Annotated in this window: 53 protein-coding genes (2 of these 53 cut by a window edge); 10 read left to right on the top strand and 43 right to left on the bottom strand. The window is 59.4% G+C overall.

The window, feature by feature from the left end:
• From CAF63_RS14835 to tssA, 30 genes are all read right to left on the bottom strand, one after another.
• Positions 1-182: the 5' portion of a hypothetical protein gene (locus CAF63_RS14835; protein WP_085685918.1), read on the bottom strand. It extends 244 nt beyond the left edge of the window; the window shows 182 of its 426 coding nt (coding positions 1-182); it begins with the start codon at positions 180-182; its stop codon lies off the left edge, out of view.
• Between the two features lie 22 nt (positions 183-204).
• The gene (locus CAF63_RS14840; RefSeq protein WP_085685921.1) at positions 205-804 is read right to left on the bottom strand and encodes a lysozyme inhibitor LprI family protein; all 600 of its coding nucleotides are present in this window, start codon (positions 802-804) and stop codon (positions 205-207) included.
• Positions 801-1610, bottom strand: coding sequence for a lysozyme inhibitor LprI family protein (locus CAF63_RS14845; protein WP_085685923.1), 810 nt, complete (start codon positions 1608-1610; stop codon positions 801-803). The genes CAF63_RS14840 and CAF63_RS14845 overlap by 4 nt, the downstream gene beginning before the upstream one ends.
• Before the next feature lie 2 nt (positions 1611-1612).
• Positions 1613-2461, bottom strand: coding sequence for a type IV pilus biogenesis/stability protein PilW (locus CAF63_RS14850; RefSeq protein WP_085685925.1), 849 nt, complete (start codon positions 2459-2461; stop codon positions 1613-1615).
• Positions 2448-2993: a hypothetical protein gene (locus tag CAF63_RS14855; protein WP_085685927.1), complete on the bottom strand. Its 546-nt coding sequence runs from the start codon at positions 2991-2993 to the stop codon at positions 2448-2450. Before CAF63_RS14855 ends, CAF63_RS14850 begins: the two co-directional genes overlap by 14 nt.
• Before the next feature lie 28 nt (positions 2994-3021).
• Positions 3022-3504, bottom strand: a complete 483-nt coding sequence (locus CAF63_RS14860; RefSeq protein WP_085686186.1) for a hypothetical protein — start codon at positions 3502-3504, stop codon at positions 3022-3024.
• A 28-nt stretch (positions 3505-3532) separates the two neighbouring features.
• Positions 3533-4327 carry a hypothetical protein gene (locus CAF63_RS14865; RefSeq protein ID WP_256574518.1) on the bottom strand — a complete coding sequence of 265 codons (795 nt, stop codon included), beginning with the start codon at positions 4325-4327 and terminating at the stop codon, positions 3533-3535.
• Between the two features lie 16 nt (positions 4328-4343).
• The gene (locus tag CAF63_RS14870; RefSeq protein ID WP_085685929.1) at positions 4344-5708 is read right to left on the bottom strand and encodes a lysozyme inhibitor LprI family protein; all 1365 of its coding nucleotides are present in this window, start codon (positions 5706-5708) and stop codon (positions 4344-4346) included.
• Positions 5709-5728: 20 nt separating this feature from the next.
• Positions 5729-6190, bottom strand: coding sequence for a hypothetical protein (locus tag CAF63_RS14875; protein ID WP_085685931.1), 462 nt, complete (start codon positions 6188-6190; stop codon positions 5729-5731).
• Positions 6191-6227: 37 nt separating this feature from the next.
• The gene (locus tag CAF63_RS14880) at positions 6228-7160 is read right to left on the bottom strand and encodes a type IV pilus biogenesis/stability protein PilW (protein WP_178081292.1); all 933 of its coding nucleotides are present in this window, start codon (positions 7158-7160) and stop codon (positions 6228-6230) included.
• Positions 7157-9958: a hypothetical protein gene (locus tag CAF63_RS14885; RefSeq protein WP_085685933.1), complete on the bottom strand. Its 2802-nt coding sequence runs from the start codon at positions 9956-9958 to the stop codon at positions 7157-7159. Before CAF63_RS14885 ends, CAF63_RS14880 begins: the two co-directional genes overlap by 4 nt.
• 50 nt (positions 9959-10008) lie before the next feature.
• Positions 10009-12051, bottom strand: a complete 2043-nt coding sequence (locus CAF63_RS14890; RefSeq protein WP_085685935.1) for a type VI secretion system tip protein VgrG — start codon at positions 12049-12051, stop codon at positions 10009-10011.
• Between the two features lie 28 nt (positions 12052-12079).
• Entirely contained in the window at positions 12080-13081 is a 1002-nt protein-coding gene (locus CAF63_RS14895; protein ID WP_085685937.1) for a serine/threonine-protein kinase, read from the bottom strand.
• Positions 13078-13806, bottom strand: coding sequence for a PP2C family serine/threonine-protein phosphatase (locus tag CAF63_RS14900; protein WP_085685940.1), 729 nt, complete (start codon positions 13804-13806; stop codon positions 13078-13080). The genes CAF63_RS14895 and CAF63_RS14900 overlap by 4 nt, the downstream gene beginning before the upstream one ends.
• The gene (gene tssM / locus CAF63_RS14905) at positions 13806-17345 is read right to left on the bottom strand and encodes a type VI secretion system membrane subunit TssM (RefSeq protein ID WP_085685942.1); all 3540 of its coding nucleotides are present in this window, start codon (positions 17343-17345) and stop codon (positions 13806-13808) included. Before tssM ends, CAF63_RS14900 begins: the two co-directional genes overlap by 1 nt.
• Before the next feature lie 13 nt (positions 17346-17358).
• Positions 17359-18234, bottom strand: coding sequence for a type IVB secretion system protein IcmH/DotU (icmH, locus tag CAF63_RS14910; protein WP_011336585.1), 876 nt, complete (start codon positions 18232-18234; stop codon positions 17359-17361).
• 5 nt (positions 18235-18239) lie between these two features.
• Entirely contained in the window at positions 18240-19571 is a 1332-nt protein-coding gene (gene tssK, locus CAF63_RS14915) for a type VI secretion system baseplate subunit TssK (RefSeq protein ID WP_085685944.1), read from the bottom strand.
• Positions 19572-19573: 2 nt separating this feature from the next.
• Complete coding sequence (tssJ, locus tag CAF63_RS14920; RefSeq protein WP_085685946.1) at positions 19574-20074, bottom strand: type VI secretion system lipoprotein TssJ; 501 nt, start codon at positions 20072-20074, stop codon at positions 19574-19576.
• Positions 20075-20079: 5 nt separating this feature from the next.
• The gene (gene tagH / locus CAF63_RS14925) at positions 20080-21273 is read right to left on the bottom strand and encodes a type VI secretion system-associated FHA domain protein TagH (protein ID WP_085685948.1); all 1194 of its coding nucleotides are present in this window, start codon (positions 21271-21273) and stop codon (positions 20080-20082) included.
• An 18-nt stretch (positions 21274-21291) separates the two neighbouring features.
• Positions 21292-21432 carry a hypothetical protein gene (locus CAF63_RS14930; protein ID WP_003229566.1) on the bottom strand — a complete coding sequence of 47 codons (141 nt, stop codon included), beginning with the start codon at positions 21430-21432 and terminating at the stop codon, positions 21292-21294.
• Between the two features lie 93 nt (positions 21433-21525).
• Positions 21526-23046 (bottom strand): sigma-54-dependent Fis family transcriptional regulator, encoded by a 1521-nt coding sequence (locus CAF63_RS14935; RefSeq protein ID WP_085685951.1) that lies wholly within the window; start codon positions 23044-23046, stop codon positions 21526-21528.
• A 10-nt stretch (positions 23047-23056) separates the two neighbouring features.
• Positions 23057-25714, bottom strand: a complete 2658-nt coding sequence (gene tssH, locus CAF63_RS14940; RefSeq protein WP_085685953.1) for a type VI secretion system ATPase TssH — start codon at positions 25712-25714, stop codon at positions 23057-23059.
• An 11-nt stretch (positions 25715-25725) separates the two neighbouring features.
• Positions 25726-26733, bottom strand: a complete 1008-nt coding sequence (gene tssG / locus CAF63_RS14945) for a type VI secretion system baseplate subunit TssG (RefSeq protein ID WP_085685955.1) — start codon at positions 26731-26733, stop codon at positions 25726-25728.
• Positions 26697-28484 carry a type VI secretion system baseplate subunit TssF gene (gene tssF, locus CAF63_RS14950; protein WP_085685957.1) on the bottom strand — a complete coding sequence of 596 codons (1788 nt, stop codon included), beginning with the start codon at positions 28482-28484 and terminating at the stop codon, positions 26697-26699. Before tssF ends, tssG begins: the two co-directional genes overlap by 37 nt.
• 341 nt (positions 28485-28825) lie before the next feature.
• Positions 28826-29629: a hypothetical protein gene (locus CAF63_RS14960; protein ID WP_085685961.1), complete on the bottom strand. Its 804-nt coding sequence runs from the start codon at positions 29627-29629 to the stop codon at positions 28826-28828.
• Positions 29626-30138 carry a PAAR domain-containing protein gene (locus tag CAF63_RS14965; protein ID WP_085685963.1) on the bottom strand — a complete coding sequence of 171 codons (513 nt, stop codon included), beginning with the start codon at positions 30136-30138 and terminating at the stop codon, positions 29626-29628. The genes CAF63_RS14960 and CAF63_RS14965 overlap by 4 nt, the downstream gene beginning before the upstream one ends.
• Before the next feature lie 11 nt (positions 30139-30149).
• The gene (tssE, locus tag CAF63_RS14970; protein WP_085685965.1) at positions 30150-30557 is read right to left on the bottom strand and encodes a type VI secretion system baseplate subunit TssE; all 408 of its coding nucleotides are present in this window, start codon (positions 30555-30557) and stop codon (positions 30150-30152) included.
• 9 nt (positions 30558-30566) lie between these two features.
• A complete protein-coding gene (tssC, locus tag CAF63_RS14975) occupies positions 30567-32042 on the bottom strand; it encodes a type VI secretion system contractile sheath large subunit (protein WP_085685967.1) in 1476 nt (491 codons plus the stop codon).
• Positions 32043-32070: 28 nt separating this feature from the next.
• Positions 32071-32574, bottom strand: coding sequence for a type VI secretion system contractile sheath small subunit (gene tssB / locus CAF63_RS14980; protein ID WP_003229587.1), 504 nt, complete (start codon positions 32572-32574; stop codon positions 32071-32073).
• A 32-nt stretch (positions 32575-32606) separates the two neighbouring features.
• Entirely contained in the window at positions 32607-34169 is a 1563-nt protein-coding gene (gene tssA / locus CAF63_RS14985; protein WP_085685970.1) for a type VI secretion system protein TssA, read from the bottom strand.
• A gap of 1090 nt (positions 34170-35259) precedes the next feature.
• Here tssA and CAF63_RS14990 point away from each other — a divergent pair.
• Entirely contained in the window at positions 35260-35613 is a 354-nt protein-coding gene (locus CAF63_RS14990) for a hypothetical protein (protein WP_085685973.1), read from the top strand.
• A gap of 87 nt (positions 35614-35700) precedes the next feature.
• Here the strand turns inward: CAF63_RS14990 and CAF63_RS14995 are convergent, their stop codons facing one another.
• From CAF63_RS14995 to CAF63_RS15005, 3 genes are all read right to left on the bottom strand, one after another.
• Positions 35701-35976, bottom strand: a complete 276-nt coding sequence (locus tag CAF63_RS14995; RefSeq protein ID WP_003213368.1) for an HU family DNA-binding protein — start codon at positions 35974-35976, stop codon at positions 35701-35703.
• Positions 35977-36166: 190 nt separating this feature from the next.
• On the bottom strand, positions 36167-37315 hold the full coding sequence (locus CAF63_RS15000; protein ID WP_085685975.1) for an NAD(P)/FAD-dependent oxidoreductase: 1149 nt from the start codon (positions 37313-37315) through the stop codon (positions 36167-36169).
• Positions 37316-37336: 21 nt separating this feature from the next.
• The gene (locus CAF63_RS15005; RefSeq protein WP_007954349.1) at positions 37337-37504 is read right to left on the bottom strand and encodes a rubredoxin; all 168 of its coding nucleotides are present in this window, start codon (positions 37502-37504) and stop codon (positions 37337-37339) included.
• Between the two features lie 199 nt (positions 37505-37703).
• Between CAF63_RS15005 and CAF63_RS15010 the strand changes: the two genes are divergently transcribed.
• Both CAF63_RS15010 and ubiA read left to right on the top strand, forming a co-directional pair.
• Positions 37704-38255: a chorismate lyase gene (locus CAF63_RS15010; RefSeq protein ID WP_085685977.1), complete on the top strand. Its 552-nt coding sequence runs from the start codon at positions 37704-37706 to the stop codon at positions 38253-38255.
• On the top strand, positions 38255-39145 hold the full coding sequence (gene ubiA / locus CAF63_RS15015) for a 4-hydroxybenzoate octaprenyltransferase (protein WP_085685979.1): 891 nt from the start codon (positions 38255-38257) through the stop codon (positions 39143-39145). The genes CAF63_RS15010 and ubiA overlap by 1 nt, the downstream gene beginning before the upstream one ends.
• Positions 39146-39272: 127 nt before the next feature.
• Here ubiA and CAF63_RS15020 read toward each other — a convergent pair whose 3' ends face one another.
• Entirely contained in the window at positions 39273-39656 is a 384-nt protein-coding gene (locus tag CAF63_RS15020) for a hypothetical protein (protein ID WP_085685981.1), read from the bottom strand.
• A 151-nt stretch (positions 39657-39807) separates the two neighbouring features.
• On the opposite strand from CAF63_RS15020, the gene phoB reads away from it, so the two are divergent.
• The 3 genes from phoB (at position 39808) to CAF63_RS15035 (ending at position 43310) form a co-directional block, all read left to right on the top strand.
• On the top strand, positions 39808-40497 hold the full coding sequence (gene phoB, locus CAF63_RS15025) for a phosphate regulon transcriptional regulator PhoB (RefSeq protein WP_003229608.1): 690 nt from the start codon (positions 39808-39810) through the stop codon (positions 40495-40497).
• A gap of 74 nt (positions 40498-40571) precedes the next feature.
• Entirely contained in the window at positions 40572-41858 is a 1287-nt protein-coding gene (phoR, locus tag CAF63_RS15030) for a phosphate regulon sensor histidine kinase PhoR (RefSeq protein ID WP_256574522.1), read from the top strand.
• Positions 41859-41969: 111 nt separating this feature from the next.
• On the top strand, positions 41970-43310 hold the full coding sequence (locus CAF63_RS15035; RefSeq protein WP_007954342.1) for a hemolysin family protein: 1341 nt from the start codon (positions 41970-41972) through the stop codon (positions 43308-43310).
• Positions 43311-43437: 127 nt separating this feature from the next.
• Here the strand turns inward: CAF63_RS15035 and CAF63_RS15040 are convergent, their stop codons facing one another.
• The 7 genes from CAF63_RS15040 to CAF63_RS15070 form a co-directional block, all read right to left on the bottom strand.
• On the bottom strand, positions 43438-44334 hold the full coding sequence (locus tag CAF63_RS15040; protein WP_085685985.1) for a M23 family metallopeptidase: 897 nt from the start codon (positions 44332-44334) through the stop codon (positions 43438-43440).
• A 208-nt stretch (positions 44335-44542) separates the two neighbouring features.
• Positions 44543-45499, bottom strand: coding sequence for a response regulator (locus tag CAF63_RS15045; RefSeq protein ID WP_085685987.1), 957 nt, complete (start codon positions 45497-45499; stop codon positions 44543-44545).
• 189 nt (positions 45500-45688) lie between these two features.
• A complete protein-coding gene (phoU, locus tag CAF63_RS15050; RefSeq protein ID WP_007954334.1) occupies positions 45689-46450 on the bottom strand; it encodes a phosphate signaling complex protein PhoU in 762 nt (253 codons plus the stop codon).
• 71 nt (positions 46451-46521) lie between these two features.
• Entirely contained in the window at positions 46522-47355 is an 834-nt protein-coding gene (gene pstB, locus CAF63_RS15055; protein WP_065258233.1) for a phosphate ABC transporter ATP-binding protein PstB, read from the bottom strand.
• 142 nt (positions 47356-47497) lie between these two features.
• Positions 47498-49168: a phosphate ABC transporter permease PstA gene (gene pstA / locus CAF63_RS15060; protein WP_064600499.1), complete on the bottom strand. Its 1671-nt coding sequence runs from the start codon at positions 49166-49168 to the stop codon at positions 47498-47500.
• 16 nt (positions 49169-49184) lie between these two features.
• A complete protein-coding gene (locus tag CAF63_RS15065; RefSeq protein ID WP_178081294.1) occupies positions 49185-51218 on the bottom strand; it encodes an ABC transporter permease subunit in 2034 nt (677 codons plus the stop codon).
• 476 nt (positions 51219-51694) lie between these two features.
• The gene (locus CAF63_RS15070) at positions 51695-52696 is read right to left on the bottom strand and encodes a phosphate ABC transporter substrate-binding protein PstS (RefSeq protein WP_085685992.1); all 1002 of its coding nucleotides are present in this window, start codon (positions 52694-52696) and stop codon (positions 51695-51697) included.
• A gap of 187 nt (positions 52697-52883) precedes the next feature.
• Between CAF63_RS15070 and CAF63_RS15075 the strand changes: the two genes are divergently transcribed.
• Both CAF63_RS15075 and CAF63_RS15080 read left to right on the top strand, forming a co-directional pair.
• The gene (locus tag CAF63_RS15075; RefSeq protein WP_085685994.1) at positions 52884-53942 is read left to right on the top strand and encodes a helix-turn-helix domain-containing protein; all 1059 of its coding nucleotides are present in this window, start codon (positions 52884-52886) and stop codon (positions 53940-53942) included.
• Positions 53939-54430 carry a nucleotide-binding protein gene (locus CAF63_RS15080; protein ID WP_085685996.1) on the top strand — a complete coding sequence of 164 codons (492 nt, stop codon included), beginning with the start codon at positions 53939-53941 and terminating at the stop codon, positions 54428-54430. Before CAF63_RS15075 ends, CAF63_RS15080 begins: the two co-directional genes overlap by 4 nt.
• A 14-nt stretch (positions 54431-54444) precedes the next feature.
• On the opposite strand, the gene CAF63_RS15085 is transcribed toward CAF63_RS15080, so the two are convergent.
• Positions 54445-55743 carry an MFS transporter gene (locus CAF63_RS15085; RefSeq protein ID WP_085685998.1) on the bottom strand — a complete coding sequence of 433 codons (1299 nt, stop codon included), beginning with the start codon at positions 55741-55743 and terminating at the stop codon, positions 54445-54447.
• A gap of 377 nt (positions 55744-56120) precedes the next feature.
• Between CAF63_RS15085 and CAF63_RS15090 the strand changes: the two genes are divergently transcribed.
• Positions 56121-56525, top strand: coding sequence for an acyl-CoA thioesterase (locus CAF63_RS15090; protein ID WP_003229628.1), 405 nt, complete (start codon positions 56121-56123; stop codon positions 56523-56525).
• Between the two features lie 57 nt (positions 56526-56582).
• On the top strand, positions 56583-57482 hold the full coding sequence (locus CAF63_RS15095) for a D-hexose-6-phosphate mutarotase (RefSeq protein WP_085686000.1): 900 nt from the start codon (positions 56583-56585) through the stop codon (positions 57480-57482).
• A gap of 125 nt (positions 57483-57607) precedes the next feature.
• Here the strand turns inward: CAF63_RS15095 and CAF63_RS15100 are convergent, their stop codons facing one another.
• Positions 57608-57671: the 3' portion of a DUF3299 domain-containing protein gene (locus tag CAF63_RS15100; protein ID WP_085606207.1), read on the bottom strand. The gene runs 473 nt beyond the window's last position; 64 of the gene's 537 nt are visible here — the last part of the coding sequence; the start codon falls outside the window, past its right edge — the gene reads right to left on this strand; it ends in the stop codon at positions 57608-57610.

Raw genomic sequence — 57671 nt, forward strand, 5'->3', positions numbered from 1 at the left:
TTCGACTTGCTGTACCTGACAGCCGCTCCGCTCCATTTGGAGAAGGAGTCGTAATAAGTTCTGAGTTCGAAATTGATGCTTTTGGCGCTCTCTTGCGAACGGAAGCAATAAATCTCCGTCGAGACCTCACTGTGCGCCGCCACAGGAAAGAGAACAAACAGTGCAGCAGATAAAACTCGCATTGACTTCAATCTGATCATTCCTTCAACGATTCAGAGGTAACTGAAAACGCATTCGCACTGCGCAGTTAGCGATGTCCTCCCGGAACACACGCTCACTCATTTCGCAGTGCCCATCGACGTATTGCCTCCATAACGGTTCGTCAAAGTTGTCACCCCCCAATCGCGCCATGGAAGCCGTCAGACCTTTTTCTCGATCCTGCCCCGCCATGACCGACGCAGCTTTGTAAAAGCCGTCCAGGGGTAACCCAGTCTGTAGAGCGATTAACTCTCCCAACCGGGCATTGGTTGTTTGCACCAGACACGCAAGCCTTTCGATGGGCGCTTCTGCACCGGGTAAAGCCGACTTATAGATATCCTCGCAATACGCCTCTTTGAAGCGCACCCACTTCTTTTGCACGTCAGTCAGTTGTTTCTTGTCGGCGGGCGTCAAACTGACCAGCGCTTTCTTGTATTGCTCATTCAACACTGCATCGACTTTCTCGAAAGTCTGCTGACCGCAAATGATCAAATCGCGATTGGTAAAGCTGTCGGGATTGCAGGCTTCCTGGGCATGCGCAGGAACCAGCAATGCAGCCAAAGAAGCACTCGCGACCAGTTCAAATAACGCCTTGAGTTTGATCATGATCCGGATACTCCGGCGCTGCGCTCAGCTACCCGTCCAGAAGTCTTCGAAACACCTGGCTCGGATGCGCCGCACTTCAGCTCTTTGATCTGCTCGTTCTGAATCGGAATCACACAGGCGAGGCGCTTTTCGCCGATAGGACGAAGCTCTGTCAGGCTAAGTGTCACGTGCAAACCGTCGTCCGCAAATACGTGCCCCTCAAATCCCGCGTCGGCATAACCCGACCAAAACGACTTGCCATCAAAACTGCAAAAACGCTTTGAAGAAATCACTCTCCAACCGCCGTTAGGCGCCAGAATCTGAACTGTCAAACAAGGACTGCCAAAGGTGCTGACATAACGCGCCACGACATCGCCGAAGCGCTGGGAACCAGAAAGGAACACCTTGTTGAGATCAACCACATTTCCCGGCTCGTCAGCGACGATCGTGTCGAGATAAGCAGCACGCTCCAGGCTCATTCTGGCAATGCAGTTGTTGATGGTCGTGACATGCGCTGCCATCCCCGGCTCAATTTCCGTGGCTTCGAGCGGGCACGTGGTGTCGCGCAGCTTGATCCAGACGCGCTGGGATTCTCTGGCCATGGCAACCAGTGCCTTGCCCTGGTCCGGGTCGGTCCGTTGCTGAGACTCAAATCGCGCCAGCAGTTTCTGGTAGCTGGCATTGAGCTGTGAATCGGCTTCCTTGCGGGCCGCCTCCACGCAGCGATCAACCTGTGAGCTCACGGAAATCTCTTTGCAGTTGTCATCGGCAATTGCGAAAGAGGCAAACAGGCATCCAAAGGACAACGCAATAAAGCGCACAAACATGTTCAATTTTTCATTCCCTGAATGACGGACCGCTCAACTGCACGTTGAGGTATTTTCTGCGCCTTGCCGTCGGCGCTCATCGCGTAGCGGTACTGGCTGTAATAACGCTGTGCTTCGTCTTTGCGATCAAGGCGCCAGAGTGAATCGGCGATGTTCAACATCAGCACGGTGCGTTTACCGACGGCCTCAACGGCTCGATAAAACTTCAGTGCAAGTTCATCATTACCGCCCTCGGCCAGGTAGAAGCCCCAGTCGTTGAACGCCTGAACATTACGTGCCGGTGGATGGCACGCCATGTAGGAATCCGGACTTAGAAAGTTCAGGTTCGATTCGATCGATTGTGCGCGGGACTGCGCTGACTTGATGCCTACGACATACTTCAACAAGTTCTTTGGAGACTCGGTCTCCAGGGCGGGGTTGAACACTTCGCCGTCTTCGGAAACCCACTGATTGCCCACCCAATTACCGAGACAAAAGCGGGAAGAGCGTTCAGCCAGCACGCAACCCGTTTCCATTGAAATCACATCGCAATGCTGTTGCGAATGCAGCGTCTCTTTACCGTCCTCCTCCGTCAACATCCCGAAGACCACCGGGTCGAGCAATAGAGTTTTCTTGTCAGGACTGAGCCACTCCGGGTGTGAATCAGCGCCAATGTCGACGCCGAAGAGCGGGAAGGTTTTGCCATTGGCGGTGAACCATGCAGTCGCCGAATCCACACCGGGCATCGTCCATTCTGTAGCCCGAAACGACACCGTGTGCCCGCTGATACCAACTATTGACGGGTCCTCGGCAAACGCGCCCATAGCGCTGCACAGACTGCCGATCATCAATACCCACTTAAGGCTGCCCATAGTCGATCCTTTTCACTGACGGACTTTCCGACTGTAACTGCCTCTTCGTCACGCCATAAGCCTTGATCAGCTCTTCCCAGGAACCCTTCGAACCAAATGAGCGCTGATTGTTATCGAAGCTGTATTGCTCCAATCGCCCCGCCGTCGAGTAATACCCTCGCCATTCAGGGCACGCGCCGCAACCGCCATAACCACCTATCGAAACAAGACTGCCCTTGGTGCCTTTCACACAATCCATCGCCACGACAACGTTACTCAGCATCTTCGCTTTCTTACCGTCAGACGTGAGCTGTGAAACCTTGTCGATGTTGCGGCGCAACACTTTGCCGCCAATGTTGATCGTCTGGTCGGAGCAAACCGGGATGAGGTGGGTTTCTGCGGCATCCACCGTCACGGATCGGCAGGACGACACCATCACCACTTCAACGCCGCCACATTGCATGACATCGCGCTGGGTGTAGGCATCCTTGGGAGCGGCGAAAGCTGGAAGCGAGAGCAGCAGCGAAAGGCTGCCCGCGAGAAAATGGTTCATCCAATCATCCTTAATCAAACAGCGGCGATCACAAATCCTTGAACGTCAGCAGCCGGAACTCGTTATTCACAAACTCGAAGTAGCGGGTTCTGTAGCGGCTTTCCAGCTCATTACCCTTCGCATCCTCTTCGGTATCGGCCGCAATGCCGGAAACAATGAGCAAACGACTATCGGGCTTGTTCGACAGGCTGAAGGTATTGCCGTCGTATGCATTCGGCAGTCCGCCGACAACCTCCCCCGTGCGCGCATCCAGCACTTCGCCGCAAATGGCACTGACGCCACAACCGACTCGGTACAGGATGTAGTGCCCGGCAAAGTTGACCTTGCCTTTGAGTGCCTGTGCACGATCCATATCCATCATCGGGTTGCTGTGTTCTTGCGGCACCGGTTCGTGATTGATGCCGGTGAACACTGGGGTGACGGTGTAATCCTTGAAGTTCGGGTCAGCGGCGAAAGCCACGGATGTGGTAATGGCCAAGAGGCCGCCGAGTAGAACTGAACATCCTTTCACGCTGTAACTCCGTTTGGTCATCGCAGGCTTACTCAAAAGCCATGCTGCGAACCGCTGTTTTGATTTGTTCAAATCCTTCGGCGCTGATCGCCAACGGGGTGGCCGAGCCTGATTCCGCCGAGCCGATCAACACGCTTTCGCCACGCAGCAGGCAGAAAGCAACGCGGGTGATGTGACGTCGTGACTTGTCATGGAAACCGAAGATGAACCCCGAAGACTTCTCCCCACCCAATGCCTCAAAGGTGTATCTGTTTTTTGGCCCCGCCAGCGACGTCGGCTCCCAACCATGATCGGTCAGGGTCGCCGGGCATTTAAGGTCGTTACTTTCTCGCACGAGTTGCAACTCAATCGTGTCATCAAGCGGCGGCTTCTGAGTGGTGAGCGCGGAAAAGTTGTTGGTGTTTTCACACATGACACTGAACCAGGACTGGCTCAGGTCTGTGGGTTTTTCGAAATTCCACTCATAACCCGTCGAGGTCTGAGCCTGCGATAAACGCGGGGCGCTAGAGGTTTCAGGCTGTTGTTTGGCCGCAATGAATACCAGATCAGGTGTATTGAACTGCAACCATTGATCTTTCGAGAGCGTCATTGAGAACCGGCAAGGTGTCATGTCGACCGCAACTTCGGTTGGGCCTTGCGCGATCTGCAACTGACCCGACGCATTACCCACCGAGACAACACTTGCGGCGGCATGACTGGCCTGCGCGAAAGTAGCAACGCTGATCAGCAATACCTGCAGAAATCGAGGTCTCACGAAGCCCGGAATCGACAAGTCAGGCACAGTTCCACTCACTTGGAATTTAACGGCAAAGAATCGCGACACATCCTCGCTCCGAGTTTCAAATGCAGTGACTCGCCTTGATCGGCTCCGGAACTTGCGACTTCAATCGCGCCACACTGTCGACGCCCGACCGATAACCTTTGTCAGCCGCCATTTGATAACAGGCTAACGCCCGGGACATATCTTTCGTTCCCAACTCGCCCCCCTCAAGGGTAGATGCCAGATAAAATATCGCTTCCTTTGAGCCCATGGTAATCGCCCGAATGACCTGCTCTTCTGCCTGCTTGGGATGAAGGCAAGGACCGTTATAGTCGGTCGAGTTTCCTGAACAAAGAAACGTGGCATAGCCCAACGCACCACTCGGTATTTTCGAGGCCGCTTTGAACAACGCTTCAACCTTGCTGGTTTCCAACTGAGACGCCATCTGCGAAAGACTCAAGCTCGCCGCTGACAGGCTCGCCTCTGGATCTCCCGACTCAGCCGCACAGACATAATTTTCCAGGGACGCTTCTAACAATTCCGCAGTCAGACGGTATTGCTCAAGCGAACCCAGCCCTCCCAAAGCCTCGGCACGTTGATCACAGAAGTTCTCGGCACGGCTCATTGCAGGGTTACGTGTTGCGACAAGATCCTTCTCGCTGATCGACCAGTCTTCAACGCCTTCAAGCACCCAGCACGCCTGACGAGAGAAATTGAAGATTTTTACATTGCTGTTGCCCGCCCGCTTATCGACCACGTTGACGTGACTGTCATCGACTTCTTCAATCTCGACTCCAGGTGTCTTGCCGGGTGTGATGGCGGCCATCAGCGGATAGGTGAAGGAAGCTCCGCTGACGCCCGAGGTCGAAGGCTCAAAGGTACTACGGTCCTTACCTGCTACCGGCTTCAACACAAGCGACTTGACCGTCATCGCAGTGAGACGGCGCTGTGATTCACCGCTGGCGGAAAACGCTGTCAGGAAAGCAGGGAATTCCTCCGAAGGACAAGCGCCGTTGGCCGCCGCTGTCGAAGTGCTCTTGTCGAGTGCAAGTGCAGGGACAATCTTGTCCAGATACGCCGAGCGCACGCGACTCATTCTTGCGATGCACGAGTTGACCGCGAACACATGCGCCGGCATCCCCGTCTCGATCTCGAATGCCTCCAACGGACAATTCGCATCGCGCAATTTCAGCCATGCACGTTGCGACTCTTTAACCTTCCCCGCGTACTCCGCTCCCAACGCAGGATCTGCTCGATAGTCAGACTCAAGCCGCGCCATCAATTGCTTGTAGCTGAGGTTCAACTGCGTATCGGCAGCCTTCTTCGCTGCCTCCGAGCAGGGCACCATTTTCAGGCTCGAGGTGACATGGCTGCAGTCATCCTGCGCATACACCGCTGAAACAGGCAGCAGCATGGCCAGCAGGGTAAAAACAAAACGTTTCACTGTGTTCTTCCTTGAGTCATTCAGGCTTTGCGTTTGGCGAACCGGGTGACGCATTGCTTGGCTACGTTCATTTCCCAGTAAGTGCTGAGCAATGCTTTACGTTTTTTATCGACACGCAAATTAACGAAGCCATCGCCGCAGTCCGGCTGCAACTCTTCGAAGGTGCCGGTTCTGGCTTGGTAGATGAACACCCGGTAGTAGTCGTAAGTTCCCATGCCGTCATCGAGTTGCCGGACCGCGAAATCCTTGGCACCGTCGAAATTGAAATCATCGATCTGCAGATGGAGTTCGTTCACGGCTTCAAAATCGATTGTCCGCGACTCGTTATGCATTTCGCCTTTAACCGCGACGTTCAGCGTGGAGCCTTCGAGAACCAGCGTTGCTTCGACGCCTTTGGTTGGGCTGAAGGTAGTGGTTTCGGCTAACGCTGGGATGGTCCACATCAGGCCAAGCAGTGGTACCGCTAGATTTTTGAATTGCATGTACTCGCCTAACTTTCACTGAAAAACGCGGCTCGTCTCAATTGCAGTTTTCCCGAGATTTCGCCGCCTGTGGAATACGTCCACCTTTTCCGTTTTTTGTCATTTGCGCGATGTATTCCTTATAAAGCGGACATGCGTCGGACCTCATTCCTATATCCCAATAGGCATCTGCCAAATTTAGTGTTGCAACGACTCTCTCCGGGAATTTTTTATGAATCTCCCTCAAAAGCAAAGCAGCTAAAACATTGTTTTTGCTGCGATACAAATAATAAGCATAGTCATTTAAAGGTCCGACATTATCATCAGCAACAATCAAAGTCAGCTCATACACCAGCTCTTGGGGAATGTTCCGCCTTACCTTATTCCCGCTATCATCGAGCCCATAAAATAATTCTCCTTTTTCACCCTGAGGAAGCTTGCTAAGGATATATTTGAAGTCTTTCCTGATTTCTGCAAGCTGAGCTTCATCACTCAAATAGCTAAAATTCGGTGCATTTTCGGAGAATTGAGAAAACAAAGTGCAACACGCTATACGCTGAACATTAAATTGCTGAGGAAATAGCAATTCAATTGGCGCCTTCTCACCACTCAAAGTGTATTTTTCATCTCTACTAGGCTCCACCCAAGTAGATTTTTTATAGAGAACCCAGTCTTGCTGCGCAGAATTCCATTTAAAACTGTACTGCGTAAGATCAGTATTACGAGTATAAAAATCCAGCAGCAACGAGAATTCACCTGGTAGATAACCTACAGACAACCCACCGTCTCCAAGCTCAAAATTTCCAGAAACTGACTTATTGCTCCCGCCAATATCGATAGTGATTCGCGAAATTGTGCCGTCATCCTCGAGTGGGCTAACACTATACCGATCGCAGATTCCATCTCCATTCAGGTCAGTCTCGCAGCTAGAGTTCGCACTTGCCGCTGTTGCCATAAGCGCGAAAATAAAAGAAACAGCTACTTTGATCATAAGGTCCCCCCAAGTGCGACGATACGCGCTTCCGCGTACTGTTTAGCTACCGATGCTATTCGTCCTGACGCATAGTAAGTAGTATTGGTATTGCCACTTACAGACGAATCCGAGTTATACAGCTCCAAGAACCTTTTATATCCGATTATTGCTTGCGCAGCATCCGGTGCCTTCCCAGCTTTTCCGCCTGCGGGATCGCTCCAGAGGCCCCAAGCAAAGGAAAACTTAGCTTTATTATATGCCTTGCTATCAAGCAGATCATAGGCGCCAGATTTATTCAACTTCGCACAACCTTTAATATCCAAGGCTTTCAAAGCATTGTTCAAAAACAACAATCTTTCATCATAATGATTCAAACCACCATTCACTAAAATCGTGCAATATATAAAATCATCGGCATCCGAGTGCGTGAGTATTTTTTTATAGTCAACCCAATACCATCCCGCCGACAGTACGCTATGCGGCAACTGGCCGAGCTTATTATAATTTGGCGCACCTATAAAACTCTCACCGGCAAACTGCCCATAGGCCTCATAATTGACTCTATGGGTGATTTGCATAAGACCACGACCAATGTAAGGATGATATGTAGGCAAAGGTTTATCTGGGTCGAGACCTTCTACTGTGTAGTGCAGATGTCCGCTCTCGTGCAGCATTTGCGCAAGAATATGCGCCTTACTTATACATTTAGCTACCCCAGACCTCTCAAACATCTCACCTAAAAGATCTGTATATTTATCAATATTAGCCTGAGTCGCTGAAGGATCGATCAATTTCATTTGATCTTTAGTAATGGTATCCGAGCAGCTACAACCACCTGCATGTGCAAATGACGAAATCAGCCCAATAGGATGGATATGTTGCACACTCGCATTGCTGGTAATTCCATGCTGACCCAACAGCTTGCTCCACCAACTGAGTTTCTCAATTCGCGCCTTTTCTTCTACCCATTCTCTATGAGGTTCAGAATCGCTATGCCCAATTATTTCGTCTAGGGCATCCCACTTATCTTTTTTAAAGTCCCACTCATTTTCATAACGGGTGACCATATGCGATATTGGCTGAGAGAACCAAGGTTTGTTCAATGCTTCTGCAATCTCAGTCGGGGCGATTTTTTTATCCCCGTCCCGATCGAGTATTTTATACAGCTTCTCGTTAACGGAACCCGCAATAGCCGCTTCCACGTATGACAAATAGCCTTCACGCTCCTGCTCACTGAGATTCTCTTGGGCATGTAAAAACGCTGCAAAGTGATCGGCGTTGCTGGTGGTCTCTTCGATAAAATCGAAGCCATTCCACTCAAATGGTGAATGTCGCGAAATGACTATGTCTTGCTCCGCAAACCACCCATCAATCCCGTTACCGTCCTTGTCCCCTAAAAGACCATCTAGACGCCACCAATACGTGGTTGTCGTTGACTGCCCCATTGTGACTGTTTGTTTTATTTTTTTGTCCGCAGGTAGCGTCTCCAGCAACCCTACAGGGACATAAAAATCGTACCCCACATCATTCCCAGCGTCTGATGCTTTAGGAGGATTTGTAGCGTTCATACCTTGCACGTGTGTAATAAGCTTGGTGCCTACAGGTATTTTGACTATTGATTTCTCAGCGACGGGTGCCCCTGCGGCTTTAGCTTTACTCTGCTCAGTGAACGCCTTCACATCCTCACAGCTGAAAACCTCTAGGTGCAGGAGGTTCTTCGGAGCTGCATCTGAATGGTTTTGATACTTGCCAACATGCCCGAGAATTTCACCAGCTTTGATCTTGTATGTCGGAGAGAGGACAACAACATCTCCCATCGGGCTATGCGGCTCACTCTTCGGCGTAAGTGACTGCAGCCAAATAAACCCAGGAAACTTGCCATCCGCGCCGACGGCTAGGGCTGGAGTCGCCTGGCCACTGACGATTTCGGCGAGTTTACGAAAGTTGTTAGGTGTCACTTCGTCACCAAGCCGTACTTGTGCGCCTGCTGGTAAGTGGCTAAGCGGGAGGCCGCTGGTATGGGCGCCGCGGATATTCGCTCCGTGCTGAGCACCTCCAGGGATAGGATCTTGAGCTTCGTTACCCACGAAATACTTGCCACCCCCCAAGTCTTTCAATTGACCCTTATATACCCATCCGCCCGCAGGCAAGCCTGTGATTTCAGGACTAACGCTGATAACCGCAACCCACATCTGATTCGCTGGGGCAGGTTGTGTAACCACGGTCGTCCCCCGGGGCAAAACTGCCAAGACGGGAAAGTGCCCGGCGTTACCACTTCGCATCCGGATGCCCAAAGGCTTGTCTGGAGCATTGGCCTTAACTTCATAAAGCCCCTTTCCCCAAAAACCCGGCCGGTCTTTAAGCGTAGGGTTCGCTTTGTAACCCTCCCAATCCAGCAAGTGCATATAGAGGCTGAAAAACGTCAGGCTTGGCCCTGCCACCGGCGAGCTTGCCGGAGCCGCCCCGGCTGCAGGCGCCGGAGGTGCCGGAAGCTCAAGTCGATGCTTAACCAACACAAAACCCGTCGAATAAACCGAAGGCGTCGAGCCAAAATCCGAAGTCGGATACTTCTCGTCAATACGGTAGGCGACGACTTCTCCATCAGCGATGCACCTGACCTCCGTCAGATCCTTCACCAACCCCGAAGCTTCATCGAAATGAACGCCACCATGCCAAAGACCATTGGCCCCCAATGGGTAGTAACCGTCCTTTGCTTTAGCTAACGCTTTGTAGAACTGCTGTGGATCGGTCGCTTCAGCTGTCCCTACCTTCAGGGGATACGACCATTTTTGAATTTTGTTCGTTGTCTCTGTCATTACCAATTACCTGATTCTGATCCCTGGTGGCTTGGATTGCCGTCGATGTATTACCCAGAAAAATTGAGCATGCGTTTTGGCTTGCGTTTGGCCTGTTCTTCAGGCGCATTCAACAACGCCTGATCCATCAAACTCCCCGCCTTATCCTTATCCGCCGCTCCCGGCAGCACCGGCGGCTTGATCCCGATCCCGGTGCCACTCCCCGCCGACCCGCCAGCATTAATCTTCACCACCGGCCCAACCACCGTCACACCACCGCCATCGAGCTTGATAAAACTGCCACCGCCGAGAATCGTCAGCTCAGTCCCCGCCTCAATGACAATCTTGTCGCCCGCCTTGATGTGTATCTCTTTCCCGACACTGGTCAGTTGCGCCGTCCCGAGCTTCACATGCTGGCTCTCACCAATGGTCAGGTGGTCGTCCATCCGCGCTTCGATCTTGCGATCGGAAATCGTGGTGCGGTGTTCTTCGGCCTTGAGTTCGGTGTAGGTGTTTTTCACCACAGTGTCGTGACGTTCATTGCCGACCCGAATCTTCTGATCATGCTCAACGTTTTCATCCCAGTCGCGCTGGGCGTGGATGAAGATTTGTTCGGCGCCTTTTTTGTCTTCGATTCGCAGTTCGTTGTAACCGCCGCCACCCGGGGAGCTGAGGGTTTTGAAGACGCTGCGGGTTTTGTTCGCCGGCAGGGCGTAGGGCACCGGGTTTTCTTTGTGGTACAGGCAGCCGGTGACCAGTGGCTGATCGGGGTCGCCTTCGAGGAAGGTGACGAGGACTTCCATGCCGATGCGCGGGATGGAGATGGCGCCGTAGCGGTCGCCGGCCCAGGAGCTGGAGACGCGCAGCCAGCAGCTGGTCTTGTCGTCGGCCTGGCCTTCGCGGTCCCAGTGGAATTGCACTTTGATGCGGCCGTACTGGTCGCAGTGGATTTCTTCGCCTTTGGGGCCGGTGACCATGGCGGTCTGGCTGCCGAGCACGCGCGGTTTCGGGTGCTCCAGCGCGGGGCGGTAGAACACGTCCCACGGGGTGGCGAGGAAGCGGTTGCGATAGCCCTGGTGGAAGTCGTCCTTGTTGTCGGTGGTGTCGCTGGTCACCGATTCTTCGAGGACTTGCGGCTGTTTGCCTTCGTGGAAAATTTCGGTGAGCAGCCACAGGTCGTTCCACTCGCTGCGCGGGTGGTCGGACATTTCCATGAAGTGGCCGCTGACCAGTCGGGTCTGGTCGCCGCGACCCTCGGCCTGACGGTAGTCGGCGCGGTGGCGTTCGAGGGCGCGCTGGCTGAGGAACTTGCCGCGGGCGCGGTCGATGAAGCGGCCGGGGTAGTCGTAGTCTTCCAGATCCGGTTCGGTACTCTCGCCATCCGGTTTGTAGGCCGCCTCCATTTGCAGGCGCGGTTTTTCGAAGTCGTAGTCGCGGCGGGTGGTGCGGCTGGTGCGGGTTTCCAGGCGCAGCTTGAAGCCCTTGATTACTGGTTCTTCGGCGACCATGCCGCTGCCTTGCACGTACGCGGTCGGCTGGCCGAGGTTCGGGAATACGGTCTGGTCATCGCCGAACACCAGCAGATGACCTTTCTTGCTGTGCTGGAAGTGGTAGTGAATGCCTTCTTCTTCGCACAGGCGCTGGACGAAATGCAGGTCGGTTTCGTCGTACTGCACGCAGTAATCGCGATCCGGGCACGGCTGGCTCAGCTGGAAGCTGTAGGCGTTGCCCTTGATGCCGTGCTCGTCGAGGATCAGCGCGATGATTTTCGGCGCCGACATCTGCTGATAGATGCGCTGGTTGGTGCGGTGATGCAGGTATTGCAACTGCGGCACCAGCGAAACCTTGTAGCGAGTCAGGCGCTTGCCGGCATCGCCTTGGGCAACGCGGTAGATCTGACCGTGGATGCCCGAGCCTTGTGGATCGAGGGCGAGGAACGCCTGTTTGTGCAGGAGTTTTTCCAGGTCCAGATCCGGGTTTTCGCTGACCAGTTCCAGGTCGAAACGGAACGGCTGACTGATGCCTTCGGTGCCGGTGAACGACAGGACTTGCAGGTCGCCTACGTAGTCATCAACGGTCAGGCTGAAGTGCGTTTCGTTAGCTGGGTTGAACATAAAGTGCTCCCTGTTCGAATGTCATCCGTTACGCCCGCAGTCGCAAACGCTGCAGCCAGGACGAAGTGGCGCCCAAGGCGTCACGCAATTGGTCGGCAGTGATGTTGCGCTCTGCCGCGTCAAAGGCCAGCGCGGTGCGCAACGCGGGCCAACAGTGGGTCGGCAGATTTGCCGGGGCTTGCAGTTCGCGTTCCAGGTGTTCGTCACGGGCCTGGGTCGAGGGCAAGCGGCGGAACGGGTGTTTGCCGCCCGCCAGTTCATAGATCACGCAGGCCACGCCGTACACGTCTGCGCTGGCCGACAGCGGTTGGCCCTCAAGCAGTTCGGGGGCGGCGTAGCCCGGGGTCCAGGCGTTGAAGCGCTCGCGGCTCAGGTGCGGCAGGCCGGGCAGGATGCCCTCCTCGGCTTGCCCGAGACCGAAGTCGAACAGGCGCACGCCGTCTTCGCTGAGCATGACGTTGCTCGGTTTCATGTCACCGTGCAGCACACCGCGACGGTGGGCGTAGGCCAGCGCGTCGAGCAGCGGCAGCGCGATGTCGCGCAGTTCTTTCCACGGCAGGCCCAGTGGCCGCTCGCAGAGCAGTTTGTCCAGGGTCAGGCCACGCATGAGTTCCATGGTGATGAAGGCCCGCTGGCAATCGGTGTCCACTTCGAACGTGTGCGGTCGCAGCACGTTGTCGTGACGCAGGCGTCGGGTCAGGGCGAACTCGCTGTAGAGCAAGGCACTGGCGTCCGGCGACTCGGCAAATTCTTCGCTGAGGATTTTCAGCGCAATGTAAGGATCGGGATCGCCGAACTGTTCGTGCAGCAGATCCCGGGCCCGGTAAACCGCACCCATGCCACCGGCCCCGAGCAGACGCTCGAGGTGGTAGCGGCCTGCCAGAACATCCGGCAGTTCGCCGACGCTGGCCTTGGTCGGCGCCAGCGCGGGTTCGGCGTTATGTTGCTTGGCGAAGGCGAAATAGGTCAGGTTGTTGGCCTGCTCTTCGCTCATCAGCAAGTCGTCGACTGAGGATTCGAGTTCAGTCATTGGCGGATCACCACGGCAGTCAGATTGTCCCGGGCGGCGCCACGCAGGGCGCCGTCGAACAGACGTTCCAGCGCCACGTGCGGCGCCGCCAGGCTGAGGGCGTTGCCGAGGGCATCGCTGCTCAGGCCTTGATACAAACCATCGCTGCACAGCAGGAACACATCGCCCGGATAGACCTCGAGTTCCAGCACATCCAGGGTAAGTTGTTCCGCCGCGCCCACCGCCCGGGTCAGGGCCTGAGCCGCCGGGTGCGCCGCTGCCTGCTCGACGCTCATCTGTTGCTCGTCGATCAGCTGCTGTTGCAGCGAATGATCCTTCGACAGCTGATACAACCGCTGCCCGCGCCACATGTAGCAACGGCTGTCGCCGGCCCAGATGCAGGCCGCGCGATTGCCTTCCACCAGCAGCGCCACGACGGTGCTGCCCATGATGCTGTCGTGACGCCCGGCGGTGACGGTCAACTCCTGCCCCAGCCGCCGGTTCAGCCAGTGCAGGCACTGGCGGATGGCTTTGAGGCGTTCATCGAAGTCTTCGTGCTGCGGCAGTTCAGCCAGGCTGGCGACGATCATCTGGCTGGCGATGTCGCCACCCTGATGACCGCCCATGCCGTCCGCGACCACCCACAGCCCATGCTGCGGGGTGTCGAGGAAAGCATCTTCGTTGCGCGACCGCACCTTGCCCGGGTCGGTTCGCGCCGCGCTGCGCCAGGGACTGGCCACCAGCATCAGAGCTGCACCGGCATACGGAAGGTGCGCATCACGCCCATGTCGAACGGATTCGGCGTGCGCTGGCTGGTCAGCAGGTAGTTGGCGCGCAGGCCACCTACGTCGGCTTTCAGCACCAGCACGTCACGACCGGTCAGGTACTCGGTCTGCATCAGGTCGAACAGACGGAACAGAGACCACGGGCCGGAGTTCTTCTCGATGCCGATCGGGCGCCCGGCCATCTTGTCCATGACGAGGCTGGTGCGACCATCTTCAGCATCGGTCGGCCACTTGAAGGTCATGGGCAGGATCGGACCGTGGCGGTATTCCATGGTCTTGTCGCCGAACTTGAACTCGGAACGGCTGACGGCCGGATCGAGGGTGTACGGCTCCAGCTTGAACTGCACGGTCGGCTCGGCCGGGTTGATCGAGAAGAAGCTCTGGCGAATGTTCAGTGCCGCCGCCATCTGGTCGAGGAACACCTTGGACACCGGCAGGCTGCGACCGTCGATGCTGCGCATCCGGTAGTTGCCCGGATCACCGCTGACAAACGGACGCATGTAGTTGTCGAAGAAGCGGTCGATGGTGCCTTGAGCCCGGAAGAACTCGCGGAAATCGCTGATCGCCACATCGCTGGTGCTCGACGCGCTGAACGGATAGCGCTTGTTGATGGTTTTGCCATACACGCTGTACAGCTCGTTCTGATAACGGCCGTTCAGGTATTGGTAGGCATCGTTGAGCACCAGGCGCCACGAGTCTTCGGCCAGAACGTTGAACCATACGCTCAGCGGACGCGGCAGACGACCCGACGCATTGCGCAGGTTAGTCAGCGCATCACGCTGGCCGCTCATGCGGGTCTTGGCCAGTTCGAACGCGGCCTGCTCCGGCGTGCTGGAACGGGCGAGGCCCGCCAGTTGCAGTTGCAGGTCGTTGAGTGCGGCGAATGCCGGGGTCAGGTCAGCGGCCGGGCCGTTGTTGTCGTCGAGCAGCTTATGCAGCGGTTCGAAGCGACGTTGCAGGGACTTCTTGGCAGTGTCCGGCAGATTCTTCGCCACGTTCAAGGCCGAAGCCTTGTCGGCGACAGCGGAAGCGAGCTTGCCGACCTTGCCCAGTTTGCCCTTCTGGCCTGCCAGTGCATCGGCGGCGTCACCGGCTTCATCCACCGGCTCAGGGGCCGCCGGGAAGCGGGTGTTCTCACGCACTTCGGTCAGCAGCGCCAGCACCGGCGAGTTGGCCGAGGTCAGGCCCGCCAGCTGTTCGGCGCCTTCACCGGCATCGCTGATCGGCGGCAGTGCCACCTGGCCAACCGCTTCGCTCCAATAGTTGGCGTAGTCGCGGAAGTACAGTTGCTCCAGCTCGACCATCAGGCGACGCAAGTCCATGTCGCTGATACCTGCGCCTTCGCCCAGTACCCAGTTGTCACGCAGGATGTCGGTCACCAGCGACGCGCCTTGCACCGAGAAATACTGCTGATAACCGGTCTGGGTGTAGAACCCCGGAATCACGTATTCGGTGCCGATGAACAGCGAGCCCTGCGGCCCGAGGTGCTGGCTGAAGCGATAGTCCGGCAGGTTGCGCGCCTGCTCGCGGAGCATGCGGTAAACCACCGTCGCCAGCGATTCGCTGCGCAGCACCTGACGCGCCTGGGTCACCAGTTGCTCGTTGAGCGGATAGATAAACGGCTGCTGCAGCAGACGCTCAAGGTGCGTGTTCAGACCGTTCTGCACCGCGGTGTTTCCGGTGTAGCGCTGCGACCAGTCAGCCGCGATCCAGTCCTTGAGCCATGCCGCGTCGCGACGATCCTTCATGTTCAGCATCAGGTACGCGCGCAGGCTGTTGATCAGCTTTTCGCGGTCCTTCATGTTGGCGCGGATCTGGCCTTCGAGCATGGTGGCGACGCGCGGCAGCAGTTGCTTTTCAAGCTCGCGCTCGTAGGCTTCCTTGACCACCGGACTGACTTCCTGGCCTTGATACAGACCGACACGCTCGTGGTACGACACGTCGCTCTTGTTCGGGAACACCTGGGTGGCGGCGTAGCTGGTGTCGAGGGTTTTCAGCGCGCCCATCGCGTCATCGCGTGGCGACAGCACGGTGCGCTGCTGCGTCCAGTTCTGCGCCAGATTGCGCAGGTTTTCCAGACGCTCGTAGTTGGCCGAGAAACCTCCGGCCCAGAGCATGCCGAACAGCACCAGCGCACCCAGTGCGCCGACGTACAACGCACGCTGGCCCCAGTGGATGCGGCTGCGTTCGCGCTTGTCCAGACCGGCCAGATCGGCCTCGGGGAAAATCACCCGGCTAAGCAAGTGATGGATGAAACGCGAACGACCGCTGCGCAGGGTCGGCAACACGCCGGCGCTCATGCCCAGACTCGCGCCGATACCGGCGGTGGTCGAATCCATTTCCTGAGTCAGATGCGGAGCGCTGGTCAGGTAGAAACCACGCAGCAGCGTCGCACGCTGGTAGCGGTTGCCGGTGAAGGCCATGTCGACGAACAGGCACAGGCGCTCGCCGATCTGGCCCATCTGGTGCGGGAAGTCGAGAATTCGGCCACGGCGCTGGGTGTCGCGCTCGGAGTGCATGCGCATGATCACCTGGCTGTTGAGGCGACGCAGCAGCTCTTCAAACTCGCCGCGCAGCACAGCCACGTCGGTGCCGACCTGATCCTTGCGGAAACTGGTGCCCAGCACCTGATCGCTTTCTTCGCGGGTCAGTTGATCGAAGAACTCGTCGAAACCCAGCAGCTTGTCTGCCTTGCTCAGCACCAGATACACCGGCACGTCGACGTGCAGCTTCTGATAGACGTCTTGCAGACGCGCGCGCACCTGGCGAGCGAGGGTGTCGATGTCCTGCTCGCTGCCGCTGGTCAGGGTTTCCACCGGAATGGTCACCAGCACGCCGTTCAGCGGACGACCGCGACGACGCTTGCGCAGCAGTTCCAGCAGAGTGGTCCAGGCGCTGCCGTCGACTTCCGAATCCGGTTGGGTCAGGTAGCGGCCGGCGGTGTCGATCAACACACCGTGGTCGGCGAAGTACCAGTCGCAATGACGGGTGCCGTGGGTGTCGCGGGTCAGCTTGCGGTCGATCTTGTTGATCGGGAATTCCAGCCCGGAGAAGTCCAGCAGGCTGGTCTTGCCGCTGGCCTGCGGGCCGATCAGCAAGTACCACGGCAAGTCACTGCGCCAGCGCTCGCTGCGGCCGCGATACAGGCTCGAAGTCTTGAGGGTTTTCAGGGCGTCCTTGAAACGCTCCTTCAACTCTTTCTGCTCTTCGTCGATCAACTCTTCGCGACGGATACGATCCTGGCCGTCTTCGGTTTCTTCGACGGCTTTCTTGCGGATACCGGCGCGCCAGCTGACGAAGACCATGGTCAGGCCCCAGATCAGGAACAGCACGCTGATGGTCAGCAGGCGCGAAGTCGCGCTTTCCCAGAACTTGTAGTCATCCACTGCCAACAGCGGGCCGACGAACCACACCAGCAGCGCCACGAACAGCACCAGCAGCAGGGTCCAGACCCAGGTCTGGCGCAGGAAGGCGCCGACTTTCTTGAAAAACTTTTTCATCACACGTCCCTGTTTACGGCTGCGACTGCGGCTGGGCCGCGGCCGGATCAAGCGGCTGATAAGGTTGCAGAACGGTGTCGCGCTGCTCGCCCAAGACCCAGGCGAAGCCCGAATACATCATCACCAGGCAGACGAAGGTGAACAGCACCACCATCCACGCCGGCACGATGCGCACCAGGTTGCGACGCTGATCGTTGAGGCCTTCCCACTGCGGCGACAATTCGCGCGGCACGTCACCACGCAACTGACGGATCTGCCGGTACAGGGCGTCGCGGATGCCTTCGAGCTCCAGCATGCCGCGCGCCTGCACGCGGTACTTGCCCTCGAAACCGAGGGACAGGCACAGGTACATCAGCTCCAGCATCGGCAGGTGCTTGACCGGGTTTTTCGACAGCCGATCGAGCAGCTGGAAGAACTTCTCGCCGCCGAAGGTTTCGTTGTGGAAGCTGCTGAGCAGGCTCATCTGCGACCACTCGCTTTCGTTGCCCCACGGCGTGGTCACGACAGCTTCGTCGACCACGGTGCAGAGCACGTAACGGGCGGCCATCACCTGGCTGCTTTCGGCGCCGTTGTGCAGGGCGCGCACTTCAAACAGCTTGAGCCCGGCGGTCAGGCGCTCGTTGAGCGCGTAGAGGTCTTCGCGGGTTTCGCTGTGCTTGAGGCGCACCACTTCCGACAGCAGTTCGGACGACGCGGCCACCAGCGAATTGAGGCTGATGTTGAAGGCTTCCGCCGGGCGCAGGCGCGCGGCGTAAATCATCCGTTCTTCCAGTTGCTCGAAGCGCGGCGGCGCGGCGAAGTCGGTCAGCGGACTCGCCGCCGGGCCATGGCCCTGACGGTCGAGCAGGACGGTTTTGTCGTCTTGGTTGTGTTCCATGTCCTTGATCATGTCGGTCAGTTCCTGATGGCCCAGAATTTCAGTTCAAGCTCGGCGAATTCGCCGGACACGTGGAACGCGAAGCCGCCGGAGCGCTCGAGTTGTGCCAGGTCTTCGGAACTGAGTTCGAGGATGAAATAGGTTTTGTTCGAGTGAAACGCGATCTGCCGCGGGGCCACCGGCAACGGTTTGACCTTGATCCCCGGCAAGTGCAGGTTGACCAGTTGGCGGATGCGCTCCACCGGGCCGACCTTGAGGTGCGCCGGCAAGCGGTGGCGCAGTTCTTCGGAGTCGCAGTTGGCACTGGCTGCCAGCACGAACGACGCCGAGCCCAGCAGTTTGTGGTCGTGCAACGGCGACACGATGATCCCGTACTGACGCGCTTGCAGGATCAGTTCGATGGCGTGCTGTTCCAGCACCATCGACAGCACGTGACGGATCGACTCCATCAGTTTGCGGAAGCTCGCACCCTGATCCGCGTGCGAATAGCGGCTGTCCAGACGCGGACGTTTGCTGTCGCTGGAGAAGGTCGCCAGATCGCCGAGCATGGTCAGCAGCGTGCGGTACAACTCTTCCGGGTGCACCTGCTCCAGGCCGAGGTAGTGACGCAGCAGCAGTTCGGTGCGGTTGATCAGTTGCAGCATCATGAAGTCGCCGACTTCCGCACCGCCGACCTTGCCGTTGGAGCGAATACGCTCGGCAATGGTGTCGCCCCGGTGGCTGAGCATACTGATCACTTCTTTCAGGCACGACAGCAGGTAGCTGGAAGCGTGGGCCTGAATGTAGGTCGGCACGAAATCCGGGTCGAGGCTGATCACGCCGTCCGGCGTGGTGTCGAGCACATCGCAGATCTTCAGTTTCACGTAGGCCTGATCGCTCTGCTGCTCGCCGAGCAACAGCTTGAAGTCCGGCCGACCGCAACTGACCTGGCTGGCGGAATCGTCACCGGCGTTGGAGTCGGCGACTTCGGCGTCATACGCGGTGTAGCGCGCCAGCACGTCGGATTGTTCCGGGCGACGGGCCTCGATGTGGTTACCGGTGACCAGCGGCAGCGCCAGATAGATCGGCGTATTGCCGGTGTTCGGCGGCACGTCCAGCGCCAGCGGTTCGGTGTTGCCGCCGAGTTCGAACAGGCTGCCGTCCGGCAGAATCCCCGAGGCTTCACTGATCACCAGTTTGCCCATGTTGAGGAACTGCAAGTCGATCTCCAGGTTCAGGAAACCCCAGGTGTAGCCGCCCAGCAACTGGGTGCGGGTCTTCATCTGGTGATCGTAATAGCGGTCGTTGTGCTGGAAGTGCTGCGGACGCAGCAGCATGCCTTCCTGCCAGATGACTTTATGGGTATTCATGATCAGTCATCCGCCTTGGCGAGCACTTCGTTGGTTTTGCGGATACCGGCCTGATCCAGGGTCAGATCGGCTTCGGTGACTTCCAGCGGCGTGACCGGGAACGTGTGGCGCCATTTGGTTTCCGGCAGATCCCGGTACGCGGCGAGGATGCCGATGAAGCGGCTGCCCTCCTCCACGCTGAGTTTCAGCTCCACGGTTTCACCCGGGCGCAGTTCGAGTTCTTCGCTGGCCACCAGATCCGGGTTGAGGGATTCCTTGGCGCGCTCGTAGAGGCTGAAGAAATCGGCGTTCTCGAAGGTCACCGGGTGCTTGAGTTCGAACAGGCGCACCACGATCGGCGACGGACGACCATTGAGGTCAGGGTTCAACTGATCGCTGCCGGTCAGCTTCAGGTTGATCTTGGTCACTTTCGAATACGGCGACAGCGACGAGCAACCGGCGAGCAGCACCAGCAAGGTGAGCGCAGTCAGCGTCTTGAAAAAAGCGGTCGAGCGGCGAGACATGCGCATCATCCTTGGTGGTCGGTGTGGAGGGTGGAGATCAGGCGGATCTGTTCTTCATAGGCCTGGGCGAAGTCGCGGGCCAGCAGGCGCTCGCTCCAGTCATCGTCCTGACGCAGCGCCTGGTGGTAACGGTTGAACGCTCTCCAGCGGCCGCCGGAAGTGGCAAGCAATGGTTTGTTGTCGCGCTCGAAACGCAGGGTCAATTGCTCCGGCGAGAAGTGCTCCAGGGTGCCGCGCACCGCCGCGCGGCTGGCGGTCAGCAGCGCTACCTGATGCGCCTGCAAGTCGCGGAACGCACGGGAGATCGCCTGCTCGGCCGGCAGGTGGCCCGGCTTGTGCGGCTGCAACAGGATGTCCAGCGCTTCGCTCGGGTCGACGGCGAATTTCAGCGGGTTCTTGTTGGTGCCTTGCACGGTGGTCTGAGCCAGACGCAGCTCGTTCTTCAGCTCGGAACGGGTGCGAAGGCTCTGTTGCAGACCGCCGACGCTCTGGCGTAGCAGACGTGCAGCGTTCAGCGCGAGGGCTTCACGCTCGTCGTGGCTGAGGTTCTTCACGTTCACGCCGAGTGCCGCGCCGAATTTGTCCCAGAAGGTTTCGCTCTGACGCTCGACCGCTTTCGGTGCCGGCGCAGGCTCAGGCGTGGGCTCGACGATCAGCTCCGGCACCATCAGGCTTTCCATGTCGATGCGCGCATAGTCGGCGCGCTGACGGGAATCTTCAGGGTCGGTGTTTGGCGCGAGCATTTCCTCGAATTCCGAGTACACGCGCTCTTGCTGCTCCAGCGACTTCAGCGGATCGAGATCAAGGAACGCATCGTCCGGAATGATGCTGCCGGCAGCACGCGGACGGCCCGCCTCACCTTCGAACGTCGCGGGGTCGCGCACCAGTCGCGCGCGAATCTCGAAGTCGCCCAGCACGTACGTGCTGCCGTGTTCGATGCGCACCGGTTCGCCCTTGTGCAGGCGTGCGCCGCTGTCGCCGTCCTGGACTCCGTTGCTGCTGGTGTCGGTCAGGAAAAACGTGCCCTCGCGATAGCTGACGATCGCGTGGTGGTTGGACAAGTGACGCTTGCGGTCAGGGATGATCCAGTCGCAGTCCTCGCCCCGCCCGATCACGCCGCCGGCCTGTTTGAAGGTTCGCTGGCACAGCTCGGTGGGCACGAACTGCTTGGTGTTCAGCATTTCGAAAACCAATTCCATGTTTGATGCTCCTTGCGGTCACTTGCCGCGATTGACCGCCTGCGGATCACCCAACGGGCGGTAATCGTTATCGTTGAATTTGTAATTGCCGCTGCAGCCGCCGAGGCCGCATAGAACGACGAGGGTCAGCAGGACAGCGTGCCAGTGACGAACAGACATCAGAGGGTCTCCAGGTGTAGACAAAGCACAAAGCGCCGACCCTTTCGGGCGGCGCTGATATAAGCGGACGAGGTGAAACCGACGGACTTTTGCCTACCCATCGAAGTCACCCAGATTGATGTTCAAACGGCCGAGCCGGTACAGCAGCGTGCGTCGCGGCAGGCCCAGTTCCCGAGCGGCGAGCGTCTGGTTGCCGTCGTTCTTGCGCAGGCAATCGAGCAACAGGTTGCGTTCCACCGCTTCCAGTCGTTCGCGCAGATTCAACCCGCAGTGGTCTTCCGGTACGGGCTCCATGCGCAACGAGAAATGCTCGGCCAGCAACTCGCCGCCCTCGCACAGCAGCACCGCGCGCTCGACCAGACCTTTGAGTTCACGCACGTTGCCGGGGAAGGTGTAACCGGACAGGTGTTCAAGCGCCGCCTCCGACCAGCGCACCGGATCACGTTGCAGGAAGGTGCAAGCCTTGTCGGCGAAGTGTTTGGCCAGATCAAGGATGTCGCCTTCGCGCTGGCGCAGGGCCGGTAACTCGATCGGGAACTGCGCGAGGCGGTAGTAAAGGTCCTCACGGAATTTGCCTTCGCTGACCAGTACCGACAGATCGCGGTGCGTCGCGGCAATGATGCGCACGTCGATCTTGTGGGTGTCGTTGGAACCCAGCGGACGGATCTCGCCTTCCTGCAACACGCGCAGAAGCTTGGCTTGCAGCGCCAGCGGCATGTCGCCGATTTCGTCGAGCAACAGAGTGCCGCCGTTGGCCGCGTCGAACAGCCCGGCACGATCACGGTCAGCACCGGTGAACGCGCCTTTGCGGTAGCCGAACAGCTCGCTTTCCAGCAGGTTTTCCGGGAACGCGGCGCAGTTCTGCACGATGAACGCCTGGGACCGACGCGGGCCGCAATCGTGGATCGCCCGCGCCACCACTTCCTTGCCGGTGCCGGTCTCGCCGCGCAGCAGCACGGTGTACGGGCTGTGCAGGACTTTGCTGATCAGCGAGTAGGTCTGGCGCATCGCCGCGCTCTTGCCGATCAGGCCGTAGCCGCTGGCACTCGGCAGACCGCGCACGACCGGTGCCGCCGCATCAATGGGTTGCCGCAGACGTTGCAACAGGTGCAACTGACCCAGCACGAACGAACCTAGCTGACCGAGGGAATCGGCAAAGCCTTGCAGGTCGATATGACGACGGCTGGCGCACAACAACAGGCCTTCGACAGCCTTCTGCTGATTGACCAGCGGCACGCACAACAGTGATTGCCAAGGCGTGGACGACGCCGGCAGAAAACTGGTTTCGTGCAGGCTGCCGCCCAGATCGTCGAGGCACACCACGCGGTTCTGGCACAGGGCGAACTGCAACAGTTGCTCGCCGTTGTAGTCCGCCGGCAGGCTCGCCGCGCTGCGCGGTTGCAGCACGCCGTCGAGGCATTCGGCATTCATCCCCAGCGACGTGTGCGTGGCGTCCAACAGGTACAGCTGCGTCAGTTCGCAACCGCTCAGCCCGGCCAGACCGCGCACGAAGTCACCCAGCAGCGCAGCACCGTCCGCCGCGCGCGACAGGCTGGCGAACTGCGCCAGCAAGGCTTCGGCATAGACCAGTGGCTGCGGCACTTGAGTGAACATCACACTCACCTCAGGCGAACTCGCAGGTCACGCTGGCTTCACCGTCGAGCGTCGCATGCACGCGCTTGAGGCTTTCACCGGTGGCCATGGCGTCGAGCAAGCGGTCAGCCACCAGCGGCAGCACGTGCTGGTCGAGCAAGTGGTCGATCAGGCGCGCACCGCTTTCGCTTTGGGTGCAGCGCTCGGACAGGTGATCGACGAGGTTCTGGCACCAGCTGAAATCCAGCTGGCGACGGTTCAGGCGCTCGCCCAGACGACCGAGTTTGATTTCGATCAGCTCACGCAGTACCGGGCCGCCGACCGGGTAGTACGGCACCACTTTCATCCGCGCCAGCAGCGCCGGTTTGAAGTGTTTGCTGAGCACCGGGCGAATGGTTTCTTCCAGCACTTCCGCGGTCGGACGCGCACCGTCTTCGCAGAGGTCGCTGATCTTGTCGCTGCCCAGGTTCGAGGTCATCAGGATCAGCGTGTTGCGGAAGTCGATCTCGCGCCCTTCGCCGTCGTTGGCCACGCCTTTGTCGAAGATCTGATAGAACAGGTTAAGCACGTCCGGATCAGCCTTTTCGACTTCATCGAGCAGTACCACCGAATACGGCTTCTGCCGCACGGCTTCGGTGAGCATGCCGCCCTCGCCGTAACCGACGTAGCCTGGCGGTGCACCGATCAGGCGGGAAACGGTGTGTTTCTCCTGGAACTCGGACATGTTGATGGTGGTGATGAAACGGTCGCCGCCGTACAGCAGATCGGCGAGCGCCAGTGCGGTTTCGGTCTTGCCGACGCCGCTCGGACCGACCAGCAGGAACACGCCGACCGGTGCGTCAGGCTTGTTCAAGCCAGCAGCGGTGGCGCGCATCGAGCGATCCAGCGCGTGCACGGCTTGTTCCTGACCACGGATGCGGGTGCGCAGGTCGGTGGCGAAGCTGGCGACCTTGGCGTTGTGCTCGCGGGCCAGTTGCGCCAGTGGCACGCCGGTCCAGGCGCTGATCACTTCGGCCACCAGACGCGGGCAGACTTCGAAGCTGACCAGACGCTCCTTGACCTGAGCGGCGGTCAGGGCGCTGTGGGTTTCATTGAGCTGTGCTTCCAGCGCTTCGACGCTGAGGGCTTCGTCGACGTCGGCGGCTTGGGTTTCGATCACGGTGCCTTCGGCGTCTTCTTCAACGGTAACCACCGGCTCGACCGCGGCGGCTTCACGGGCCTTGGCCAGTTGCTGACGCAGTTCCAGCAGGCGCTCGGCCAGTTGTTTCTGCTCGGTCCACAGGGTTTCCAGTGCGACCATTTCCGCTTCGGCTTCGTCCAGACGTGCTTCCAGTGCCTCCAGCGCTTCGTGGTCGATCAGCAGACCGGCTTCGGCATCGCGGCGCAGGGCCTGACGCTGACGGCCACCTTCGGCCAGTTCGCCACGCAGGCGTTCCAGGCTTTCCGGGGCAGCGGCGAGGCTGATGCGAACACGGGCGCACGCGGTGTCGAGCACATCGACGGCCTTGTCCGGCAGTTGCCGACCGGCGAGGTAACGGGCGGACAGTTCAGCTGCCGACACCACCGCGTCATCGCGCAGGTAGATGCCGTGGCTCTTCTCGTAGACCTGAGCCAGGCCACGCAGGATGGTCACGGCTTCGCTCACGGTCGGCTCGTGCAGCTGAACCGGCTGGAAACGACGGGCCAGCGCCGGGTCTTTCTCGAAGTATTTCTTGTACTCGGCCCAGGTGGTCGCGGCGATGGTGCGCAGTTCGCCACGAGCCAGCGCCGGTTTCAGCAGGTTGGCCGCGTCGGAACCGCCGGCATTGCCGCCCGCGCCGATCAAGGTGTGAGCTTCGTCGATGAACAGGATGATCGGCTTCGGCGAGGCTTTGACCTCGTCGATCACACCTTTGAGACGACGCTCGAATTCACCTTTGACGCTGGCGCCAGCCTGCAACAGCCCCATGTCCAGCGACAGCAGTTCGACACCCTTGAGCACCTGCGGCACTTCACCGGCAGCGATGCGCGAGGCAAGGCCTTCAACGATGGCGGTTTTACCGACACCGGCTTCACCGACCACGATCGGGTTGTTCTTGCGGCGACGGGCGAGGATGTCGACCATCTGGCGGATCGCGCCATCGCGGCACAGCACCGGGTCGAGTTTGCCGTCGCGGGCCTGCTGCGTCAGGTTGTGAGTGAAGCGCTCCAGCAGCGATTCGCCTTGGGCGGCCGGTTTGCCGTTGGCCGCTGCCTGAGGCTGTTGCGACAGGGCAAATTCCTTCAGGCGATCAATGTTCAGTTTGGCGAGCAGCGGCTGATAACGGCTGCCGGCGTAGCGCATCGGGTTGCGCAGCAGCGCGAGGATCAGCGCCGCGTCTTCGACCGAGGTCTGGCCCAGCTCAAGGTTGGCCACCAGCAGCGCGTCTTGCAGCCACTGCACCAGCTCCGGGGCGAACACCGGGTTGCGCGAAGCGCTGTGCTCGACCCGCGATTGCAGCGCGGCGCTCAGTTCGCCGGCATCAACGTCGGCATCCTGCAGCGCGCGGGAGAGCAGACCGTTCGGGCGCTCCAGCAGGCCAAGCAGCAAGTCTTCGACCAGAATCTTGCTGCCGCCACGGGCGACGCAGCGCTCGGCCGAACGTTCCAGATCGCGACGGGTTTCGGCGTCCAGCGCCTGGATGAGTTGTTGCAGGTCTACGTTGATCATGGCTCACGTCCTTAATGAATTTTGCTGCCCAGGGTCACCACGCCGTCTGCTTTTTCGCAGCCCAGCCAACTGGTCCACCCCAGGCGACAGTCGTTCTTTTCGCCAATGCGCAGTTCGCGGATTTCTTCCGGGCGCAGCACCAGGCGAATGTCGTAATCGAGCGGGTCACGCAAGGTGAACCGCACCAGCGCGCAGAGCGGCTGGTAACCGAAACCGATGGGCAGGAATTCGTGGAATCGCTCCCAGTCGAGTTCGGTGATGTGAATGCGGAACTTGCCGCTGCGGTCGCGCACGCGTTCGCCCAGCACCAGGTCTTCACCCAGCACGCTGTTGGCAAAACCGAGGCGGTTGCGCTGTTCTTCGAGAATCTCCACGCGGCGCTCAATGCACTGCTCGATCACCAGTTCTTCGTGCTTGAAGTAGTAACGTAGCACCGCTTCGATCAGCGCCGCCGAGTGCGCCCGCAGACTGAGCAGGCCGAGGTACGGCAGCAGGCGTTTCCAGTTCAGCTCCTTGGCCTTGCGGATCTCGTCGCCGCCGAGGCCGATCAGGGCAAACAGGTGCGACGAGAACGGGTCGACCGCGCCGCTCTGGAAGCTCGCGCGATAGCGGTACTTGCGCCAGATCGGCAGCATCAGCCGTTGCAGGCGATGGTGGAACAGGTCGAGGAAGTTGCGCGTCGGGTTGCCGTCTTCGCTGTCACCCAGGGCTTGTTCGCCATAGAACGCCGGCAGCGGCGAGCCGGAACCGACCAGGCCGATCAGGTTGAATCGCAGGCGCGCGCGCATCTGCCCGTGCTCTTCGAAAAACTCCACGCGATCGACATCGCTGCGCGGAAATCCGAGGCTCGGGTTGGCCTGGAATTCCAGCTGGTCGTACAGATCGTCTTCGCTCAGGTACGGGTGCGCCTCGCGCAGCCGGTCGATCACCAGCAGCACGGCCTGAAACAGCGAGTACTCGCGTATTACCTTCGTCAGCCCGCTTAAAGCAGGGGCTGCAGGCCCATACGTGGTGTCCATTGGTACACCTCTCCCTGTGTGCTTTTTACCCGCAGCTCATGGAATGAATTGAGACTGGCGTAAAGCGCGAAAAACTCGTTGAGAACCGAGGCGAAGACGAACAGGTCGCCCTCACCGATATACCCTTCCGGGTCGATGGTCAGTTCGGTGCGCAAACCGCGCACCGGCAGACCACGGTGCAACCGATCCACGTGGTGATGCTTGATGTGCTTGAGGCCGCCGAGCAGGCGCTTGCTGACCTTCTCCGCGTGCTGGTCGTAGTAGCGCGGCAGGTCGTAGGTTTCGAGAATCACCTTCAGTGCGTTGACGTCGGCCAGCGACAGATAGTTGAGCGACATGTTGCTGATCAGCTTCCACAGGAAGTCACGGTTCAGCGGCGGCGCGAAACTGGAAGTGGCCGGGGTGATGTTGCGGAAACTCAGAAACTCCGGGGTCTCTTCGCAGGCCATGCAGATCTGCCCGAGCTTGAGTTTGCGCGGCAGGTTCTGGTTGGTGCAGACCAGCTCGATCGACAGTGTTTCGTGGGCTTCGGTGTGGCGGATGCCGAAGCTCAGGTAGGTGTCGAGACCATCGTGCAGCAACGACGAACGCTGGCGGATGCTGTAATGCGGACGGCTGTTGGGCACGTCGAAACTCGGGTCGTGCTCGAAGGATTCGAACGGCACGTACTCCTGATATCCGAGGCCGCCGGGCTTCCAGCCGGTCACGGTTTCCACCGAGAACACACCGCAGTTTTCCAGATCGTATTCGGCCGGCAGCAGCAGGTATTCGTCCTGTTTGCCGTCGAGGCGGATCGGCAGTGCGTCGTGCTTGAACAGGTTGACGATCGGCGTGCAGAACAGCTTCACATTATCCGTCGTCGGACGCATGCGCATGATCCCGCTCTTGCGGATGTCGAAGCGCAATTCCAGGCCGCGCATCTGCTTGAGGGTGTCTTCCGGCAGCGCCTTGAGAATGTCCAGGCCGTGGACATCGACGAACAGGAACTTGTCCTGGAAGGCGAAGTATTCCTGCAGGTAGCGATAGCCGCGGAAGGTGTTCAGCGGATACGGGATCAACGCTTCTTCTTCGGCAAAACCCACTGGCTTGACCCGGTCCCCCGGAATCTTGAACGCCATCGGCTTGCCGCTCACGCCATCGATGGGCTTGCCGGCGCCGTCGAGGGGGATCAGTTCGATGCCGTCGAGGTTGCGCAGCAGGCTCAGGTAGAGCATCTGGCTGATGTAGCGCTCGCCGGCAAAGTGCAGGCGCAGCTTGCTCAGTTCCAGCTCGCCGAGGTGGCCGTCGGCACTCATCTCCAGGCGCAGGCTGAGCAACGAACCGTCGCCCTTCACCGAGTAGTTCAGCGCGGCAAGATCAAGGGCCATGACTTCAGTCGGGTAGCAGGTGCGGAAGCGGCAACGCACGTCTTCGATCGGCACGCTTTCAATTGGCGTATCACGCTCGACCTTCAGCGCCGGCCCCGAACGCTTGAGCGGATCGAACTGCAGAATGCTGAACGCCGGCAGCGGGCGCATGTAGTTCGGCCACAGCAACTGCATCAGGGAATGGCTGAGCTCCGGCAACTCGTCGTCGAGCTTCTGGCGCAGCCGCCCGGTCAGAAACGCAAAGCCTTCCAGCAACCGCTCCACATCCGGATCCCGCCCGGCCTGCCCCAGGAACGGCGCCAACGCCGGACTACGCTCGGCGAAACGGCGGCCCAGTTGGCGCAGTGCGGTGAGTTCGCTTTGGTAGTAGTGGTTAAAGGACACGGGTTACCTGCCTGGTAGTGATTTTAAAGTGTATTCTTCACAGCAAGTGACCAACTACGACTAATGGCAGTTGACCAATAGCCGAGCAGATTAAACTTTCAAGGCCGCAGTTTAGGTTAAAGCCAAGATCAGGCTTGTTCATGCTGGCGCCTGATTCAAAAAATAAGTACCCAACAAATGGATAACAGGTACTATCAACACACAAACATACATCATGACTCTGTGTAGCTTTGACCGCCGAAATTTTGCAAAACAACCAAGGAAGGCAACCAATAGACAAACAATTGCCAGAAGACCAAATAGATCGCTATCAGCAACGCTTGCAAAATAGTCTTTAAGAGTCACTTGTTAAACTCCAAAAAATTCCAACGATAGAACAAGAATTTTTTCAAGAAATCTTCAGCAACTGACCCTGTACTCTCATTTCGATACGTCCACCCTGTACCTGACTTGGTGTAGTTTCCCTTTTCAATAGGCATTCCTGCGTAACCGGAGTTTTGAGGATCAGCCATATTCGAACCCAGCCACTTTTGAACCGTGGTGAAAGGGCGAACACTTATACCACCGGTGTTACCCTGTCTAATTTCGATTTTTGAATCACTGATAGTTACAGCAATTTGAATATGGTGCGCTATATCTTTGGGGCGATCCAAAGCTTGTGCGAGGATGTCTCCAGGCAGCAGCGCTTCAGCGGTCTCGATCGTTGTTGTGTTAACGCCGACCCGCTGCATGTCTGGAGCACCATAAGTCAACATAACCATCTCGCAAAACCCATACATATGCGAGACGTAACGATCATGCTCCGCAGCGGTATAATTCTCCATGTTCCGGTATGTTCTTACGCCAGTTTTAAGCTTAACAGGCAACCCTCGCTTAGAAGCAAACTCACAAAGCAGCCTTAGCGCAAAGTCCTCACAAGTGAATTTATTCCCTTTAATATCACCATCCTTTGTCCAATACTTCTCAACGATCAGGCGTTCTGCAATTTCAGGGGCTTCTTTGTGATAGTCCGCGATATGAGTATCGGTCCAAAAATCTGTTGTTTTCCAAAAAACCTTGTACGTAACTTTTTTTGGAGTTTTATCCGCCTTTGGTGTCAATGCTACAGAACGAGCCATTAACGTCGACAACACTTCTGCACTCATACCACTGCCCCGTCAATAGCCGCATGAAAGTCGAAAGTTTCTCCTGCCTCCCCTCCGACCAACTGGGTTCTACCCATTGCATCGCTCTGCCCTGTAATAACTTTCCCTTTAGCTGTCGTAATTTGATAGGGAATATCTTGAAGAGGATTTCCATCCTGATCTTCCATCACTACATGCTGCGTGTGAGAGAAAAGCATTAATGGTTCCGGTGGAACAAATGGTGCAGGCGTATGCGAATTCCCGATGATTACCGTCCCGGAGCCCGCAGTGACCTTGTTGCCATGAGAACCAACCGAACCAACGGTGGCAGCCGGCTTGCCATTGATCAGAACCGTCGTCGCCAGATCGCCGACCAACGCACCACCACACGCCGAGGCATCGCCCTGGCGAGCGGCCGGGAGGCCGTCGAAGAACACGTCCCCCGAACCGGCGGCGATCGGGTTGGTGCCGTGGCCGGGGAGCGGGCAAGCGGTGGGGTCGGACACACGTGCTGCGGGTTTGCCAGACATCGGGGTTCTCCTTAGGTGACCTTCACTTGACCGCTGCCATCCAGGCGCGCGGCGAAACTGACCTGACGCTTGAAACCCTCGACTTCCAGCAGGCCTTCGATGCTGAAGGCCAGGCGAAGCTGGTCGTGGTCACGCGGCAGGGAAATGACACGCACGTTGCTCAGGCGCGGTTCGTAGGCTTCGATGAAGCTTTCGATGGCCAGGCGGGCCTGACTCAGGGAGTCGTGCAGGCTCAGGCGCATGTCATTGAGATCGGGCAACCCGTAGTCGGACAGCGTTTGCACGCTGCCGGCCCGGGTGCTGAGCATTTTGGCCAGATGGGCAGCCACCGACGCCATGGCCGAAGCCTCGAGGCTCTTGCCCTTGCGCTGTTCCGCGTCGCCGTTGAGGCGCTCGAAAAGGCTGCCGTATCCGTCCATGAGTCGCTCTTACTCTTTGTCCAGCTTGCCAACCAGCGACAGGGTGAAATCGGCACCCATGTACTTGAAGTGCGGGCGCACGTTCAGGCTGACGCGGTACCAGCCCGGCTCGCCTTCAACGTCGCTGACGATCACTTGCGCAGCGCGCAGCGGACGACGGCCACGTACTTCGGCGCTCGGGTTTTCCTGGTCGGCCACGTACTGGCGGATCCACTTGTTCAGTTCCAGCTCGAGGTCGGTACGTTCTTTCCACGAACCGAGCTGCTCGCGCTGCAGCACTTTGAGGTAGTGAGCCAGGCGGTTGACGATCATCATGTACGGCAGTTGGGTGCCGAGCTTGTAGTTCAGCTCTGCAGCCTTGCCTTCTGCGCTGATGCCGAAGAACTTCGGCTTCTGCACCGAGCTTGCGGAGAAGAACGCCGCGTTGTCGGAGCCTTTACGCATGGTCAGGGAGATGAAGCCTTCCTCGGCCAGTTCGTATTCACGACGGTCGGAAACCAGAACTTCGGTAGGAATCTTGGTTTCGATTTCGCCCATGCTTTCGAAGTGGTGCAGAGGCAGGTCTTCAACCGCGCCGCCGCTCTGTGGGCCGATGATGTTCGGGCACCAGCGGAACTTGGCGAAGCTGTCGGTCAGCTTGGTGCCGAACGCGTAAGCGGTGTTGCCCCACAGGTAGTGCTCGTGGCTGTTGGCAACGTTTTCCTTGTACACGAACGATTTGACCGGGTTTTCTTCCGGGTCGTACGGGTTACGCAGCAGGAAACGCGGCACGGTCAGGCCAACGTAGCGGGAGTCTTCCGAGGTACGGAAGCTCTGCCATTTGGCGAATTGCGGGCCTTCGAAGTGATCTTTCAGATCCTTCAGGTCCGGCAGACCGGTGAAGCTTTCCAGGCCGAAGAATTTCGGGCCGGCGGCGGCGATGAACGGCGCGTGGGACATGCAGGCTACGCTGGACACGTACTGCATCAGTTTCACGTCCGGCGAGCTTGGGGACAGGTAGTAGTTGGCGATGATCGCGCCAACCGGCTGACCACCGAACTGGCCGTATTCAGCGGTGTAGATGTGCTTGTACAGGCCCGACTGCATCACTTCCGGCGAATCTTCGAAGTCGTCCAGCAGGTCGTCCTTGGAGACGTTGAGGATTTCGATCTTGATGTTTTCGCGGAAGTTGGTGCGGTCGACCAGCAGTTGCAGGCCACGCCACGAAGATTCCAGCGCCTGGAAGTCCGGGTGGTGCAGGATTTCGTCCATCTGACGGCTGAGCTTGGCATCGATCTCGGCGATCATGCGGTCAACCATGGCTTTCTTGACCGGCTCACCGTTGTTCTGCGGCTTGAGCAGCTCTTCGATGAACGCCGACACACCGCGCTTGGCGATGTCGTAGGCTTCGTCGTCCGGCGTCAGGCGGGTTTCGGCGATGATGCTGTCGAGGATGCTGTACTCGCCGTTTTCTGCGGCGTTCTGTTGTGCTGCGCTAGTGCTCATTGTGTTGGCTTCCTTGGCTGCTGGAGTCTCAAGCGTCCGGGGCTGCGGCGTTCAGGCCCAGCTCACCGAGTACGCGACCGCGGGATTCATCGTCGGCGAGCACGCCTTCGATGGCTTTACGGAACGCAGGTGCGTTACCCAGCGGGCCTTTGAGGGCCACCAGCGCATCGCGCAGTTCCATCAGTTTTTTCAGCTCAGGCACTTGCTCGACCAGGCTGGCCGGATTGAAGTCCTTCATGGAGTTGACGCGCAGTTGCACAGCCAGCTCGTCGGCCTCGCCATCTTCCTGCAGACGGTTCGGCACGCTCAGCGTCAGACCCAGCTCTTGCTTGGCCAGCACTTCGTCGAAGGTCATCTTGTCGATGCTGATCGGCTTGCGATCTTCGATCTTGCGATCGTCCTTGCGGTGGGTGTAGTCACCGATTGCCAGCAGCTTCAGCGGCAGTTCAATCTCTTCCTGAGCACCGCCGGTGGCGGGTTTGAAGGTGACGTTGATGCGTTCCTTGGGGGCTACCGAGCCTTCTTTGGCCATGGCTTTTCTCCTTGCGGTTGTGGCCCTGGGGCCTATTCGAGTACCACTTCGAGATCGAGGTGGCACAGCCTGCGATAAATCTCTTCCTTGCGTTCACGTACGGCATGGTTCTGCGGTAACAACTCGCAGCAACTGTGCAGCAGGTGCAGCACTTCCAATGCAAGATCGGGCTCCCAGGCGTGCAGACCTGAGTCCTGTAATGTCTGATCGAGGGTTTCGAGCTGGTTCTTGGCGAGTTCGTATTTCTTGGCCAGGAAGCACAGCCGCGCGAGGGCGAACTGCCAGAAGAAGCGTTCGCGGCCGCCGTGAGCCGATTGCAGGCCCTGCTTGAGGATCTGCACCGCTGGCTTGAGGCCTTCCTTGCGCAGGATCGGCTGGACTTCTTCGAGGGCCTTTTCCCAGGCGGGCTGGGTTTCGACGCTCTCGGCCTCGACCTTGCGCGGCGCGCTGGCGCTTTGCAGGTGCGGCATGACGTTGCCGGCGATCCACGCCCGGGTGGACGGATCGGCGAACGGCGCGCCGTCATGGAAACGCAGCTCGATGATGCCGGGCAGGCGCTGAATCAAAAGCGCGAAGTGGATTTCCACTTCGCGCATGGCCAGCTCGGCGTTGAGGTTCTGGAGACATTCCCAGACCATTCGCTGGCCATCGAACCAGAACGGCGCCTTCGCCAGGCTCGCCTCCAGTTCCACCAGCAGGTCGGCGTATTTGCCCTGATCGAAACGGTCCTGATACTGCTTGAGCTTGTCGACCGGCAACCCGCGCAGCACGGTAATCTGCTCGGCATTGCGCTCGGGCACCGCGTCGATCGTCATCCACAGCAAGGTGCGGTTGAGGCGCAGGGCGCGCAGATCGGTGGCTTTCTGCTTGAGCCACCAGGCGCACAACGGGCGGGCGCTTTCCTGCTGGGCGCGCAGGGCCTTGTGGGCTTCTTTCTCGTTGTCGATCGGCGCGCCAGGCGCCAGCAACTGGCTGGCGGCCTGTTTGACCTGTGCCACCGCCGCGCCCACCACGCCGGGAGCCGGCTGGTTGTCGGCAGCGCGCTGGATCATGGTTTTCAGGCGGCGGGAAAGCGGCAGCAGCAGCGGCGCATCATCGCCCAGATGCTCGGTGCAGGCGGCGTCGAGACCGGACAGATGCTCCGATAACTGCCGGAACATCGGCAGCTGTTCCTTGATCGCGATGTTCTCTGTGATCACCTGCTCCAGACGCGGCACCAGCCAGCCAATGGCGGCGGCTCGGGTGCGGGGTTTAAGCGGGTGAATCTCGGCCCAGTTGTTTTCCGACAAGTGGTGCAGCAAACCGAGGCCGGCAAGGAGGCCGGGGAAGGATTCACGCTGGTAAAGGGACCAGGTCAGCCAGGCGCCGACACGCAAATCCTTGGATTGGGTACGCAGAAGGTTTTCGCTGTTTTCGCGAATTTTCAGCCAGTCGATCTGCCCGCTTTCGTGCATCGACGAGGCTTTGGCCAGCTCGCTTTCCAGAGCCTCGAATTCGCTCGAGAAACGAACGTCTTCGCCCGCAAAATTCTCTTTGGAAACAGAGACTTTAGCGAGCTCGAGGTAATGGGCGGAAAGTTTGCTTGAGTAGGACATCCATGGCCTTTATTTGGATTACGGTCGTGCGCCTATTGGAGTTGCAGCGGCGCGGGACAGTATCGAAGAGCAGTGAGAAGACTCATCCAATTGAGTATGTGCTCTTACAAGTGGGCGCATCGTAATCACTATGATGGCCACTAGCAAGCATCTGATTAAACAACAAGACGAAGTGTTCATTGGGCGCTGTAGGAGATCGCCCTATATGTGTCAGGGGTTTCCCTGATATCCGCTTATATTTCAAATTTTTGCCTACTCCTTCCGAAACCATTGCTCCAGAGCGGCTGGTCTATCCCGCCAAGGGGCATTTGCACGACCGTTCCACAAGTAAGCGGAGAAAGCATGACAAAACCGGAAAAAATTTGAAGTAGGACGCTTCTGAAAATACACCGGTATCTATTAACAAATGATTGACGACATTTGAAAACAACGAAAGTGCCATCAAAGTGATGGCCATTAGGAAATTAACTGAATTACAGTCCCGGGAAGACAGAATTTCTTGCGCAATGGATTAATCACTCCGCGTCTCATCCCCACAGCCATTTCCCGCGTTTTCCATGCTGTTTTAAAACACGGGACGCTCTGACTTAATCAAGAGGTTCTTCCGACACAAATCCGTTAAATACCTTGTTGGCGTGCCGGCCAATGTTTGCGTGCACTGACCAGGGAGGGTCACGACATCACGCCGCTTTCCCCTTCCGGCTCAGGGACAAGCGCATGTCTGAAGCTGTCAGTTCTGCGTGCCTCACGCTGCCGCTCCCTGCTGCTTACAACAACTGCAAGGTACTGGCGCTTGAGGATACCGACACTATTAAGTCCCCTTCATCCTTCTGCAGACTGGATGGCAAAGGTATAACGGACTACCGCGAGCACACAGATATTGGCTTGGCGCACGACGGCATTGCCAAGGTCCGGTTGGGGGTGCCTGGCTCAAATCAGTCAAGATTGCCCGGGCTGAGAGGAGTGTCGTCAAGCGGGGCGGTATCAAGGGAAAAACGGGGGACGTTACGCGTTAACTCTTTCGTCTGAGTCCAAAACCCGCATCGAAAATTCGGCACCCCCTTCGGAAGCCGATCAGGAGCAATAACTCATGGAATTGAAACCACTGTTTCTCACGGCACTGCTGTTGTTGCCTAATATCCAGGCGTCTGCGGATACCCCGCCGCTGGATGGCCATTATTATCTGCATGGCGCCATGGAAATGGGCGCGGAACTGCTGCTGCGCACGGACGGAACCTTTGACGCAGGCGTGGCGTATGGCAGCGCTGACGGCTTTGCCAAAGGTACCTGGCATGTCGACAACGGCACATTGACGCTGAAAAGCGAAACCAAACCCTCTTCCAGCAACGATTTATCCGCTTTGTTTGAGGATCTGCAACTCACCATCGAGCCCAATTGCCTGGCAGTGGATTTCGGCAACGGCAAAACCTGTTTTCGGAAATAATCCAGGCACAAAAAAATGGGCATCCGACCGCAATCGGTATGCCCATTTTTCATGCAGCGTGCCCGGCTGACCGGGCGTTCGCCGCGATTATGGATTGACGCTGTCTTTCAATGATTTGCCTGGCTTGAACGCAACGGTGTTGCTGGCCTTGATCTTCACCGGTTCACCGGTTTGCGGGTTTTTGCCGGTGCGGGCACCGCGGTGGCGTTGCAGGAAGGTGCCGAAGCCCACCAGCGTGACGCTGTCCTTGCGGTGCAGGGCGCCGGTGATTTCTTCGAGAACGGCGTTGAGAACGCGGTTGGCCTGCTCTTTGGTCAGATCCGCTTTTTCAGCGATTGCAGCGGCGAGTTCTGGTTTACGCATTAGTGAAGCCCCTTTGACGGTTTTTTGTTGTTATGTCCGTGCTGTTCTCGTTGGAACAGCGCCCAAGGCGCCGCAGGCTCTACTCTGCGGCAGACGGGAGTGAGGATGGCACGCGGTTAAGGGCGGCGCCAGTCTCCACGCGACCTTTGTGGGGGCAAAAGCGGGGTGATTCCGACAGAACGACCGGTATTTACGCCAGCAAGGCCGGAAGCTGTCTGTTCAGCGCGAGTTTTTCCATCACCGCCGCACCGGTCAGGGCATAACCGAGCAATTGCCCTTCGGCGTCGTGGCACAGCACTTTAATGTCGGCGCCCTGCCCTTCGACCGTCCAGACACCCTCGCGGCCCCGTGGTGGCGGCGAAACCACCAGCGGGCAAACCGGCGTTTTCACGGTGATCGGCATCGGCCCGTAGTTCACCACGGTTGGGTTGCCGGCCAGAGTCTGTGCCAGCGCTCGCGCACAACTCATGAGGGGCATGACGTACAGAAGATTCAGCCCGTCGACCTCGGCGCAGTCGCCCAGGGCGTAAATATTGGCGTGAGAGGTCTGCAAATGACGGTCGACCACCACGCCGCGATTGGTCTGGATACCGGCGGCCGCCGCCAGATCGATCCGTGGACGCAGGCCGATGGCCGAGACCACCACATCGCACGGGACAACCTGGCCGTCGGACAGGTGCGCTTCCAGCCCATCAGCGACTTTTTGCAGACGGGTCAGCACCGGGCCGAGGTGGAAACGTGCACCGAGGCTTTCCAGCCCGGCCTGTACCGCGGCAGCGGCCGCCGGATGCAGCAGGGTCGGCATCACCTGTTCGCACGGTGCAACCAGTTGCACCTCATAGCCACCAAGGATCAGGTCATTGGCGAACTCGCAGCCGATCAGCCCGGCGCCGAGCAGCAGCACTCGACGTTTGCCGGCCGCTGCGGCGCGAAAGCGCGCGTAGTCTTCGAGATCGTTGATCGGGAACACCAGATCCCCGCCATCGCCATCGATCGGCACGCGCACGGTTTCGGCGCCCCAGGCGAGGATCAGGTCACGATAGCTCACCGCTTCCTCACCGATCCACAACCGCTTGTGGCCTGGATCGATGCCGCTGATGCGGGTGTGAGTGCGGATCTCGGCCTTCAACTGCTCGGCCATGGCGCCCGGCTCGGCCATGCTCAGGCCGTCGGCGTCCTTGTTCTTGCCGAAGCCGGTGGACAGCATCGGCTTGGAGTAGGAACGACCGTCATCGGCAGTAATCAGCAGCAACGGGGTTTCGCCATCGAGTTTGCGAAACTCGCGGGCCAGGTTGTAACCCGCAAGCCCGGTGCCAACGATTACGACAGGTGCGCTCATGCCCTACTCCTCAGTGTGTTCTCAGTTGATTTCGATCATTTCGAAGTCCATCTTGCCGACGCCGCAGTCCGGGCACAGCCAGTCTTCCGGCACGTCCTGCCACAGGGTGCCCGGCGCAATACCGTCATCCGGCCAGCCGTCGGCTTCGTTATAGATCAGGCCGCAGACCACACATTGCCACTTTTTCATTCAGGTACTTCCTCAGGGTTCAGGCTTTAGCCGGCGCGGACGGTCGATGGTGCAGCGCTGCCGTCCGGCTCAGGGCGTTTTGTACTGATCGGGCCGGGCAGATGCAAGCCTGTTCGGCGCAGCGGCGACCCGGATCAATCAAACTCGCGGCTCGCCATGGTAAGCTCGCCGCCTCATTTGCTGCCAATAATGACTCATTGTGCAACACACAAACGCTCCGCTGTGGCGCCCGCAAAGCGAACTGACACCCCTCCCCGACACATCCACGCTCGACTGGCTGTTCGACGAAGGCTCCCTGACCCGCCGGCTGACGCGCCTGTCCGATGACGGCTTCAGCGTGACGCCGCTGTTCGAAGGCTGGCAAACCCTGCGCGACGACGAATGCGCGGCGCTGGACCTGGCCGAAGGCAGCGAGGGCTGGGTGCGCGAGGTGTATCTGCGCGGGCATGGCGAGGCCTGGGTGTTCGCCCGCAGCGTGGCGTCGCGCAGCGCATTGCAGGGTGACGGCTTGCACATGGATGAACTGGGCAGCCGCTCGCTGGGCGAACTGCTGTTCTGCGATCACGCCTTCCAGCGCCGCGCCATCGAAGTCTGCCATTACCCCGAACACTGGCTGCCTGAAGGTTCCCGGGCTGCCGGCCTGTGGGGGCGACGCTCGCGTTTCGACCGTGGGGCATTGAGCGTACTGGTGGCGGAGATATTCCTGCCTACGCTGTGGGAAGCCGTCCGCGCCCGTCCGGAGAACTGCTGATGTATCAAAGCCTGCTCAAATCCCTGAATCGCTTGAACCCGCGCGCCTGGGACTTCATCCAGCTGACCCGGATGGACAAGCCGATCGGCATTTATCTGCTGCTGTGGCCGACGCTCTGGGCGCTGTGGATTGCCGGTAAAGGCTCGCCATCCCTGGCCAATATCGTGATTTTCGTCCTCGGCGTGGTATTGACCCGCGCCGGTGGCTGCGTGATCAACGACTGGGCCGACCGCAAGGTCGACGGCCACGTCAAACGTACTGCGCAGCGGCCTATCGCTGCCGGCAGGATCAGTTCGAAAGAGGCGCTGGTGTTCTTCGCGCTGCTGATGGGCGTGAGTTTCCTGCTGGTGCTGTGCACCAACGCCGCGACAATCTGGCTGTCGCTGGGTGGTCTGGCGTTGGCGTTCACTTATCCGTTCATGAAGCGCTACACCTATTACCCGCAGGTGGTGCTGGGCGCGGCGTTCTCCTGGGGGATGCCGATGGCGTTCACTGCCGAGACCGGTGAGCTGCCGGCGACCGCCTGGCTGCTGTGGATCGCCAACCTGCTGTGGACGGTGGGCTACGACACCTATTACGCGATGACCGACCGCGACGATGACCTGAAGATCGGCGTGAAATCCACGGCGATCCTGTTCGGCGAAGCGGACCGGGTAATTATCCTGACCTTGCAGGCGCTGTCGCTGGGCTGCCTGCTACTGGCCGGGTCGAAGTTCGAGCTGGGGATGTGGTTCCACCTCGGTCTGCTGGTGGCGGCCGGGTGCTACGCCTGGGAGTTCTGGTACACCCGTGACCGGGACCGGATGCGTTGCTTCAAGGCGTTCCTGCACAACCACTGGGCCGGGCTGGCGATTTTCGTCGGGATCGTGCTGGATTACGCGTTGCGCTGATCCACAGAACCTGTGGGAGCAAGCCCGCTCCGGGCGGCGATCCGACGAAAGCGTTGGGTCAGTTGCCACATAGGCTGACTGAAAAGACGCCTTCGCGAGCAAGCCCGCTCCCACAGGGGAGTTGCGTTTATTTGTGCTCGTGCACCACGTGCCAAACGTCCTTCATGCCATCGCCCTTCATTTCTCCGGGCTTCTCATCCTTCACGAACGTATACAGCGGCTTGCCGTCGTAGGCGTACTGCATCATGCCGTCATCGCGCTTGATCACCGTCCATTTGCCTTCGGCCTTGGCGCCTGCGGGAGCCATCATCGGCGGCCAGTTCTTGGCGCAATCGCCGTTGCACATCGACTTGCCGCCACTGTCCTTGTCGAACGTGTAGAGCGTCATGCCCTTGTGGTCGACCATCATTCCGTCTTTCATCATGGCCGGCTCGGCCGCCATCGCCAGTCCAGGCAGAGTCAGGGCAGCAGCCATCAACAGAGCTTTAAGGGAAGCAGTCATTTGAGTCATGGAAACCTTCTCTTGTGGTTGTCAGGATTCGGACTTAGAGCTTAGTTCAGGATTCGCACAATCGCCGCCGGACTAAAATACTGTCACACGACTGCAATAATTCCGTTATCTAATGCGGCGCAAGACAGTTAAATGACAAGAGGATTAAGGCATGGTTGGCAGGAGCATTCTGATCGTCGACGACGAAGCGCCCATTCGCGAAATGATCGCCGTTGCGTTGGAAATGGCCGGCTATGACTGCCTCGAGGCAGAGAACTCGCAGCAGGCCCACGCCATCATCGTCGACCGTAAACCGGACCTGATCCTGCTCGACTGGATGCTGCCCGGCACCTCCGGCATCGAGCTGGCCCGCCGCCTCAAGCGTGACGAGCTGACCGGGGACATCCCGATCATCATGCTCACCGCCAAGGGCGAAGAGGACAACAAGATCCAGGGTCTGGAAGTCGGCGCCGACGACTACATCACCAAACCGTTTTCCCCACGCGAACTGGTGGCGCGCCTGAAGGCCGTGCTGCGCCGCGCCGGCCCGACCGACGGCGAAGCGCCGATCGAAGTCGGCGGCCTGCTGCTCGACCCGATCAGCCACCGCGTGACCATCGACGGCCGTCCGGCCGAGATGGGCCCGACCGAATACCGACTGCTGCAATTCTTCATGACCCATCAGGAACGCGCCTACACCCGCGGCCAGTTGCTGGACCAGGTCTGGGGCGGCAACGTCTATGTTGAAGAGCGCACTGTCGACGTGCACATCCGGCGCCTGCGCAAGGCCCTCGGCGACGCCTACGAAAATCTGGTACAAACCGTGCGCGGCACCGGCTACCGGTTCTCCACCAAAGCCTGAGCCGAGCGCCAGCCCCGTAGACAAGGACCGCATTTTCCGTGAACCAAAACTGGCATGGCACCCTGATTCGCCACATGCTGTTGCTGGTCACCGGCTGCCTGGTGATCGGCCTGATCACCGGCAACTACGGCTGGAGTCTGGCGGCGGGACTGGGCCTGTACCTGGCCTGGACGCTCAAGCAACTGCTGCGTCTGCACGAATGGCTGCGCCTGCACCAACCCGATGAAGCACCGCCCGATGGCTACGGCCTGTGGGGCGAGGTCTTCGACAGCATCTACCACCTGCAACGCCGCGACCAACGGGTCCGCGGACGCCTGCAAGCGGTGATTGACCGCGTTCAGGAGTCCACCGCCGCGCTGAAAGACGCGGTGATCATGCTCGACAGCGACGGCAACCTGGAATGGTGGAACCGTGCCGCCGAAACCCTGCTCGGCCTCAAGACTCCACAGGACAGCGGCCAACCGGTGACCAACCTGGTCCGCCATCCACGCTTCAAGGAATACTTCGAGCAGGAAAGCTACGCCGAACCGCTGGAAATCCCCTCGCCGACCAACGATCGCGTACGCATCCAGCTGTACCTCACGCGCTACGGCAACAACGAACACTTGATGCTGGTGCGCGACGTTACGCGCATCCATCAGCTGGAACAGATGCGCAAAGACTTCATCGCCAACGTTTCCCACGAGCTGCGCACCCCGCTGACGGTGATCTGCGGCTACCTGGAAACCCTGCTCGACAACGTCGAGGAAGTGAACCCGCGCTGGAGCCGTGCCCTGCAGCAGATGCAGCAACAGGGCGGACGCATGCAGACCCTGCTCAACGACTTGCTGTTGCTGGCCAAGCTGGAAGCCACCGATTACCCGTCGGACAACCAGCCGGTGCACATCGACACCCTGCTGCAGTCGATCAAGAGCGACGCGCAGCAGTTGTCCGGCTCGAAGAATCAGCGCATCACCCTGGAAGCCGACACCACCATTCTGCTCAAGGGCAGCGAGGCGGAACTGCGCAGTGCGTTTTCCAACCTGGTGTTCAACGCCGTCAAATACACCCCGGCTGAGGGCAACATTCGCATCCGCTGGTGGGGCGACGATCAGGGCGCGCACCTGAGCGTGCAGGATTCCGGGATCGGCATCGACAGCAAACACCTGCCGCGCCTGACCGAACGCTTCTACCGCGTCGACTCCAGCCGCAACTCCAACACCGGCGGCACGGGCCTGGGTCTGGCCATCGTCAAACACGTGCTGCTGCGCCATCGCGCACGGATGGAGATCAGCAGCGTGCCCGGTCACGGCAGCACGTTTACCTGCCATTTCGCTCCGGCCCAGATCGCTCAGGCACGGGTCATCAGCGCCGCTGAGTAATGCCGGACTAGGCAATCGCCAGGTCAGCCGCTACATTGGCTGACTTGCGCCTGCCTTTTCAGGTGCGGATTTTTCTTTCTTCGAATCACACGGAACCCGCAAAACTCCATCATGGACCCTTCCCCTGGCTTGTCCCTCGCAACAATATTCGCCGATTTCGGCATGATTCTTTTCGCTCTGATCCTGGTTCTGCTCAACGGCTTCTTCGTTGCGGCGGAATTCGCCATGGTCAAACTGCGCTCGACCCGGGTCGAAGCCATCGCTGAGCAGCACGGCTGGCGCGGGCACATCCTGCGCACGGTGCACAGTCAGCTCGATGCTTACCTCTCGGCGTGCCAGCTCGGTATCACTCTCGCCTCTCTCGGCCTGGGCTGGGTCGGCGAGCCGGCGTTTGCGCACATCCTCGAACCGCTGCTGAGTGCGGTTGGCGTGCAGTCGGCCGAAGTCGTCAAAGGCATCTCGTTCTTCACCGCGTTCTTCATCATTTCGTATCTGCACATCGTGGTCGGCGAACTCGCACCCAAATCCTGGGCGATCCGCAAACCCGAGCTGCTGTCGCTGTGGACGGCGGTGCCGCTGTACCTGTTCTATTGGGCCATGTACCCGGCGATCTACCTGCTCAACGCCAGCGCCAACACCATCCTGCGCATTGCGGGTCAAGGCGAACCCGGCCCGCATCACGAGCACCATTACAGCCGTGAAGAACTGAAACTGATCCTGCACTCCAGCCGTGGCCAGGACCCGAGCGACCAAGGCATGCGTGTGCTGGCTTCGGCGGTGGAAATGGGCGAGCTGGAAGTGGTCGACTGGGCCAACTCCCGCGAAGACCTGATCACCCTCGAATTCAACGCCCCGCTGAAAGAAATCCTGGCGATGTTCCGTCGCCACAAGTTCAGCCGTTATCCGGTGTACGACAGCGAGCGCAAGGAATTCGTCGGCCTGCTGCACATCAAGGATCTGCTGCTGGAACTGGCGGCGCTGGACCACATTCCCGAGTCGTTCAACCTCGCCGAACTGACCCGCCCGCTGGAGCGCGTGTCGCGGCACATGCCGCTGTCGCAGCTGCTGGAGCAGTTCCGCAAGGGTGGCTCGCACTTCGCCGTGGTCGAAGAAGCTGATGGCAACATCATCGGCTACCTGACCATGGAAGACGTGCTGGAAGTGCTGGTCGGCGACATCCAGGACGAACACCGCAAGGCCGAGCGCGGCATCCTTGCCTACCAGCCGGGCAAGTTGCTGGTGCGGGGCGATACGCCGCTGTTCAAGGTCGAGCGCCTGCTGGGGATCGACCTGGATCACATTGAAGCCGAAACCCTCGCCGGGCTGATCTACGAAACCCTGAAACGGGTTCCGGAAGAGGAAGAGGTACTGGAAGTCGAAGGCCTGCGGATCATCATCAAGAAGATGAAAGGCCCGAAGATCATTCTGGCCAAGGTGCTGATGCTGGATTGATTGGCTGATCCCAAACCCAGTCGATCCCTTCGCGAGCAAGCTCGCTCCCACTAGTACGATGCAAGACCTGTGGGAGCGAGCTTGCTCCGGGCGGCGTTCCGACGAAGGCGTCAGATCAGGCACCCCATCACTGCTTGCCCAACGCAAAGTTGGGCAACGCCCCCAGCGGCTGGTTGAACTGATACGGAATCGACACCAGCCCCCCTCCTGTATTGCGCTGCACCACGAAGTGCAGGTGCGGGCCGCTGCTGTTGCCGGTGTTGCCGGACAGCGCCAGCGGGCTGCCCACCGTCACCCGCTGCCCTTCCCGCACACTCACCGACCCTTGCTTGAGGTGCAGGTACACACCCATCGTGCCGTCGTCGTGCAGGATCCGCACGAAGTTGCCGGACGGATCGTTGCCGCGCCCGCTCTGGGAGTTCTCGGTTTTCACCACCACCCCGGCCCGCGCCGCGATGATCGGCGTGCCGACCGGCATGGCGATGTCCATCGCGTATTTGTTCTTCGGCCCGAAGTGGCTGTAATCGCCATTGGCGCCCTGGCTGAGGCGGAACGGCCCGCCACGCCACGGAAACGGATAGCGATAGCCCTGAGCCGCGCCAGCCGGGTCACCGAGGGAATACTGGAACATCGGCGTGTACACCAGCGGCTTGCCGCCGGACACCGGAGTCAGCAGCGCCAGCCGCGTATTGCTGCGTGCCGGCAGCACCCGGCGGATCGTTTGCGCCGGCGCGCCACGCACGTTGCTCAACCCGGTAAACGCCAGCGCCACCTCGACCGGCGCATACAGGTCGTTGCGCACGAACACCACGTCCGCGCCCTTCTGCTTCTTGATGTCGAGATAGACCTGGCGCTCGAGGCGCTCGACCATCCGGTCCTGAAACACGAACACCTGGGAGCCTTTGCTCGGACGGTCGCTGTACGAAACCACTCCGTTGGCATCGGTGGATTTGTAGATCGTCATGGCCACAGTCGAGGTGGAGGCCATGAACAGACCACAGAAAAACAGCAGGCGCAGGGGCATGGGCAAAAGTTCTGTCGAGTAAGGCCTGGGAATGAGCCTAGCAGCTCAAGCAGACCAGGCTAGTCGACAGATGTTTCAAATTGGCAGGTGCAGGAGATGGGTAGTGCATTTGATGACCCCTTCGCGAGCAAGCCCGCTCCCACATTTGAAATGCATTCCAAGGTGGGAGCGGGCTTGCCCGCGAAAGCGGCCTATCAGGCGAAGAAGATCAAGCGCCCGGAACGAAGTGCTTCTGCGCCGTGCCGCGGGCGATCAGGCGGGAGATGTAGTCGAGCTTCTGCGCGTCCTGGTCGACGAAGCGGAAGGTCAGTTGCAGCCAGTCGCTGTCGGGTTTCGGCTCGTGGGCGACGACGGCGTGCAGGTAGCCGTTGAGGCGGGCGATTTCGGCGTTGTCGCCCTGCTCCAGGTCCAGCACGGCGCTGTCGAGGATCTGCGGCAGGGTGTCGGTGCGCTTCACCACCAACAGCGCTTCCTTGATGCTCAGGGCCTTGATCACGCATTGCTGGGTGCCGCTCGGCAGGCGCAACTGACCCTGGCCACGACCACCGGCCGGAGCGCTGGAGGCTGACGGGGCTTTCACCGGCGGGCTGTTGAGCAGGCCACGCTGTGGCGCGGCGGCAGGTGCCGGGGCCGCAGCGGCAGGCTTGGCAAACGGGTTGGCCGCAGCAGCAGTCGGTGCGGAACCGACCACGGCAGCCTTGCCACCGGTCAACGCGCTCAGGGAGTCGTTGCCGAACGCCGAGTTCATCTTGGTCGGGGCGCTGTTCATCAGGGTGTCGAGCTTGCCGACCTTGTTCAGGGCCTGCTTGACCTTGGTCAGCAGTTGCTCGTTGGTGAACGGCTTGCTGACGTAACCGGTGACGCCGGCCTGGATCGCCTGCACGACGTTTTCCTTGTCGCCCCGGCTGGTGACCATGATGAACGGCATGGTCTTGAGGTTGTCCTGCTCACGGCACCAGGTCAGCAGTTCGAGGCCGGACATTTCCGGCATTTCCCAGTCGCACAGCACCAGGTCGAAGGCTTCCTTGGCCAGCATGGCCTGGGCCTTCTTGCCGTTGATGGCGTCCTCGGTGCGGATCCCCGGGAAGTAATTACGCAGGCACTTTTTCACCAGGTCACGAATGAACGATGCATCGTCCACGACCAACACACTGATCTTGCTCATCCAACACCCCTATTAAAATCCCGGCAAGCATAACGCTGGCTGATGGCACATTGCCAAAACTCTTCAGTCACGCCGGGACTTTTCGTTCGCGGGTGCTGCTTTTTAATTCGCTTTCCAATTCGGATCTGCCCATGAAAAGCAGAAACAAAAACGCCCGGCCAAAGGGCCGGGCGCTTTTCTCAGGCAATCTTACTTATCGTCAGCATCGCCCGGAACATTAGCGGTTTCGCCACTTGTCCCTTCAACTTCTTCCTTCATGCGCTTGAGGCCCATGTGGCGCACGTCGGTGCCGCGTACCAGGTAAATCACCAGCTCGGAGATGTTGCGCGCGTGGTCGCCGATCCGCTCCAGCGAACGCAGCACCCAGATAATGCTCAAGACCCGCGAGATAGAGCGCGGGTCTTCCATCATGTAGGTCGCCAGCTCGCGCAGGGCGGTCTTGTATTCGCGGTCGATGATCTTGTCGTACTGCGCCACCGACAACGCCAGATCGGCGTCGAAGCGGGCAAAAGCGTCCAGCGCATCACGCACCATGTTGCGCACCTGGTCGCCGATGTGACGCACTTCGACGTAACCGCGCGGCGCTTCGCCCTCTTCGCACAGCTGAATCGCACGACGGGCGATCTTGGTCGCTTCGTCGCCGATGCGCTCCAGGTCGATCACCGACTTGGAGATGCTGATGATCAGACGCAGGTCGGACGCCGCCGGCTGACGACGGGCCAGAATGCGCAGGCATTCTTCGTCGATGTTGCGTTCCATCTGGTTGATCTGGTCGTCGATCTCGCGCACTTGCTGGGCCAGGCCCGAATCGGCCTCGATCAGCGCGGTGACCGCGTCGTTGACCTGCTTCTCGACCAGCCCGCCCATGGCCAGCAGGTGGCTGCGCACTTCTTCCAGTTCGGCGTTGAACTGCGCGGAAATGTGATGGGTAAGGCCTTCTTTACTAATCATGTTGGCGTCCTTGGAGCGTCCGGTAAGGTGCGGCGGGCCGCAGCGTCAATTCTGTGAATAACCCGCAACTGTCAGCCGTAACGACCGGTGATGTAGTCCTCGGTCTGCTTCTTGGCCGGATTGGTGAACAGGGTATCGGTGTCGCCGAATTCCACCAGTTTGCCCATGTACATGAACGCCGTGTAGTCGGACACCCGTGCCGCCTGCTGCATGTTGTGGGTCACGATGACGATGGTGAACTTGGATTTGAGCTCGTAGATCAGCTCTTCGACTTTCAGGGTCGAGATCGGGTCAAGGGCCGAGCACGGTTCGTCGAGCAGCAGCACTTCCGGTTCCACGGCGATGGTACGGGCGATCACCAGACGCTGTTGCTGACCACCGGACAAGCCGAGTGCCGAGTCATGCAGACGGTCTTTGACTTCGTCCCACAGGGCCGCGCCCTTCAGTGCCCACTCGACAGCTTCGTCGAGGATGCGCTTCTTGTTGATGCCCTGGATGCGCAGGCCGTAGACCACGTTTTCGTAGATGGTCTTAGGGAACGGGTTAGGCTTCTGGAACACCATGCCGACCCGGCGACGCAGCTCGGCCACGTCTTCGCCCTTGCGGTAGATGTTGTTGCCGTACAGGTTGATCGCGCCTTCGACGCGGCAGCCGTCCACCAGGTCGTTCATGCGGTTGAAGGTACGCAGCAGCGTGGACTTGCCGCAGCCGGACGGGCCGATGAAGGCGGTCACGCGCTGTTTCGGGATGTTCATGCTGACGTCGTACAGCGCTTGTTTCTCGCCGTAGAACAGGCTCAGGCCCGGCACTTCGATGGCCACGGTTTCCTGCTCGAGGTTCAGGCTCTGCTTGTCGCGGCCCAGGGCAGACATGTTGATGCCGTGGGTATGTGTTTCGTGCTGCATGGGAGATCCCCTGTGCTAACAAATTCGGTTCATTTTTTGTGGGAGCCAGCCTGCTGGCGATTCAGGCAACGCGGGTCTCTGTGAATCCGCAGTGATGCCTTCGCGAGCAAGCTCGCTCCCACATAGAAATCAGTGCTGCAAATCAGCTGTCCAGCGCCTTGTACTTCTCGCGCAGGTGGTTACGGATGTACACCGCCGACAGGTTCAGGGTGGCGATCACCAGCACCAGCAACAGCGCCGTGGCGTACACCAGCGGCCGCGCGGCCTCGACGTTCGGGCTCTGGAAGCCGACGTCGTAGATGTGGAAGCCCAGGTGCATGATCTTCTGATCCAGGTGCAGGTACGGGTAGTTGCCGTCCACCGGCAGCGACGGCGCCAGTTTCACCACACCCACCAGCATCAGCGGCGCCACTTCGCCGGCGGCGCGAGCCACGGCGAGGATCATGCCGGTCATCATGGCCGGGCTGGCCATCGGCAGAACGATCTTCCACAGGGTTTCAGCCTTGGTCGCGCCGAGGGCCAGCGAGCCCTCACGCACGGTGCGCGGGATACGCGCCAGACCTTCTTCGGTGGCCACGATCACCACCGGCACCGCCAGCAGTGCCAGGGTCAACGAAGCCCAGAGCAGACCCGGCGTACCGAAGGTCGGTGCCGGCAGCGCTTCAGGGAAGAACAGACGGTCGAGCGAACCACCCAGCACGTAGACGAAAAAGCCCAGACCGAACACGCCGTAAACAATCGCCGGAACACCCGCCAGGTTGTTCACCGCGATCCGGATCACCCGGGTCAGGGTGTTCTGCTTGGCGTATTCACGCAGGTACACCGCCGCCAGCACGCCGAACGGGGTCACGATCATCGCCATGATCAGGGTCATCATCACGGTGCCGAAGATCGCCGGGAAAATCCCGCCTTCGGTGTTCGCTTCACGCGGGTCGTCGGACAGGAATTCCCAGACCTTGCTGAAGTAGAAACCGATCTTGGTGAACGTCCCCATCGCGTTCGGCTGGTAGGCGTGAACCACTTTGCCCAGACCGATTTCGATTTCCTTGCCGTTGGCATCACGAGCGGTCAAAGCATCACGGTTGAACTGCGCGTGCAGGTCGGCCAGACGGGCTTCGATGTCCTGATAGCGGGCGTTCAGTTCGGCGCGCTCGGATTCCATGTCCGCTTGCGCGGTGGCGTCGAGTTTGCCTTCCAGCTCCAGCTTGCGACCGTGCAGACGGATGCGCTCGAGGCCGGCGTTGATTGCGCCGATATCGGTTTTTTCCAGCGACTTGAGCTGCGCGGCGAGGCCGTTCACGCGGTTGATCCGCGCTTGCAGCTCAGGCCAGGCCGCTTCGCCTTCGGCGATCACCTTGCCGTCCTGTTTGACGTTGACCAGGTAGCCGTAGAAGTTGCCCCACTCACGACGCTCCAGCGCCATCAGCTCCGGCGGATTCTTCTGGTCGGTCAGCCACTCGCCGACGATCCAGGTGAAGTCGTTGCCGTTCAGGTCACGGTTGCCGACCTTGATCAGCTCACGGGTCATGAATTCCGGACCTTCGTCCGGCACCGGCAGGCCGGCGCTCTTCAGACGGGCGCGCGGCACTTCTTCTTTCTGCACCACTTCGCCCACGACCAGATGCTGGCCTTGGCCCGGTACGTCATAGCTGGCGTGGATCAGATCCGCCGGCCAGAAGTGACCCAGACCGCGCACGGCGATCACTGCCAGCAGGCCAATGGTCATGATGACCGCGATGGACACCGCGCCGCCGCTGATCCAGACGCCGGGGGCGCCGCTCTTGAACCATCCTTTCAGGGAGTTCTGTTTCACAGACTTCTACCTTTGCTTAAAGCGACGAGTATTTCTTGCGCAGACGCTGACGAATCAGTTCCGCGAGGGTGTTCATGACGAAGGTGAACAACAGCAGCACCAGCGCCGAGAGGAACAGCACGCGGTAGTGGCTGCCGCCGACTTCCGATTCCGGCATTTCCACCGCGACGTTGGCGGCCAGGGTGCGCAGGCCTTCGAACAGGTTCATTTCCATGACCGGGGTGTTGCCGGTGGCCATCAGCACGATCATGGTTTCGCCGACCGCACGGCCCATGCCGATCATCAGCGCCGAGAAGATGCCCGGGCTGGCGGTCAGGATGACCACGCGAGTCATGGTCTGCCACGGCGTGGCACCGAGGGCCAGCGAGCCCAGGGTCAGGCCGCGCGGCACGCTGAACACGGCGTCTTCGGCGATCGAGTAGATGTTCGGGATCACCGCAAAGCCCATGGCCAGACCGACCACCAGTGCGTTGCGCTGGTCGTAGGTGATGCCCAGGTCGTGGGAGATCCACATGCGCATGTCACCGCCGAAGAACCAGTTCTCCATGAACGGGCTCATGTACAGCGAAAGCCAGCCCACGAACAGGATCACCGGAATCAGCAACGCACTTTCCCAGCCGTCCGGAACTTTCAGGCGGATCGATTCAGGCAGGCGGCTGAAGGTGAAACCGGCGATCAGGATGCCGATCGGCAGCAGCATCAGCAGGCTGAAGATACCCGGCAGGTGCCCTTCCACATACGGTGCGAGGAACAGGCCGGCGAAGAAGCCGAGGATCACCGTCGGCATCGCTTCCATCAGCTCGATCACCGGCTTGACCTTGCGGCGCATGCCCGGGGCCATGAAGTACGCGGTGTAGATCGCAGCGGCGACGGCCAGCGGAGCAGCCAGCAGCATCGCGTAAAACGCGGCTTTCAGGGTGCCGAAAGTCAGTGGCGACAGGCTCAGTTTCGGTTCGAAATCGGTGTTGGCAGCAGTCGATTGCCAGACGTATTTAGGCTCGTCGTAGTTCTCGTACCAGACCTTGCTCCACAGCGCGCTCCACGAGACTTCCGGATGCGGGTTGTCGAGCAGCAGCGGTTGCAGCTTGCCGCCGGCTTCGACGATCACGCGGTTGGCGCGCGGCGACAGGCCGAACAGGCCTTGGCCCTCGACGACTTGATCGACCAGCAAGGTGCGGTGCGCGGTGCTGTGGAACACGCCGAGCTTGCCGCTGGCATCCAGGGCCAGGAAGCCCTTGCGACGTTCTTCGGCGGAAATTTCAACGATCGGCGTAGTGCCCATCTGGAAGGTGCGGATCTGCTTCAGGCGCAGCTCGCCATCGGTGTCGCGAGCCATGAACCACTGGGCCAGACCGCCCTTGGAGTCACCGACGATCAGCGAGATGCCGCCCACCAGTTGTGTGGCGGCGGTGACTTGGGCGTCGGCGTTTTCCAGCAGCTTGTAGCGACCGTTGAGGCTCTTGTCGCGCAGGCTGAACACGTCGGCCTGGGCACGTCCGTTGACCACGTACAGCCACTGCTGGCGCGGGTCGACGAAGATGTTTTTCACAGGCTCGGTCATCTGCGGCAGATCGATACGCTTCTGCTCGTTGGTGACTTCGCCGGTCATCATGTTTTCTTCGCTGGTCAACGACAGCACATTGAGTTGCGAACCGGTGGAACCGACCAGCATCAGGGTCGAATCGGTAGCGTTGAGGCTGACGTGCTCCAGCGCGCCGCCGCTTTCGTTCAGCGCGATCGGTGCATCGCCATACGGATACTCGATGGCCGGGGTGATGGTTTTCTTGCCGTCCGGGTAGCTGACTTTATAGGTGTGACGGAACACCAGCGCCTGACCGTTGGACAGGCCCACGGCCACCAGCGGATGGCCCGGCTGGTCTTCGCCGATGGAGGTCACACTGGCGCCTGCCGGCAGGGGCAGATCGACGCGCTTCAGTTCAGCGCCACTGTCGATGTCGAAAAACAGCGCCTGGCCCTTGTCGGAAACGCGCATGGCCACCTGATTCTGCTCTTCGAGCGAAATCATCAGCGGCTTGCCGGCGTCCTGCATCCAGGCCGGGGTGATTGCATCTTTCGCGCTCAGGTCAGCACCTTTGAACAGCGGCGCGACCACGTAGGCGAGGAAGAAGAAGATCAGGGTGATGGCTGCAAGCACCGCCAGACCGCCGACGAGGACGTACCAGCGGGTGAAGCGATCCTTGAGCGCGCGAATGCGGCGCTTGCGTTGCAACTCAGGCGTATTGAAGTCAATGCGCTTGGGAGGGTTCGTAGTCATTTTGGAATTGGCCAGATCATTCATGCGCACACCCTAGCGATCCTGTATGACAGAAAGATGACAATGCAGTGACGCACCAAATCCGCCGCCAGCAGGGCACTGGCAGTGGATAGAAGAATTCGGGGAGTGTGGGGGCGAACATGCTCGCAAAAGTGCTGGCTCAGTCAACTAAGTTGTTGATTCTGAAGGCCTCTTCGCGAGCAGGCTCGATCCCACAGGAGTCAGGCGGGGTTCACCCCTGACTCAGTTTGTTACTTTTTTGCGACTTCAGCGCCGCCTTCCTGCAGACCCAGGTCAGCCAGTGCTTTTGCAGCAACTTTGGCTGGCAGCGGGATGTAGCCGTCTTTCACGACCACTTCCTGGCCCTGTTTCGACAGAACCAGTTTCACGAACTCGGCTTCCAGCGGGGCCAGAGGCTTGTTCGGGGCTTTGTTGACGTATACGTACAGGAAACGCGACAGCGGGTACTTGCCGTTCAGGGCGTTTTCTTCGGTGTCTTCGATGAAGTCAGTGCTGCCTTTCTTCGACAGAGCAACGGTTTTCACGCTGGCGGTCTTGTAGCCGATGCCAGAGTAACCGATGCCGTTCAGCGAAGAGCTGATCGACTGCACGACCGAAGCCGAGCCTGGTTGTTCGTTGACGTTAGGCTTGTAGTCGCCTTTGCACAGGGCTTCTTCCTTGAAGTAGCCGTAAGTGCCGGATACCGAGTTGCGACCGAACAGCTGAACCGGCTTGTTGGCCAGGTCGCCGGTCACGCCCAGGTCGCCCCAGGTTTTCACGTCGCTCTTGGCGCCGCACAGACGGGTGGACGAGAAGATCGCGTCAACCTGTTCCATGGTCAGGTGCTGGATCGGGTTGTCCTTGTGTACGAAAACAGCCAGGGCGTCCACGGCAACCGGGATAGCGGTTGGCTTGTAGCCGTATTTCTGTTCGAAGGCCGCCAGTTCGGTGTCCTTCATCTTGCGGCTCATCGGGCCCAGGTTGGAGGTGCCTTCAGTCAGCGCAGGTGGCGCGGTGGCGGAGCCCGCGGCCTGAATCTGGATGTTTACGTTCGGGTATTCTTTTTTGTAGTTCTCAGCCCAGAGGGTCATGAGGTTGGCCAGGGTATCGGAGCCGACGCTGGACAGGTTGCCCGACACACCAGTGGTCTTGGTGTAGCTCGGGATAGCAGGGTCAACAGCGGCAACCGCGTTGGCAGTCGCAACGCCAGCAGCGACAAAAGTCATTGCCGCCATCAAACGCTTCAGTTTCATGCCTTACTCCTAGCAGATAGGGTGTGTTAAGTCGGGGCCAAGTATCAGCAGGCCGTGTGAACACTCTATGGCTGAAATATGACAATTGGATGAAAGGCCAGCATCCGAGGCGTCACAAAAAATGAATTCCGTAGCAGGTTGACAAATCAAATGCAAAAGATAGCCTTGTCAACCACGAGAGGAACTCATGATAAACGACCGAATTCGCCGCGCCCGCCTGCAACGAGGCCTCACCTTAGAGGGTCTGGCGGCCCAGCTTGGCGACATCACTAAACAAGCGTTAAGCAAATATGAGAAAGGGTTGAGCACTCCAAACTCTTCTCGCCTGCTGCAACTGGCCAAGGCACTTCAGGTCAGTCCCGAATATTTTTTCCGCGCGGAGGTTATTCCGCTGGCACCTCTTGAGTTTCGAAAGCTGGCCAAAATGCCCAAGTATCGCCAAGCTCAGGTTGAAGAAAAAATTCGGGAACATCTCGAACGCTACATTTCACTTGAGCAATGCTTCGATCCTGCGGATATCCACACCCCTGCCACCCCCGCGCAGATGCTCCCGGTGTCGACCCTGGAAGAGGCTGAGCTCGCAGCCGAGAAGCTGCGCCAATTTTGGGGAATCGGTAGCGATCCCATTGCCAATCTGACTGAGCAACTGGAAGAGCACAGCATCAAGGTTGCGATGCTCAACGGCCCAGATGATTTTGACGGAGCTTGCGCGGCTACCGGTGACGGCGACCATGTATTGATTGCTTTGAATGCTGACCGTCCAGGTGAGCGAATCCGATTTACGGCTGCTCATGAGCTCGGCCATTGGGTTATGGCGTTACCTGAAGACATGCCGGAGAAAGACAAAGAAAACTGTTGTCACCGTTTTGCCGGTGCATTTCTCTATCCCGCCAAAAGCGTAACCGGCGATTTCGGCAGCCATCCCCGGTCCAGAGTGCACCCACGAGAGCTACTCATCGCCAAACGCCAATACGGAATATCAATGCACGCTGCGTTGAGACGACTGAAGGATTTGAAGCTACTTAGCGAAAGTGGCTACAAATCCCTCACTATTCAATTCAGTGCCAACGGCTGGCGCAAAGCTGAGCCTGAACCTCTGCCGTGCAAACCACCCCAGCGCTTTGATTCACTGGTGTTCTGGGGATTGGCGGAAGGATTGATCACCAAGTCGCGGGCTGCTGAACTCCTGCGCAAACCAGTGAGCGCACTTGATCCCAATTTCTTGGGCTCACTGGAGAGTGCATGAGTCTGATCTATATCAGTGATACGAATATCTGGATCGACTTCAGAAATGCCGGATTACTGGAGCAGATGTTCAGCTTGCCGTTTACGCTGTGTTGCACTGACTTTGTAATGTACGAACTCGACGACTTTTCACACGACGAACTGCTCGATAAAGGGTTGATTGTCGAGTCGTTCGATGAGGCAGGTGTAATACGATTGTCGGGGTTGAGGATCGAGCACAACAACAGCTCTTTAGCCGACGTCTCCTGCTACCTGCTTGCGCAGGAAACGGGTCGTCCTTTACTCACTGGAGATGGCAGGTTGCGCCGTCAGGCCCAAAGAGATGGGCTACAGGTGCACGGCGCGCTATGGCTGCTCGATTTAATGGTAGAGCACCAAGTCATCGACGAAACAGAAGCCGCAAATGCTTTGGCTCACATGCTCGAACACGGTGCTCGCCTGCCGGTTGGCGAGTGTGAAACAAGGCTTTCGAGCTGGCGAAAGCCCTGAGTTCTGAAACTGAATCAGCGACCTCTGCTCCACAACCACGCGCCGACCAGGATCCCCATCCCGCATAGCACCGCCACATAGTAGGCAGGCCCCATCGCGCTTTCTTTAAGCAACAGGCTGACCACCATCGGGGTCAGGCCGCCGAAGATCGCGTAAGCGACGTTATAAGAGAAGGACAGACCGCTGAAGCGCACCACCGGCGGGAACGCTTTCACCATTACATACGGCACCGCGCCTATGGTGCCGACCAGGAAACCGGTCAGCGCATACAGCGGGAACAGCCAGTTCGGGTGATCGCCGAGGCTGTGATAGAAGGTCCAGGAACTGGCCAGCAAGCCCAGGCAGCCGAACACGAACACCCGACCGGCACCGAAGCGATCCGCCAGCGCACCAGAAATGATGCAGCCGAAGCTCAAGAAGACGATGGCAAGGCTGTTGGATTGCAACGCAGTGGTCGGCGAGAAGTGATAGACCGTTTGCAGCACGGTCGGGGTCATCAGGATCACCACGACGATGCCGGCGGACAGCAGCCAGGTCAGCAGCATCGACACTACGATCGCCCCGCGATGGTCGCGCAGCACGGCGCGCAGCGGCACTTCTTCGGCCAGCGCCTTGCGTTGTTGCAGTTCGGCGAACACCGGGGTTTCGTGCAGCCAGCGGCGCAGGTAGACCGAAAACAGACCGAAAACGCCACCGAGCAGGAACGGGATCCGCCAGGCGTAATCCGAGACTTCCGTTGGCGTATAGATGCTGTTGATCGCAGTGGCGACCAGCGAGCCGAGCAGGATGCCCGCTGTCAGGCCGCTGGTCAGGGTGCCGCAGGCGTAGCCGATGTGCTTGCCGGGTACGTGTTCGGAAACGAAGACCCACGCCCCCGGCACTTCGCCGCCAATCGCCGCGCCCTGAATGACGCGCATCAACAGCAGCAGGATCGGCGCCCACATGCCGATCTGCGCGTAGGTCGGCAGCAGGCCCATGATCAGGGTCGGCACGGCCATCATGAAGATGCTCAGGGTGAACATCTTCTTGCGCCCCAGCAGGTCGCCGAAGTGCGCCATGACGATCCCGCCCAGCGGCCGCGCGAGGTAACCGGCGGCGAAGATGCCGAAGGTCTGCATCAGGCGCAGCCACTCGGGCATGTCGGCCGGGAAGAACAATTTGCCGACCACGGTGGCAAAGAACACGAAGATGATGAAATCGTAGAACTCCAGCGCGCCCCCCAGGGCCGATAGCGACAGAGTCTTGTAGTCATTGCGGGTCAACGGTCGTGCGGGTTGATCGGGCTGCGCGAGGCTCGAGGGCGCTGTGGTCATGGCAAGGTCTTCTCTTATAGTCGGATCTGCCGCCACAACAACGCTGGCTGCGGCTCGGGCAGGTTCGGCACCATAGCAAATTGTTCGAAAAAGCACATAGAGGCGCGTATTTGCCGGTCGAAATCAGAACCGGACGGTCGTCGCGGAGTCTACCGACCGATATACTCGCAACCTTGCTCCGGTTTGTAAGGGGTTGCTGTGCGAAAACGTCGTTGGCCCGACCCTTGCTCGGGATTAGCCGGTTTCGCAGAGTTTCTCCTTAGGCGCCTGATGGAAAACGTGACGAACGTAGTATGTTCGGTGCTGAATCGTTTTTCCCGAAGACGGCTACCACCAGCAGCACTAACGAAGAGTCACGGGTCAGAGGCACCCCCGGCATGATAGAGCTCGAACAAGAAGATCCGATCCCGCAAGGCGACCTGGCCTTGCAAATCACCGCACTTCCCCGCGAAACCAACGGCTTCGGCGATATTTTCGGCGGCTGGCTGGTGGCGCAGATGGACCTGGCCGGCACTGCCATGGCCAGCCGTGTTGCCGGCGGTCGTGTCGCGACCGTTGCCATCGATCGTATGGCGTTTCTCGTGCCGGTCGCCGTGGGCGCGCAATTGTCCTTCTATACCCAGACCCTGGAAATCGGCCGCAGCTCGATCCAGATGATGGTCGAGGTGTGGAGCGACGACCCGCTGTCCAGCGAGTGGCGTAAAGTGACCGAAGCGGTGTTCGTGTTCGTTGCCATCGATGGCAGCGGCCGCACCCGTTCGGTTCCGCCACGCGCACGTTAAACCTCGCGGCCGTTTCACGGTCGATAGTCGTCCAAGTTGCTGATCGAGAGTTGTCCCATGAACACGCCCAACGTTGAAGCCGTGAAACTGGATGAACTGAACTGCTGGCGCATCCGCCACGGTCAGGCCGAAGTGCTGGTGGCCCAGCAAGGCGCGCACATTCTCAGTTATCAGGTGGACGGCCAGCCGCCTCTGATCTGGCTGAACGACAAGGCCGTGTTCAAGACCGGCAAGAGCATCCGCGCCGGCGTGCCGGTGTGCTGGCCGTGGTTTGGCGTCTTCGCCCGCAACCCGCAGAGCGTGCAGGCGATGCGCACGAGCGAAGAACCGGCCGGCGCCCACGGATTTGTCCGGGCGATGGATTGGGAACTGGGCGGCATCGAAACCGAAGGCGAAAGCCTGAAGGTGGAGTTCACACTGCCCTACCCCGAAGGCGGTTTTCCGGGCTGGCCGCATCAGGTCGACCTGACCCTGACCCTGCGCCTCGACGATCAACTGCACATCAGCCTGACCAGCCACAACCGTGGTGCCGACACCGTCCACATCAGCCAGGCGCTGCACAGCTATTTCGCCGTCAGCGATGTGCGCAACGTGCGTGTCGAAGGCGTGGATGGCCTGGATTACATCGAGACCCTGGATGACTGGAAAACCAAAAACCAGCAAGGCGACCTGCGTTTTGTCGGGGAAACCGACCGCATCTACCTCGATGCCCCGCCGCAACTGAGCATCGTCGATCCGGCCTGGGAACGGCGCATCGTGCTGACCGCCAGCGGTTCACGCACGGCGGTGATCTGGAACCCGTGGATCGACCGAGCCGCCGCGTTCAGCGACATGGACAACAACGGCTGGCAGCGCATGCTGTGCATCGAGACGGCGAACGTGATGAACGACGTGGTGAACCTGGCACCGGATGCCAGCCACACCATGGGTGTCAGCGTCGGTTCAAAATCGCTCTAAACCCTAGCGCAAAATAACTGTGGGAGCGGGCTTGCTCGCGAAGGCGTTGTGTCAGACAAATCGATGTAACTGGCACTCCGCTTTCGCGAGCAAGCCCGCTCCCACATTGGGTTCTGCGCCAAGTCTTAGAGATCGGACTCCTGCACCACCCGCACCTTGTCCGCTTCCAGCGCATACGCCGCATCGGCC

The sequence above is a fragment of the Pseudomonas sp. B20(2017) genome (assembly GCF_002113125.1).
GTDB lineage: Bacteria > Pseudomonadota > Gammaproteobacteria > Pseudomonadales > Pseudomonadaceae > Aquipseudomonas.

Coding starts and splice junctions, on each gene's coding strand:
- CAF63_RS14840 (WP_085685921.1), bottom strand. CDS start 804: ATGATCAAACTCAAGGCGTTATTTGAACTGGTCGCGAGTGCTTCTTTG.
- CAF63_RS14845 (WP_085685923.1), bottom strand. CDS start 1,610: ATGTTTGTGCGCTTTATTGCGTTGTCCTTTGGATGCCTGTTTGCCTCT.
- CAF63_RS14850 (WP_085685925.1), bottom strand. CDS start 2,461: ATGGGCAGCCTTAAGTGGGTATTGATGATCGGCAGTCTGTGCAGCGCT.
- CAF63_RS14855 (WP_085685927.1), bottom strand. CDS start 2,993: ATGAACCATTTTCTCGCGGGCAGCCTTTCGCTGCTGCTCTCGCTTCCA.
- CAF63_RS14875 (WP_085685931.1), bottom strand. CDS start 6,190: ATGCAATTCAAAAATCTAGCGGTACCACTGCTTGGCCTGATGTGGACC.
- CAF63_RS14880 (WP_178081292.1), bottom strand. CDS start 7,160: ATGATCAAAGTAGCTGTTTCTTTTATTTTCGCGCTTATGGCAACAGCG.
- CAF63_RS14885 (WP_085685933.1), bottom strand. CDS start 9,958: ATGACAGAGACAACGAACAAAATTCAAAAATGGTCGTATCCCCTGAAG.
- CAF63_RS14890 (WP_085685935.1), bottom strand. CDS start 12,051: ATGTTCAACCCAGCTAACGAAACGCACTTCAGCCTGACCGTTGATGAC.
- CAF63_RS14895 (WP_085685937.1), bottom strand. CDS start 13,081: ATGACTGAACTCGAATCCTCAGTCGACGACTTGCTGATGAGCGAAGAG.
- CAF63_RS14900 (WP_085685940.1), bottom strand. CDS start 13,806: ATGCTGGTGGCCAGTCCCTGGCGCAGCGCGGCGCGAACCGACCCGGGC.
- tssM (WP_085685942.1), bottom strand. CDS start 17,345: ATGAAAAAGTTTTTCAAGAAAGTCGGCGCCTTCCTGCGCCAGACCTGG.
- icmH (WP_011336585.1), bottom strand. CDS start 18,234: ATGATCAAGGACATGGAACACAACCAAGACGACAAAACCGTCCTGCTC.
- tssK (WP_085685944.1), bottom strand. CDS start 19,571: ATGAATACCCATAAAGTCATCTGGCAGGAAGGCATGCTGCTGCGTCCG.
- tssJ (WP_085685946.1), bottom strand. CDS start 20,074: ATGTCTCGCCGCTCGACCGCTTTTTTCAAGACGCTGACTGCGCTCACC.
- tagH (WP_085685948.1), bottom strand. CDS start 21,273: ATGGAATTGGTTTTCGAAATGCTGAACACCAAGCAGTTCGTGCCCACC.
- CAF63_RS14930 (WP_003229566.1), bottom strand. CDS start 21,432: ATGTCTGTTCGTCACTGGCACGCTGTCCTGCTGACCCTCGTCGTTCTA.
- CAF63_RS14935 (WP_085685951.1), bottom strand. CDS start 23,046: ATGTTCACTCAAGTGCCGCAGCCACTGGTCTATGCCGAAGCCTTGCTG.
- tssH (WP_085685953.1), bottom strand. CDS start 25,714: ATGATCAACGTAGACCTGCAACAACTCATCCAGGCGCTGGACGCCGAA.
- tssG (WP_085685955.1), bottom strand. CDS start 26,733: ATGGACACCACGTATGGGCCTGCAGCCCCTGCTTTAAGCGGGCTGACG.
- CAF63_RS14960 (WP_085685961.1), bottom strand. CDS start 29,629: ATGAGTGCAGAAGTGTTGTCGACGTTAATGGCTCGTTCTGTAGCATTG.
- CAF63_RS14965 (WP_085685963.1), bottom strand. CDS start 30,138: ATGTCTGGCAAACCCGCAGCACGTGTGTCCGACCCCACCGCTTGCCCG.
- tssE (WP_085685965.1), bottom strand. CDS start 30,557: ATGGACGGATACGGCAGCCTTTTCGAGCGCCTCAACGGCGACGCGGAA.
- tssC (WP_085685967.1), bottom strand. CDS start 32,042: ATGAGCACTAGCGCAGCACAACAGAACGCCGCAGAAAACGGCGAGTAC.
- tssB (WP_003229587.1), bottom strand. CDS start 32,574: ATGGCCAAAGAAGGCTCGGTAGCCCCCAAGGAACGCATCAACGTCACC.
- tssA (WP_085685970.1), bottom strand. CDS start 34,169: ATGTCCTACTCAAGCAAACTTTCCGCCCATTACCTCGAGCTCGCTAAA.
- CAF63_RS14990 (WP_085685973.1), top strand. CDS start 35,260: ATGGAATTGAAACCACTGTTTCTCACGGCACTGCTGTTGTTGCCTAAT.
- CAF63_RS14995 (WP_003213368.1), bottom strand. CDS start 35,976: ATGCGTAAACCAGAACTCGCCGCTGCAATCGCTGAAAAAGCGGATCTG.
- CAF63_RS15000 (WP_085685975.1), bottom strand. CDS start 37,315: ATGAGCGCACCTGTCGTAATCGTTGGCACCGGGCTTGCGGGTTACAAC.
- CAF63_RS15005 (WP_007954349.1), bottom strand. CDS start 37,504: ATGAAAAAGTGGCAATGTGTGGTCTGCGGCCTGATCTATAACGAAGCC.
- ubiA (WP_085685979.1), top strand. CDS start 38,255: ATGTATCAAAGCCTGCTCAAATCCCTGAATCGCTTGAACCCGCGCGCC.
- CAF63_RS15020 (WP_085685981.1), bottom strand. CDS start 39,656: ATGACTCAAATGACTGCTTCCCTTAAAGCTCTGTTGATGGCTGCTGCC.
- phoB (WP_003229608.1), top strand. CDS start 39,808: ATGGTTGGCAGGAGCATTCTGATCGTCGACGACGAAGCGCCCATTCGC.
- phoR (WP_256574522.1), top strand. CDS start 40,572: ATGCTGTTGCTGGTCACCGGCTGCCTGGTGATCGGCCTGATCACCGGC.
- CAF63_RS15035 (WP_007954342.1), top strand. CDS start 41,970: ATGGACCCTTCCCCTGGCTTGTCCCTCGCAACAATATTCGCCGATTTC.
- CAF63_RS15040 (WP_085685985.1), bottom strand. CDS start 44,334: ATGCCCCTGCGCCTGCTGTTTTTCTGTGGTCTGTTCATGGCCTCCACC.
- CAF63_RS15045 (WP_085685987.1), bottom strand. CDS start 45,499: ATGAGCAAGATCAGTGTGTTGGTCGTGGACGATGCATCGTTCATTCGT.
- phoU (WP_007954334.1), bottom strand. CDS start 46,450: ATGATTAGTAAAGAAGGCCTTACCCATCACATTTCCGCGCAGTTCAAC.
- pstB (WP_065258233.1), bottom strand. CDS start 47,355: ATGCAGCACGAAACACATACCCACGGCATCAACATGTCTGCCCTGGGC.
- CAF63_RS15065 (WP_178081294.1), bottom strand. CDS start 51,218: ATGCAGGACGCCGGCAAGCCGCTGATGATTTCGCTCGAAGAGCAGAAT.
- CAF63_RS15070 (WP_085685992.1), bottom strand. CDS start 52,696: ATGAAACTGAAGCGTTTGATGGCGGCAATGACTTTTGTCGCTGCTGGC.
- CAF63_RS15075 (WP_085685994.1), top strand. CDS start 52,884: ATGATAAACGACCGAATTCGCCGCGCCCGCCTGCAACGAGGCCTCACC.
- CAF63_RS15080 (WP_085685996.1), top strand. CDS start 53,939: ATGAGTCTGATCTATATCAGTGATACGAATATCTGGATCGACTTCAGA.
- CAF63_RS15085 (WP_085685998.1), bottom strand. CDS start 55,743: ATGACCACAGCGCCCTCGAGCCTCGCGCAGCCCGATCAACCCGCACGA.
- CAF63_RS15090 (WP_003229628.1), top strand. CDS start 56,121: ATGATAGAGCTCGAACAAGAAGATCCGATCCCGCAAGGCGACCTGGCC.
- CAF63_RS15095 (WP_085686000.1), top strand. CDS start 56,583: ATGAACACGCCCAACGTTGAAGCCGTGAAACTGGATGAACTGAACTGC.